This is a genomic window from Pseudomonas sp. B6001 (assembly GCF_013386015.1).
Taxonomy (GTDB): Bacteria; Pseudomonadota; Gammaproteobacteria; order Pseudomonadales; family Pseudomonadaceae; genus Aquipseudomonas.
The window spans coordinates 1-54444 of sequence record NZ_JACAOX010000019.1 but is presented as its reverse complement, the minus strand read 5'-3'; the positions used below and the strand labels follow the sequence as shown (position 1 = coordinate 54444).

The window sequence follows — 54444 nt, the reverse complement described above, 5'->3', positions numbered from 1 at the left end:
GGTCACGCAAACCTTTGGTCGCACGTTTTGATAGCCTCGTTAAATGAGAAGACTGTTCGGATAGCGCGTTCGTACCGACCATTGAATTTTGGCTACCCGGGGAAGACGCGCGATCAACCAGGCTGGCTTGGAAAAAATTCATGTCGGAAGCAGAGGTATCAATACCTCGTGATTCAACCGTTCGTGAAACCGGGCGTTCTGTGAAGTCGTCAGTGAGCACGCGCATGTAAACCTCCGGCAAGACGCTAGGAACGTTCTTGTTGGTTTGGGAGTAATGTTGGTTTTTTTCGACGGTTCAGCATGAGCCATGCTAGCAAACGGGTTGCTTCCTCTATGTTTAATAGAGGAAGCAAAGGTTTAAAACCTTAGTTTGCCTATGTTTTCGAGTTCTTTTGTCATTATTTCGTTTTTAACCTCCTCTATTTTTAGTCGACGCATTTCAGCTTTTTTTGCCGCTTCGATATCGGAATTGTCTCCGCCACCAAGACTGCTGGCAGTAACCCGCTCGTTAACATCGATTTTACTCATAACATCACCTCTGAGTTGCTTGATTTAAATTTTTTGTTTGTTTGTGCGTTGATGCTTAACCACGAACGTAGACCCATCGTTGCCCGTCAGGCATATGAACCAAGCACATGGTTGGCCCGATCGGCGAAGTTGCTGATCATGTAGATGGCCTTTCCTTGAGTGGTTAAATGAAGATTTCAGTTCCAGAAAAACTGCTGGTCCTGGGTTTAACCTGTTCCGCCGAGTGATATATCCAGTTGTTTCATCCTGTAGTACAGCGTGCGCTTGGCAACCCCCAATTCCCCGGCTACTACATCCACGTTGCCGCCGTGACGGCGCAGCGACTCTTCAATCAGCGATTTCTCGATTTGCTGTAGCCGCGCCTTGAGGTTCATCTCTATGTCCTGATGGTCCCTCATCGACTCTGAAAGCGGCGGAAGATCCAACACAAAGCGCTTGGCTGTCGAGCGCAGTTCGCGGACGTTGCCCGGCCAGGAATGGCATAGCAATTGTTGCAGCAGCGAGCTGGATGCCAGGGGTATCGGGTATTTAAAGTACTCGGCTTCCTGGCGGACGATGTTCAGGAACAAGGGGATAATCTGCTCGCGACGTTCGCGCAGGGGAGGGAGGCTGATGCTGATTACGTTCAGGCGAAAATACAGGTCGCGCCTGAATAACCCTTGCTCGACCATTTCGTGCAGCGAATGCTGGGCGGACGCGATAACGCGCATGTCCACCGGGATAAAGCGGGTAGAACCCAATCGTTCAACGCCCCGGGACTCCAGTACCCTCAGCAGTTTGGCTTGCAGGGTGAGGGGCATGCTGTCTATTTCGTCGAGGTACAAGGTACCCAAGTGTGCGGCTTCGACAAAGCCTGCCCGTGATTGCATCGCACCGGTGTAGGCGCCGCTGTTGACCCCGAACAGTTGGCTTTCCGCCAGGCTTTCGGGAATTGCAGCACAGTTGACGGCGACGAAGTTGCCTCGCCGGCCCGATAAGCGATGGATGCGTTGGGCCAGGGTATCTTTACCGGTGCCGGTTTCCCCCAGCAAAAGTATGTCGATGTTTAAAGTCGCAGTATTGTTGATAGTGGCTTCAATGGTTGGGCATTCAGTAAATGGATCATCCGTTTCAAACGTGCTTTGATAGGAGGCCGACATATCGCTGTTGCTCCTATTGTGTCTCATTGTTTTACTGAGGGGCTTCCCTGCTGATATGGATAAGTAGAACGGAATTTAGCTGATTTGTCATTCTGTCGGAGAGTGCGAAATAGACGTTTGTGATGTGTGAAAAACCAAAAAATCTTAAGTTAAATATTATCAAGTGGGCGCTCGCTCGTGATTGCCTGATAATGGGTCGGAATAATCTTAAACTCGGGGGTGTCAGGGAGGATTGGCGTATTTTTACGTATTGAGGGCTGTGGTTGTTTTATATGTTTGCCGTATTAAGATGTCAGGGGATATTTCAAAGTCGATCTTTGTAGAAAGTTGCAAACATCGCCCACAAAAAAGCCGATGCAGTGCATCGGCTTTTTGTTTTGCGGCATAGGCCGCAGGTAAAGCTTATACGTTGAAGCGGAAGTGCATCACGTCGCCATCCTTGACGATGTATTCCTTGCCTTCCAGGCGCCATTTACCGGCTTCCTTGGCACCGGCTTCACCCTTGAACTGGATGAAGTCGTTGTAGGCGATGACTTCGGCGCGGATAAAGCCTTTTTCGAAGTCGGTGTGGATCACGCCAGCCGCTTGCGGGGCAGTGGCACCGACCTTGACGGTCCAGGCGCGTACTTCTTCAACACCGGCGGTGAAGTAGGTCTGCAGGTGCAGCATTTCGTAGCCGGCACGGATCACGCGGTTCAGGCCAGGCTCTTCCAGGCCCAGGGCCTCGAGGAACATGTCTTTCTCTTCGCCGTCTTCCAGCTCGGCGATTTCCGCTTCGATCTTGTTGCAGACTGGAACAACCATCGCGCCTTCTTCTTCGGCAATGGCCAGGACCACGTCGAGCAGCGGGTTGTTCTCGAAACCGTCTTCAGCCACGTTGGCGATGTACATCACCGGCTTGGTGGTCAGCAGGTGGAAGCCCTTGATCACCGCCTTTTCGTCGGTGCTCATGTTCTTCATCAGGCTGCGTGCCGGCTTGCCCAGGGTGAAGTGGGCAATCAGTTGCTCCAGCAAGGCTTTCTGAACCACTGCGTCCTTGTCGCCGCCCTTGGCGTTACGCGTGACCTTTTGCAGTTGCTTCTCGCAGCTGTCGAGGTCGGCGAAGATCAGTTCCAGGTCGATGATCTCGATGTCGCGTTTCGGGTCGACGCTGTTGGAGACGTGAATCACGTTCTCGTCTTCGAAGCAGCGGACCACGTGGGCGATGGCATCGGTCTCGCGGATGTTGGCGAGGAACTTGTTGCCCAGGCCTTCACCTTTCGACGCGCCGGCTACCAGGCCCGCGATGTCGACGAACTCCATGGTGGTCGGCAGGATGCGCTTTGGATTCACGATGGCCGCCAGGGCGTCCAGGCGTGTATCGGGCATCGGCACGATACCGGTGTTCGGTTCGATGGTGCAGAAGGGGAAGTTCTCCGCCGCAATACCGGATTTGGTCAGGGCGTTGAACAGGGTGGACTTGCCGACGTTAGGTAGGCCGACGATGCCGCAATTGAATCCCATGGTGTTTCCCCTCGGGTAAAGAGTCAGGCCTTCTGGCTGTGCAGGTTTTTCATCGCACGGTTCCATTCACCGGCGAAGATATCCGGCAGCACGCCGAGGGCAAAATCGATGCTGGCATCGAGTTTTTCCTGTTCGGCGCGTGGCGCACGACCCAGGACGAAATTTGAAACCATACTGGCAACGCCCGGGTGGCCAATGCCAAGCCGCAAGCGGTAGAACGTATTCTGATTGCCCAACTGCGCGATGATGTCGCGCAGGCCATTATGCCCGCCATGGCCGCCGCCTTGCTTGAGCTTGGCAACGCCGGGTGGCAGGTCTAGTTCGTCATGGGCCACCAGGATTTCTTCGGGTTTGATCCGGAAGAAGCCCGCAAGCGCCGCGACAGCCTGGCCGCTGCGGTTCATGTAGGTGGTGGGAATCAACAGACGAACATCCTGACCCTGATGCGAAAAGCGTCCGGTCAGGCCAAAATATTTGCGATCGGCCACAAGATTGACGCCTTGGGCGTGGGCGATACGCTCAACAAAAAGGGCCCCCGCGTTATGCCGGGTCTGTTCGTATTCGGCGCCTGGATTTCCCAGGCCAACGATCAGTTTAATGGCAGTCACGACAGGGGCCCTTCCTTTGGAGTTGTGGATAACATCGCCGTTGGTGCGGCGAAAGTGGACGACAAAAACTCATTAACCGTTAGAGGCCAACTTCGCATTCTCGCCCGCTTTCTCGCTACGTTCCGGTCCGCGATGTTTCCTCAAGCTCCGGCATTACAGAGTGAATTACTCTGCAGCGCCTTCTTCAGCTTCTGGTGCAACGCGCGGAGCGTGTACGTTTGCAACAGCTTTGTCGTCACCGTGAGCCAGTGCAACGAACTCAACACCTTTAGGAGCCTTGAGGTCGGACAGGTGAACGATTGCGCCGATTTCCAGAGCCGACAGGTCGACTTCGATGAACTCAGGCAGGTCTTTCGGCAGGCAGGTCACTTCGATCTCGGCGATAACGTGCGAAACTTCGCCGCCTTTCTTGACCGGAGCTTCTTCACCAACGAAGTGCACAGGCACGATAGCGGTCAGTTTCTGACCAGCTACTACGCGTACGAAGTCAGCGTGCAGCACGTGGCCTTTAGCTGGGTGACGTTGCAGGGCCTTGATGATGACGTTCTGCTTGGTGCCGCCAACGTTCAGCTCGATGATGTGGCTGTAAGCCGCGTCGTTTTCGAGCAGTTTGGCGATTTCTTTAGCCAGCATGCTGATGGATTCAGGGGCTTTTTCGCCACCGTAAACTACAGCTGGAACCAGGCTTGCGAGACGACGCAGGCGGCGGCTCGCACCTTTCCCCAGGTCGGAACGCAGTTCAGCATTCAAAGTAAAATCGTTCATGTTGTATCTCCAAAATAACCACATTCGCCCTAGCGTTTGCGACCAGCGCTAAAGGCGATATGGGCAAAAAAGCCCCGCCCCAACAGAATGCTGGGGCGGGGCGCTTTTCGTCAGGTTGATGCTGCTAAGGTTTGACCCTTAACGGAACATCGCGCTGATCGATTCTTCGTTGCTGATGCGGCGAACCGCTTCGGCAACTACCGGTGCGATATCCAGTTGACGGATACGCGAACAGGCTTGAGCGGCAGCGGACAACGGGATGGTGTTAGTCACCACCAGTTCGTCCAGCATTGAGTTCTCGATGTTCTCGATCGCTCGGCCCGACAGCACAGGGTGTGTGCAGTAGGCGAAGACTTTTGCTGCACCGTGCTCTTTCAAGGCTTTCGCCGCGTGGCACAGGGTGCCGGCGGTGTCGACCATGTCATCAACCAGAATACAGGTACGCCCTTCGACATCACCGATGATATGCATCACTTCAGAGTGATTGGCTTTCTCGCGGCGTTTGTCGATGATCCCAAGATCCACGCCCAGGGATTTGGCAACAGCCCGTGCACGCACGACGCCACCAATGTCCGGGGACACGATCATCAGGTTTTCAAAGCGCTGGTCTTCGATGTCATCCACCAGGACGGGGGAGCCGTAGATGTTATCTACCGGAATATCGAAGAACCCCTGGATTTGGTCAGCGTGCAGGTCAACCGTGAGAACACGGTCGATACCTACCACGGTCAGCATGTCAGCAACGACTTTCGCGCTGATAGCCACACGTGCGGAACGCGGACGGCGATCCTGACGGGCATAACCAAAGTAAGGGATTACAGCTGTGATTCGAGTCGCTGAGGAGCGGCGGAAGGCATCAGCCATCACGACGAGTTCCATCAGGTTATCGTTGGTCGGAGCGCAAGTCGGCTGAATAATGAAGACATCTTTACCGCGGACGTTTTCATTGATCTCGGCTGTAATTTCGCCGTCGGAGAATTTACCGACAGAGATGTCACCGAGAGGGATATGCAGCTGACGTACAACACGCCGAGCCAGATCGGGGTTAGCATTCCCCGTAAAGACCATCATCTTGGACACGCGCAGTACCTAGAGGCTGAGGGTAACCTGGATGAGTATAGAAAATGGCAGGGGCGGCTGGATTCGAACCAACGCATGGCAGGATCAAAACCTGCTGCCTTACCGCTTGGCGACGCCCCTGTATCTGTTGCAACGAGTACCCAGTACTCGGTTCCTTTAGAGCAGACTTTGCAGCTTGCGATGCAACATCGAAACGTTGCTTCCCTTTGCTACAAACCCTGTAAGGGTCTCTGTAAGAAGGGCCGAGACTTTATCAGCTTCAGCTTTGCTTGGGAAGCCCCCAAACACACAACTTCCAGTTCCGGTTAATTTTGCTTCGGTAAAATTACCTAACAAATTCAAAGCGTTACGTACATCTGGATAACGCCTTGCTACAACCGGTAAGCAGTCATTTCGACTGTTTCCCTTGGGAACGGGGCGCACTTTAATGGGAGGAGAGTTACGTGTCAACAGTGGATCTGAAAAAATTTCTGCTGTACTTACAGATACTTGCGGAACAAGCACGACATACCACGGCTCTTCGGGGTCTACAGGGGTGAGTTTCTCCCCCACGCCTTCGGCAAAAGCGGCGTGCCCACGCACGAAAACCGGGACGTCCGCGCCCAGTGTCAGGCCCAGCGCCGCCAGGCGATCGTGGTCCCAACCCAGTTGCCACAAGTGATTCAGGCCGAGCAATGTCGTTGCGGCATTTGAGCTGCCGCCACCGATGCCGCCGCCCATGGGCAGGATTTTTTCGATCCAGATGTCGATGCCCAATGGGCAACCGGATTGTTCCTGGAGTTTTTTCGCGGCCTTCACAATCAGGTTGCTGTCGTGAGGCACGCCGTCGAATTCGGTGTGCAACTGGATCACGCCGTCATCGCGAACGGCGAAGGTCAGCTCATCGCCGTAGTCGAGAAATTGAAAAATCGTCTGCAACTCGTGATAGCCGTCTTCACGGCGACCGAGAATGTGCAGCATCAAATTGAGTTTGGCCGGGGAGGGCAGTGTCAGGCGTTGCTCGTTCATCTCACTGCCCCAGCTTGCGCGGTTGCCAGTCCTTGATCACCAGCGTGACGTCAAGGTCGGTGCCATGCAGCTTGATGCGCTCGGGCAGCCAGTAACCGTTCTGTTGCACATAGCTCAGGTATTCGACCTGCCAGCCATCCTGTTCCAGCGAAGCCAGGCGGCTGTCGCCATTGAGGCTCAGGCGGCTCTTGCTGTCTGGCGCAGGAAGACCGCGTACCCACCACACGAGGTGCGATACGGGGAGTTTCCAGCCCATCTGTTCTTCCAGCAGGGCTTCCGGCGTTGGCGCTTCATAGCGTCCCTGATTGGCCACTTCCAGGCTGACTTGCCCCGGCCGGCCGGTCAGGCGTGCCGCACCGCGGCCCAGCGGGCCGGACAGGCGAATGTCGTAATAGTCCTGGCGTTGCAGCCAGAACAAGGTGCCGCTGCCCGAATCTTTCGGGGCGCGAATGCCCACCTTGCCCTCGATCTGCCAGCCATCAAGGCTGCTCAGTTGATCCTTGTGCTGCTGCCACTGCGCCGGGTTGCCCGGGCCTTCGACAGATTCACGGGTGCCAAGACCGGAACAGCCGGCGAGCAGGGCGATAAAGCTGAAAACGATAACGTGGCGCAAAAACATAAAGTTAAAGGGTCTCGGATCCGGTCAGGCGCTTGATGGTGCTGCGCAGGATTGGGCTTTCGGGCTGTTCCTTGAGGAACTTCTCCCAGATTTGTCGCGCTTCACGCTGCTTGCCATTGGCCCAGAGCACTTCGCCCAGGTGTGCGGCGACTTCCTGGTCGGGGAAGCGCTCCAGCGCCTGGCGCAACAAGCGCTCGGCTTCGTCCAGGTTGCCCAGGCGGTAATTCACCCAGCCGAGGCTGTCGAGTACGGCCGGGTCTTCCGGGTTGAGCTGGTGAGCCTTTTCAATCAGCTCCTTGGCTTCGGCGTAACGCGTTGTACGGTCGGACAAGGTGTAACCCAGGGCGTTCAGTGCCATGGCATTGTCCGGGTCGCGCTTGATGATCAGGCGCAGGTCTTTTTCCATCTGCGCCAGGTCATTGCGTTTTTCCGCCTGCATGGCGCGGGTGTACAGCAGGTTCAAGTCGTCCGGATATTGCAGCAAGGCTTGCTGGAGGATTTTCCAGGCGCGATCGCCCTGCTTGTTGGCCGACAGGGTCTCGGCCTGGATCAGGTACAGCTGGATCGCGTAGTCCGGTTCGGCATCCCGTGCGGCAGCCAGGCGTTTTTCCGCCTCGTCGGTACGGCCGTTGTTCATCAGGATATCGGCCTGGCGCAGTTGCGCCGGCAGATAGTCGTTGCCGGCGCCGACCTGGGCGTATTCAAGCAATGCAGCCTGCGGGTCGTTACGCTCTTCAGCGATGCGGCCCAGGTTCAGGTGCGCCGAATCCACGTGGCTCTCGCGGGCGATCAGGTCTTCCAGGTAACCCTTGGCCTCATCCCAGGCCTTGGCTTCCAGGCACACCAGCGCCAGGGAGTAGCGCAATTCGTCATCGTCCGGGTATTGCTGCACGAGGTTGGCGAACTGCACCTTGGCGTCTTCCATGCGGTCCTGTTCGACCAGCATGCGGGCATAGGTCAGCAGCAGGCGCTTGTCGCCCGGGTACTTCTTGATGCTTTTTTCCAGCAGCGGAATCGCTTCCTTGCCGCGGTTGAGGTTTTGCAGCAGGCGGGCGCGCAGCAGGATCGGCGCGATCTCGCCCTCTTCCGGCGGGTGTTGCTCCAGCAGCTTCAGCGCAGCCTCGGGCTCATCATCCTGTTGCAACAACAGCGCCTTGCCGAAAATCAACTGGCTGTTGTTCGGGTGTTTTTGCAGCAGGCGGTCGAAACTCTTCATCAGGCCGTTGCGGGTGTCCTGATCGGTGTCGGCGGCCGACAGCGCGAGGAAGTCGAAATGCGTGTCGCCCTTGCCCTGCAGGACCTTCTCCATATACACCATGGAGTCGTCATAGCGTCCGGCGCGGGCCAGTTGAATGGCCGCTGCCCGTTGCGCCTCGAGATCGTCCGGGGCGTTTTTCGCCCAGATCAGCGAGGAGTCCAGGGCCGCCTGATCGGCGCCCAGGTACTCGGCGATGCGAAACGCCCGCTCCGAAATCCCCGGATCCTGAGTATTGATGGCCTGGGTCACGTAGTTATCCAGGGCAATGTCGAAACGATTGCGCTGGCCGGCCAGCTCCGCGCTCAGCAGGCTGAAGATCGTCTCTTCACTGAACGAGGAATAAACCTTGGGCTTTTCAGGGGCGGGGGTGCTGTCTTCTACCGGCGGCGTACCGTCCGGCGACACGGGTGCCATGGCCTGGCAGCCGCTGAGAAAGACAAAAGCAAGGAGCAACGCGGAAGATCTATTCATATAGGAAGAGGACGACTAACCTGCGGTCGGATCATCATGACACAAGCCTTCGGCCAAACATAACCGTGTAGGAGCGAGCTTGCTCGCGAAGAACCAGAGGACAACGCGTTTTATCCCGTAAGCCAGCGTTATCGTTAACGACCATCGCGAGCAAGCTCGCTCCTACAGATGGCCTTTATAGGCGTAAGCTACTAGGACAATAGCCTACGGTGGTTGTTCTGAATCATTCGAAGTAGGACAATTGTCGGCTTCCCGACATCATCAGCGATATTGAATGGCCTTCCTTGCACTCGGTATTAACCACAAGACTGCTTCTGTAGACGTCCGCGAGCGCGTGGCTTTTACTCCCGAGCAGTTGGTTGAGGCCTTGCAGCAGCTCTGCCGGCTCACCGACAGTCGCGAAGCTGCGATCCTTTCGACCTGTAATCGCAGCGAGCTCTATATAGAGCAGGAACATCTTTCAGCGGATGTGGTGCTGCGCTGGCTGGCCGATTACCACCATTTGAGCCTCGATGAGCTGCGCCAAAGCTCATATGTGCACGAAGAGGATGCGGCAGTTCGTCACATGATGCGCGTCGCCTCCGGGCTGGATTCGCTGGTGTTGGGCGAACCGCAGATTCTCGGCCAGATGAAGTCCGCCTACGCCGTGGCCCGCGAGGCCGGCACCATCGGCCCGCTGCTGGGGCGCCTGTTTCAGGCCACCTTCAACTCCGCCAAGCAGGTGCGCACCGACACCGCCATCGGTGAAAACCCGGTGTCCGTGGCGTTTGCCGCCGTCAGCCTGGCCAAACAGATTTTCAGTGACTTGCAGCGCAGCCAGGCCCTGCTGATCGGCGCCGGCGAGACCATCACCCTGGTCGCCCGCCACCTGCACGAGCTGGGCGTAAAGCGCATCGTCGTCGCCAACCGTACCCTGGAACGCGCCAGCATCCTGGCCGAGCAGTTCGGTGCCCACGCGGTGTTGCTTTCCGACATCCCGGCCGAGCTGGTGCGCAGCGACATCGTCATCAGCTCTACTGCCAGCCAGTTGCCGATCCTCGGCAAGGGCGCTGTGGAAAGCGCCCTGAAACTGCGCAAGCACAAGCCGATCTTCATGGTGGATATCGCCGTTCCCCGGGATATCGAGCCTGAAGTCGGCGAGTTGGACGACGTTTACCTCTACAGCGTCGACGACCTGCACGAAGTGGTCGCCGAAAACCTCAAGAGTCGCCAGGGCGCTGCCCAGGCTGCCGAGGAAATGGTCAGCACCGGTGCCGACGATTTCATGGTGCGCCTGCGTGAACTGGCGGCAGTGGACGTGCTCAAGGCCTACCGTCAGCAAGGCGAACGCCTGCGGGACGAGGAATTGATCAAGGCCCAGCGTATGCTCGCCAACGGCAGCAGCGCCGAAGACGTGCTGATGCAGTTGGCGCGCGGCCTGACCAACAAATTGCTGCACGCTCCCAGTGTCCAGTTGAAAAAGCTTACCGCCGAAGGCCGCCTCGATGCGCTGGCCATGGCCCAGGAACTCTTTGCCCTCGGTGAGGGCGCGACAGAAAGCTCTTCGGATAAAAAACCGCAATGAAAGCGTCACTGCTCAATAAACTGGACGTCCTTCAGGACCGTTTCGAAGAACTGACCGCCTTGCTCGGCGATGGCGAGGTCATCTCCGATCAGACCAAGTTCCGCACCTATTCCAAGGAGTACGCGGAAGTTGAGCCGATCGTGGGCACCTATAAACAGTTGCTCAAGGTTCAGGCTGACCTCGAAGGCGCCCAGGCGCTGCTCAAGGACAGCGACCCGGACATGCGCGAAATGGCCGTTGAAGAGGTGCGAGAGGCCAAGGACAAGCTGATCGAACTGGAAGGCGACCTGCAACGCATGCTGTTGCCCAAGGATCCGAACGACGGGCGCAACGTATTCCTTGAAATCCGCGCCGGCACCGGCGGTGACGAAGCGGCGATTTTCTCCGGCGACCTTTTCCGCATGTATTCGCGCTATGCCGAGCGTCGCGGCTGGCGTGTGGAGATTTTGTCCGAGAACGAAGGCGAACACGGCGGCTATAAAGAAGTCATCGCCCGGGTTGAGGGCGAGAATGTCTACGGCAAACTGAAGTTCGAATCCGGCGTGCACCGCGTGCAGCGGGTGCCGGCCACGGAATCCCAGGGCCGTATCCACACCTCGGCGTGCACCGTGGCCGTGTTGCCCGAGCCCGACGAGCAGGAAGCCATCGAGATCAACCCCGCAGACCTGCGGGTCGACACCTACCGCTCATCGGGCGCCGGTGGCCAGCACGTCAACAAGACTGACTCGGCGATCCGTATCACTCACTTGCCTTCGGGCATCGTGGTGGAGTGCCAGGAAGAACGTTCCCAGCACAAGAACCGTGCGCGGGCCATGTCCTGGCTGTCGGCCAAGCTGAATGACCAGCAGACCAGCGCCGCCGCCAATGCGATTGCCAGCGAGCGTAAGCTGCTGGTGGGCTCGGGCGACCGTTCCGAGCGCATTCGTACCTACAACTTTGCCCAGGGCCGGGTCACCGACCACCGCGTCAACCTGACGCTGTACTCCCTGGACGAAATCCTCGCCGGTGGCGTCGATGCGGTAATCGAGCCGTTGTTGGCCGAATACCAGGCCGACCAGCTTGCGGCGATAGGTGAATAAATGACCATTATTGCCAGTTTGTTACGCGCCGCCGACCTGCCGGACTCGCCGACTGCGCGCCTGGACGTGGAATTGTTGCTGGCCGCCGCCTTGGGCAAGTCCCGCAGCTACCTGCACACCTGGCCGGAAAAAATCGTCAGCAGTGAACACGCGCTGACCTTTGCCGACTACCTGCAACGCCGTCGTGCCGGCGAGCCCGTGGCCTACATCCTCGGCCAGCAAGGCTTCTGGAAGCTCGACCTGGAAGTGGCACCGCACACGCTGATCCCGCGTCCGGAAACCGAGATGCTGGTGGACGCCGCCCTGGAATTGCTGCCTGCCACACCGGCCAAGGTCCTGGACCTGGGCACCGGCAGCGGCGCGATTGCCCTGGCCCTGGCCAGCGAACGCCCGGCCTGGCAAGTGACGGCGGTCGACCGCGTGCTGGAAGCCGTGGCCCTGGCCGAACGCAACCGCCAGCGCCTGCACCTGAACAACGCCACGGTGCTGAACAGCCATTGGTTCAGTGCCCTCGAAGGCCACACTTACAACCTGATCATCAGCAACCCACCTTATATAGCCGACACCGACCCGCACCTGGTGGCCGGTGACGTGCGCTTTGAACCGGCCAGCGCGCTGGTATCCGGGCATGACGGCCTGGACGACCTGCGGCTGATCATCGCCCAGGCGCCTGCGCACCTCGACGCCGCGGGTTGGTTGCTGCTGGAACACGGTTACGACCAGGCGCCCGCCGTGCGCGACCTGCTGCTGGGGGAAGGCTTTGAAGAAGTCCACAGCCGCATCGACCTGGGCGGCCACGAACGCATCACGTTGGGACGCCGCCCGTGATGAACGACCAGGAGCTGTTGCGCTATAGCCGGCAGATTCTGTTGCAGCATGTCGACATCGAAGGCCAGTTGCGCCTGAAAAACAGCCGCGCGCTGATCGTCGGCCTGGGTGGCCTCGGTTCGCCAGTGGCGCTGTACCTGGCGGCGGCGGGTGTGGGTGAGCTGCATTTGGCGGATTTCGACACTGTCGACCTGACCAACCTGCAACGCCAGATCATTCACGACACCGACAGCGTCGGCCTGAGCAAGGTCGACTCGGCGATTCGCCGCCTGAGCGCGATCAATCCTGAAATACAGCTGGTTGCCCATCGCAGCGCGCTGGATGAGGATTCCCTCGCGGCCGCCGTTGCGGTGGTCGATGTGGTACTGGATTGCAGCGACAACTTCTCCACCCGCGAAGCGGTCAACGCTGCGTGTGTCGCTGCCGGCAAGCCTTTGGTGAGCGGTGCGGCGATTCGCCTCGAAGGCCAGCTGTCGGTGTTCGACCCTCGTCGCGCCGAAAGCCCCTGCTACCACTGTTTATACGGGCACGGCAGCGACGCCGAACTGACCTGCAGCGAAGCCGGTGTCATCGGCCCGCTGGTGGGTTTGGTCGGCAGCCTGCAAGCCCTGGAAGCCTTGAAATTGCTGGCCGGTTTCGGCGAGCCGCTGGTGGGGCGGCTGTTGTTGATCGACGCCCTGACCACGCGTTTTCGCGAGTTGCGGGTCAAGCGCGATCCCGGTTGCAGCGTCTGCGGTAGCCAACATGGTTAAGGATGCGCCGATTGGTGTGTTCGACTCCGGTGTCGGCGGTCTGTCGGTGCTGGACGAAATCCAGCGTCTGCTGCCCCATGAGTCGCTGCTGTACGTGGCGGATGGCGGGAATATCCCCTACGGCGAGAAAACCCCGGCGTTCATCCTCGATCGTTCGCGACAGGTGGCGGCGTTCTTCCGTGAGAAGGGCGCCAAAGCGTTTGTGATTGCCTGCAACACGGCGACCGTTGCGGCGGTTGCCGATTTGCGCCAGGACTATCCCGACTGGCCATTGGTGGGCATGGAACCGGCAGTCAAACCCGCGGCTGCCGCGACCCGCAGTGGCGTCGTCGGCGTGCTGGCGACCACCGGCACCCTGCAAAGCGCCAAGTTCGCCGCCTTGCTCGACCGCTTCGCCACCGATGTGCGGGTGATCACCCAACCCTGCCCGGGCCTGGTGGAGCTGATCGAAACCGGCGACCTGGACAGCCCGGCCCTGCGCCTGCTGTTGCAAGGCTACGTGGAGCCGCTGATTGCGGCCGGTTGCGACACCATCATCCTCGGTTGCACCCACTACCCGTTCCTCAAGCCCCTGCTCGCCGAGATGCTCCCGCCGACGATCATTTTGATCGACACCGGGGCGGCAGTAGCGCGTCAATTGCAGCGTCTTTTGAGTAATCGCGAACTGCTGGCCACTGGCAATCCGCCGCCTGTACAGTTCTGGACCAGCGGCGATCCGCAGCATCTAAGAAATATCCTACCGACCCTATGGAAATCTCCCGGAGTTGTGAGTAGTTTTGGCGTGTGAAAAAAACGTGAAATAACGCCTTTATCCGCTGAACTTCTGGCTATACGGCAGCTTCTATAGCAAGTTAGCCGGTACAAAATCATACAACTTCGTTCGGAAGGGATGTTTCTCTATGAAGCGCTTGTTCTGTTTGGCTGCGATTGCGGCCGCAATGTTGGGGCACTCTTTTTCCGCACAGGCGGCAGGCCTGGAACTTGGGGTGGGAAGTACGAGCGATTCGACCATGACCTATCGGTTGGGGCTGACCTCGGACTGGGATAAAAGCTGGTGGCAGACCGATACGGGGCGCGTGACCGGGTACTGGAGCGGCGCCTACACCTACTGGGACGGTGACAAGCGGGCCAGCGTCAGCAGCCTGTCGTTCTCGCCCGTGTTTGTGTATGAGTTTGCCGGGGAGAGGGTGAAGCCGTACATCGAGGCCGGCGTGGGTGTGGCCGTGTTCTCCCGCACGCGGGTTGAAGACAACAATATCGGCCAGGCTTTCCAGTTTGAAGACCGGCTGGGCTTTGGCTTGCGCTTTGTCGGTGGCAGTGAAGTGGGGATTCGGGCCACCCATTACTCCAATGCCGGGATCAGCAGCAATAACGATGGTGTAGAGAGTTATTCGCTGCACTACACGCTGCCGTTGTAGTTTTTTAAGCACACTGCAAAACCATTGTGGGAGCGGGCTTGCTCGCGAAAGCGGTATATCAGCCACGAATCAGTTGACTGACACACCGCTTTCGCGAGCAAGCCCGCTCCCACATTGGCTACTCATTGGTTCCGAAATCAGCGATACACCGTCGCAATCCCCTGGCGCTCATCGATGCACTCCGGCGCGCCCATCTCGAATTCCCGGCAGATCAGCGGCCGCTTCTCGTAAATCGTGCACATCATCGTGTCGCGGTCCAGCGCCGCGCACCAGCCGTCATCCAGGCGCAGCATGACTTCGCCGCCCCAATCGTCGGTATCGATAAAGCGATCGGGCACGCCGGTATCGGTGATCAGCATGACTTCCAACTGGCAGCAGCATGCGGCGCAGGTGGAGCAGGTGACGGCAGGTTCGGCGATTTGGGTATGGGGGATGTTGGTCATAGGCGCGCAGTGTAAGGCAAGCGGCTCATAGGTGTGTGAAAGGCCTGACGGACGTCAATGTGCCAACTGCCTAGCAACCCAATGCAACAACGGAAAAATCATCCCCCAGAGTAACGCCAGGCCGATGACGGTCGGCACGGTGCCATAGCCGAAACTCACCCCCGCCAGTTGGCTGCCCGCGTAATAGGACAACGGCCCGCCCACCGCCCCCAACAAACTCGCACGCCACCAGGGCTGCGCGCTCCAGGCCAGGCAATGGCGCAGCGTGGTCGCCAGCAATGCCCACAACAGGATCAGCCACAATGGTGCCAACGGTCCGGGCAGGCTGAAATGAAACACGCCGAATGCTCGTAGCACGGTGTCGATCACGGTGCCCAACAAGGTGACGGCAAGAATCACCTGGCCTTCCGCTGACCACGAACTTATCCACAGCAGGTGGATTACCAGCACCGCCAACCCCACCAACAGCCACAGACTGTCGCCGCCCAGCACACAGGCAAACCAGCCGCACTGGAACAGCACGGCATTTGCCAGTGGTTTAAGCATCAAAGCGCCCGAGCAGTGGCTGGGTCAGCGCCGCCGGCTTGGCCAGCAGCATCTGCGCGGTGCCGATGGTGCGCTCCATAAAGCCGCCTTCGCAGTAGCACAGGTAAAACTCCCACAGCCGCAGGAAGTATTCGTCGTAGCCCATTTCCGTCAGGCGGCTGTGGGCGCGGCGAAAGTTCTCATGCCACAGGCGCAGGGTTCGCGCGTAGTGCAGGCCGAAGTCCTCCATGTGCAGCAGGTTCATGTCAGTGTCGCGGCTGACGACCTCCAGCATCTTCTGTACACAGGGCAGGGCGCCGCCGGGGAAGATATAGCGCTGGATAAAATCCACGCTGCTCTTGGCTTGTTCGTAGCGCTGCTCGCGAATGGTGATCGCTTGCAGCAACATCAGGCCGTTGCTCTTGAGCAACTGCGCGCACTGTTTGAAATAGGTCGGCAGGAAGCGGTGGCCCACGGCTTCGATCATCTCGATCGACACCAGCTTGTCGTACTGCCCGGTCAGGTCGCGGTAGTCCTCCAGCAGCAACGTCACCTGATTCTGCAAACCCAGGGCCTCGATGCGTTTTTCAGTGTAGGCAAACTGCTCTTTGGACAGGGTCGTGGTGGTGACCTTGCAGCCGTACTGCTGCGCGGCATAAATCGCCATGCTGCCCCAGCCGGTGCCGATTTCCAGCAGGTGGTCGGACGGTTTCAGCGCGAGCTTCTGGCAGATGCGTTCCAGCTTGTTCAGTTGTGCCTGTTCCAGTGTGTCATCGGCGGTGAGGAACTGCGCGGCCGAATACATCATGGTCGGGTCGAGGAATTCCTCGAACAGGTCGTTGCCCAGGTCGTAGTGGGCGGCGATGTTTTTCTGCGAGCCCTTGCGCGTATTGCGGTTGAGCCAGTGCAGGCCCTGGGTGAAGGGCCGCGCCAGTTTGGCCAGGCCACCTTCCAGCGCATCCAGCACGTCGAGGTTGCTGACCATCACCCGTACCACGGCGGTCAGGTCCGGGCTGCTCCAGTAACCATGGATAAATGCCTCGCCGGCGCCGATGGAGCCGTTGGCCGCCACCAGCCCCCACACGGCTGAATCGAGGATCTGGATCTCCCCCAGCAGGTGCGCTTCCCGTGCGCCGAAGACTTGCCGTTCGCCGTCCTCGATCACCACCAACTGGCCGTGGCGCAGTTGGCCGAGCTGGCGCAGCACGGCTTTGCGCAGCAGCGCGGCGGTCATGCCGTTGACGTTCAAGCGGTTGGATTTGACCGATAAGCTAGGGGATTTCATGGCGGCGATCCTTGGTGTACCCGACTGCGGTGCGAGAAGCGCCTTCGGCGGCGTGGTGGGAAAAAATCGGCGTGCGTTTAAGCAAGAGGCGCAAGGCCTGCCAATAAATGGCCAGGCAGGTCTTGGCGGTCATCCACGGGAAGCGCCACAGGTAGCGGTGCAGGCTGGCGCGGTTCAGGGCTTCGCGTTGCAGGCTCAAGGTGGCGTCGAAGACTTTCAGTTCGCCCTGCCAGTCGGCCATGTGCACGCCGAGCCTGGCGGCGGGCGGGCTGAAGCTCATGCGGTATTCCAGGTCCCGGGGCAAGAACGGCGACACATGAAACGCCTTGGCCACGGCGAAGTGCTGATGCTCACCGGCAGGCAGCGCCTGGGCCGGCAGCACGTAGTGATAGCGCTCGCGCCACGGGGTGTTGGTCACTTCACAAAGGATCGCGGCCAGCGTTCCGTCGGCCTCGAAGCAGTAGAAGAAACTCACCGGGTTAAAGGCCAGGCCCCAACTGCGGGCCTGGGTCAGCAGGCAGATAACGCCCGAGGGGATGCGCCCCAGGGCCTTGCCGACTTCTTGGCGCACGGCATCGGTCAAACTCATGCCGTGACGGGTCAATTCACGCAGGTAATCCTGCTGGCGAAACGCGAACGGCGCCCAGCGCTCACCCGCCAATGGCGACAAGCCGAACACTTCGTCCTGTTCGCTGAGGTCCAGGTACAGCAGGCCGATCCGGTACCGAAAGGCATGGCCCTTTGGCGTAAACCGCCGATGGGCGATCCAGCCGCTGTACAGGGCGCTGTTCACAGGATTTCCCCGAACGCCTTGGCCACGCGCAATGCGCTGACCACGCCGTCTTCGTGGAAACCGTTGGCCCAGTAGGCGCCGCAATAATAGGTGTGCTGCGCGCCGTGCAGTTCTTCCCAGCGCGCTTGGGCGGCCACGGCGGCCAGGCTGTATTGCGGGTGGGCGTAGGTGTAGCGGGCGAGGACTTTGAGCGGGTTGATCAGCGCCGTTTGATTGAGGCTCACGCAAAAGGTGGTGGTGCTGTCGATGCCTTGCAGGATGTTCATGTCGTAGGTCACCGCCGCCTGTTTTTGCGCGCGGCCATCCAGCCGGTAATTCCAGCTGGCCCAAGCCAGTTTGCGCTCGGGCAGCAGACGGGTATCGGTGTGCAGGACGACGTCATTGTCGGCGTAGGGTAGGGCACCGAGGATCTGTTGCTCGGCCAGGCTCGCATCCCCCAGCAACGCCAGGGCCTGGTCGCTGTGGCAGGCGAACACCACCTTGTCGAATGCCTCGCTGCCGGCGGCGCTGTGGATAACTGCGCCGATGGCTGAACGCTCAACCCGGGTGACCGGGCAATTGAGGCGGATATTTTCGCGGAAGGACTGGGTCAGCGGTTCGATATAGCGGCTGGAACCGCCTTCGATCACGCACCACTGCGGCCGGTTGCTCACCGACAACAAGCCATGGTTCTTGAAGAACCGCACGAAGAATTGCAGGGGAAACCCGAGCATGTCAGCCAGGGACATCGACCAGATCGCCGCGCCCATCGGCACGATGTAGTGCTGGATAAATCGCTGGCCGTAGCCGCCCGCTTGCAGGTACTCGCCCAGGGTCATCTCGGCGCTGATGCGTTGCTCTTGCAGGTCCAGGGGCGCCTGGCGGTTGAAGCGCAGGATATCGCGCAACATGCCCCAGAACCCCGGCGACAGAATATTCCGGCGCTGGGCAAACAGGCTGTTGAGGTTGTTGCCGTTGTACTCGAACCCGGCGTTCGGGTCGCACACCGAAAAGCTCATCTCGGTGGGTTTGTACGTCACGCCAATTTGCCCCAGCAGCTTGATGAAGTTGGGATAGGTCCAGTCGTTGAACACGATAAAGCCGGTGTCCACCGCATGGCTTTTGCCTTCCACCGTGACATTCACCGTATGGGTGTGGCCGCCGATGCGGTCGCCCGCTTCGAACAGGGTGATGTCGTGGCGGCGACCGAGCAGGTAGGCGCTGGTCAGCCCGGCAATGCCGCTGCCGATAATGGCGATCTTCACAGGTCGTCCTTTCTCGGCGGCGGGCTGCGCAGCATGCGTTTGCCAATGATCAACTGGACGCGGTTCGGCAGTTTCGACAGTGGCCACAAGGCGGCAATAAACAGGGCAGGGAAGGCAATTTCCAATGGACGGTTTTGCAGCTTGGCGAAGATATGTCGCGCGGCCTTGTCTGCCGGCCAGCTCAGGGGCATCGGGAAATCATTGCGGGCGGTCAGCGGCGTGTCGACAAACCCCGGGCTGACCACGGTGACGTCGATCCCTTCAGGCGACAGGTCGATACGCAGGGACTCGAACAGGTAACGCAGGCCGGCCTTCGACGCACCATAGGCTTCCGCCCTGGGCATCGGCAGGTAGGTCACCGCACTGGCCACACCGACCAGGTGCGGTGTATGACCGGCGCGCAACAGCGGCAGCGCGGCCTCGATGCAGTAACTGCTGGCCAGCAGGTTGGTGCGCACCACGTGCTCGATGATCGAGGCGTCGAATTGCCTGGCATCCACGTATTCGCAGGTGCCGGCATTCAGGATCACCGTATCCAGCGAACCCCAGGCCACCGCGATGTGTTCACCGATCTCGCGTACGGTCTGGCTGTTGGTCAGGTCGCCGGCCACCACCAGCACTTGCCCGGGATATTGCTGGGCAAGCTGTTCCAGGGGCGCCTTGGAGCGGGAACTGAGGGCCACATGGGCACCGCTTTCGAGCAGCGTCTTGGCCAGTTCGGCCCCGATGCCACTGCTGGCACCGGTCAACCAGTAACGACGTGGAAGGTTAAGGCTCATCCCATTCTCCTTTTCAGCCAGCTGACCACACCGCCAAGGACCGGCACGTGTTCATACAGCAACTGTCCAGCGTCAAAATAATCCCGGTGGCGATACACCTTGTCGCGCCACAGCAGGTGCGAGCAGCCTTCCACACGAATCACTTCGCCCTTGGCCAGGCGCGGGTGGCAGAAGCTCATTTTCCAGCGCAGGTAGCCTTCGCCTTCCGCCACTTGATCAAAGCCATGGAAGTCAAAGCGCAACTGGGTAACGTTGTCGTACAGCTCGGCGAAGTAGCGGTGCAACGCCGGCAGCCCGTGCACCTCGTGCAGTGGGTCGGTGAAACTGATGTCCTGGCTGTACAGGCCGTCGAGCAGGTGCAGGTTGTGCTTGTCCACACTGGCGAACACCTGGGCGAAGCGGCGCAGGAAATCACTCATAAGCACCTCCGACCGCCTGGCGTGAAGGCAGGCTGCGGAAAGCGGCGAGGGCGCGCTCGCGGGATTTTTTCAAATCGACGATAGGACGAGGATAGTCGGCCACACCAAACAGGCCGCCCACGGCGTCGGGGTTGTGCACTTCCTTTTTGTTCAGCGCCGCCAGTTGCGGCAGCCAGTGCTTGATAAATACACCTTCGCCGTCGAATTTTTCCGATTGGCTCAAGGGGCTGAAAATCCGGAAGTACGGGGCCGAGTCGGTGCCGGTGGACGAGCTCCACTGCCAGCCACCGTTGTTGGCTGCCAGGTCGCCGTCGATCAGGTGACGCATGAAAAAGCGCTCGCCTTCGCGCCAGTCGATCAGCAGGTTTTTGGTCAGGAACATTGCCACCACCATGCGCAGGCGATTGTGCATCCAGCCGGTTTCCAGCAGCTGGCGCATGGCGGCGTCGATGATCGGCAGGCCGGTGCGTGCTTCCTGCCACGCTTTCAAGTCTTCCGGGCTGTTGCGCCAGGCCACGGCTTCGGTCTCCGGGCGGAATGCGCGGTGGCGCGAAACCCGTGGGTAGCCCACCAGAATATGTTTGTAGAACTCGCGCCACAGCAGCTCGTTGATCCAGGTAATCGCGCCGATGTCGCCGCTTTCGAATTCACCCTGGTTGCTTTGCAGCGCGGCATGCAGGCACTGGCGCGGTGAAACCACGCCCGCTGCAAGGTAGGCCGAAAGCTGGCTGGTACCGGGCTTGGCCGGGAAGTCGCGTTCGTCCTTGTAGTAGCTGATTTGTGCGTCGGCGAACTGGTCGAGACGGCGCCGGGCTTCGGCTTCGCCGGCAGGCCACAGGGCGCGCAAGGCTTCGCTCGGGGTAGCGAAGCCCTCGACGTGATCCGGAACCTCGTCGCTTTTGAGTTTGAGCGGTGCCTGCGCCTTGGGAGTGGCGACCAAACGCGGCAAGGCGCCATGCAGGCGGCTGTAGCAGACCTTGCGGAACTGGCTGAACACCTGGAAGTAGGTGCCGGTCTTGGTCAGCACGCTGCCGGGCTGGAAAAACAACTGGTCCAGATAGGTGTGGAACGTGATGCCTTGAGCTTCGAGGGCCTTGGCCACGGCGGCGTCGCGGCGCTCTTCGTGGATGCCGTATTCGTCATTGACGTGCACCGACTCCACCGACAGTTCCTGGCACAGGCCTGCCAAAACTTCAGGTGCTTGATCCCAAGTGTCGGCATGGCGGATCAATAACGGAATGTTCAACTCGCCCAGCGCCGAGCTCAAGCGCTGCAGGTTGCGCAGCCAGAAATCGACCTTGCACGGCGCGTCATCGTGGGCCAGCCATTGCCCGGGGCTGATCAGGTAGACGGCCGCTGTCGGGCTACGCTGTGCGGCGGCGGCGAGGGCGGTGTTGTCATGTAGGCGCAGGTCGGTGCGCAGCCAGATCAAGTGCATTTAAATAAGTCCACGCTGGATCAGTACCTGATGGGCCGACAACGGGTCTTCGGCCAGGAGCAATTCAGGAATCTCTTGGGTTAATACGGACAGCTCCGCCTGGTGGATGCATACCGTTGGTCCGGTTATCAGTTTTGGGCAACTGAAGCCGCTCAACAGTTTGCCCAGCACCGAGGTATGGAGTGCCTTGCTCGAATACAGCAGTACCGCGCGGGGTTGCAGATGCTCGACGGCCAGGGCCAGTTCGCCCACCGGCAATGGCCAGTCGAAAACTTCCACCGGGCAATCGGCGCTGCTGGCGAGCCAGGCGGTGAGCCACAGGTGCGGCTCCAGCGGCAGGTCGGAATGGTTGATCAGCAGCAGGGGGGCGCCGTTGAGCTGGCGGTTGTTGTGATACATCCGCGCACCGAATTTGCTGCGCAGCCAGGAATAGAAAAATACCCGTTCCATCTGCGCGCCGAACTGGCCTTGCCAGCGCAGTTCGAGCTCCTTGAGCAACGGCAATAACAGTTGCTCGCACAAGGTGCGCGGCGGGTACAGCGCCATGGCCTGGTTGAAGGCATCATCCACCCGGCGCTCGGCCAGTTCGCTGATGGCCTGCACCAGGTGCTGGCGGCGGTTGAGCCATTCGTTTTCCACCGGCGGTTCGCTGGTGGCTTGCACGGTGTCGATCAGGCTCTTGACCTGGCTGACCGGCACACCGCGGTTGAGCCAGGTCAGGATGGTATGGATGCGTTGCACGTGCTCGGCACTGAACAGGCGGTGCCCCTTGGGCGTGCGCTGGGGCACGATCAGGCCGTAGCGGCGCTCCCAGGCGCGCAAGGTCACGGCGTTGACGCCGGTCTGGCGCGCCACTTCGCGGATCGGCAGCCAGCCTTGTTCGATGGCCTCGGCGATGTCTTCGCCAGGTTCTTGCAGGGGAAAAGTCATAGGTTAAATCGCATTACGCAGGCTGAGGTTTTCCGGGTGCGGTTGCAGGTAGGCCTGCTGCGCGATATAGCGGTCCGGATGCTGGCGAAAGTGGTGCTTGAGCAGCGTCAGCGGTACCACCAGCGGCACGATGCCCTGGCGGTATTGGCTGATGATGGTCTGCATTTCCTGTTTGTCTTCGGCGCTGATGGCTTGCTTGAGGTAGCCGCTGATGTGTTGCAGCACGTTGGTGTGGGTGCCGCGTGTGGCGCACTGGGTCAGGGCGCTCATCAGTTCGCTGAAGTAGCCGGCGGCCAAGGCGCCCAGGTCGACGTCCCTGGGCATGCTGCCCAGCAGGTTGCCGAGGCTTTTGTAATGCACCGGGCTGTGGGCCATCAGCAGGTATTTGTAGCGCGAGTGAAATTCCAGCAGGCGGTGACGGGTCAGGCCTTCGGCGAGCAGTTGCTGCCAGGTGGCGTAGACGAACACCCGGGTCAGGAAGTTTTCCCGCAGCACCGGGTCATTCAGCCGACCGTCTTCTTCCACCGGCAGGTTGGGGTGGCGCGCACAAAACGCCTGGGCGTAGATGCCGCGCCCGCCGCCGTCGATGGGCATGCCGTTGTCCTGATAGACCTTGACCCGTTCCAGGCCGCAGGACGGGGATTTCTGCATGAAGATGTAACCGCAGAGGTCGGTGTGTTCAGCAGCCATTTGCTGGCCGTAATCGTCCAGCGGCTGGGTCACGTTAAGTTCGCGGTTTACGGTGCCAACGGCCTGGGGATTGAGCGGGTCGCCCACCAGGCGAATCGGCTCGCGGGGAATGCCCAGGCCAATGGCGACTTCAGGACACAGCGGCACGAAGTCGAAATAATCGGCCAGGGTCTGGCTACACAGCTGGGATTGTTTATGCCCGCCGTTGAAGCGCACGTTCTCGCCCAACAGGCAGGCGCTGATGGCGATTTTCGGTTTGCCGGTGGCGGGCAGGGTGCTGGACATGGCCAAACCTCGATGAAATTCCTGTACAGGGTTAAATTCCTGTACAACTTAATCTCATCATAGGTTTGAAGCTGTACAAGTCAAATAATTTGTACAGGTATTTGCGGAATGGCTATTTCCAGCCGATTTTCCAGTCTTCGGCGTTTTGCAGGGTTTGCCAGGCCAGGCGCTGCACGCGATGGCTCATCACGGCTTCCAGCTCGATTTCCTGCACATCGCCTTCGTCATCACGCAGCAGTTTGGTCACCAGAAAATGTTTTTCCTTGTGCTGCGGGCGGGCTGCTGTCCACTTCGACAGCAGCAACTTGGCGGGATTGATGCGGTTCATCGCAGGTGCTCGATCAACCGCCGCGCCGCCTCCTGGCCGCTGAGCCACGCGCCTTCCACGCGGCCCGACAGGCACCAGTCGCCACACACGTACAAGCCCAGGTCGGCGTCGGCCAGCACGCCAAATTCATGGCTGGTGGACGGCCGCGCGTACAGCCAGCGGTGGGCGAGGGTGAAGGATGGCGCCGGCATGGCGCTGTGCAGCAGTTCGGCAAAGGCGCCGTGCAGGTGTTCGATCACGGCTTCCTTGGACAGGTCCAGGTGTTGCTTGCTCCAGGTGCTGGTGGCGTGCAAAACCCAGGTGTCGAGGGTGGTGTCGCGCCCCGGTTTGCTGCGGTTGCGCGCCAGCCAGTCCAGCGGGCTGTCCTGGACGAAGCAGCCTTCCATGGGCGTATCCAGCGGCTTGTCGAAGGCCAGGGCAATGGCCCAGGTCGGGTCCATCTTGACCCCGGCGGCGACACTCGCCAGCTTGGGCGCAGCGGCCAGCAAGGCAGTGGCCTGGGGCGCCGGGGTGGCGATGATCACGTGGCTGAACGGGCCGTGGCTTTCGCCGTCGGCGTCCAGCAGGTTCCAGTGATGTTTGCCCTGGAACACTTCGGTGATGCGGCAACCGAACTGCACCGGCAAGTCATCGAGCAGGGCGCGGGTGATCGCGCTCATGCGCGGCGTGCCGACCCAGCGGATCTGTTCATCGGGGGAGGGCGTCAGTTGGCCGGACTTGAAGTTGTACAGCTGTGGCTTCCATTGCTCGGCGCAACCATTGGCCTGCCAGCGTTGAACCTCGTTGACGAAGCGCCGGTCGCGGGCGGTGAAGTACTGTGCGCCCATGTCCAGCGAGCCCGCATCGCTGCGCTTGCTGGACATGCGACCGCCACTGCCGCGGCTTTTATCGAAGAGTTGTACAACGTGCCCCGCGTCTTTCAACGCTCGGGCGGCGGAGAGACCGGCGATGCCGGTGCCAATGATCGCGATGGGAACAGTCATGGGAGGCCTCGTTTTACCGTTGGGTACAGACTACGCCGACACCAATAGCTGTACAATATTGTTTTTTGGTATAAGTTTTGGCGTACCTGATCGTTTGGCGTGACCTATGGTTAAACCTGAAGGTTTAACCAGCGTTGCGCCCGATTAAAACATCCCTGTTTATAAAATAGACTAACGGTGGTCGGCGAACGTTACACGAGGAACAACTCATGCACATTTTGCTGACCGGCGGTACCGGTTTGATCGGCCGTCAACTTTGCCAATACTGGCTTGCCCAGGGCCATCGCCTCACGGTCTGGAGCCGCCATCCCGAACAAGTGGCTAAATTGTGCGGCGCCCAGGTGCGTGGCGTCGCCCGCCTGCAGGACATAAACGAGGCGGTGGACGCGGTGGTCAACCTGGCCGGCGCGCCGATTGCCGACCGGCCCTGGACGCATAAACGCAAGGCGCTGTTGTGGAGCAGCCGTATCGGCCTCACCGAAACGCTGCTGGCCTGGCTTGAGGACCTTGAGCACAAACCGGCGGTGTTGATCTCCGGTTCCGCGGTGGGCTGGTACGGCGACGGCGGTGAGCGCGAGCTGACCGAAGACAGCGGCCCGGTGCAGGACGATTTCGGCAGCCAGTTATCCATTGCCTGGGAAGAAACCGCCCAGCGTGCCGAGGCATTGGGCATCCGCGTAGTGCTGGTGCGTACCGGGCTGGTGCTGGCGGCGGAGGGCGGCTTTTTGTCGCGGCTGTTGCTGCCGTTCAAACTGGCGCTGGGCGGGCCTATCGGCAATGGTCGGCAGTGGATGCCATGGGTCCATATAAAGGATCAAATCGCCCTGATTGATTTTCTTCTGCACAAGACCGATGCCAGCGGTCCTTATAATGCCTGCGCGCCACACCCGGTACGCAACCTGGAGTTCGCCAAGACCCTGGGCAAGGTGCTGCACCGCCCGGCGTTCATGCCCATGCCGGCGTTTGCCTTGCGCATCGGCCTGGGCGAGTTGTCCGGTTTGTTGCTGGGTGGCCAGCGGGCTTTGCCGCAGCGGCTGTTGGCGGCCGGTTTCACTTTCCAGTTCACTGAGTTGCATGCGGCCCTGGACGACTTGTCCAGCCGCCTCTAGAGATAGGATGTTGCATGACGGATCACGCGTTGTTACTGGTCAACCTGGGTTCACCGGCGTCCACTTCGGTGGCGGATGTGCGCAGCTACCTCAATCAGTTCCTGATGGACCCTTACGTCATTGACCTGCCATGGCCGGTTCGGCGTTTGCTGGTGTCGCTGATCCTGATCAAGCGCCCGGAGCAATCGGCCCATGCCTACGCCTCGATCTGGTGGGACGAAGGCTCGCCGCTGGTAGTTCTTAGCCGTCGCTTGCAACAACAGATGACTGCACAGTGGACCCAGGGGCCGGTGGAGTTGGCCATGCGCTATGGCGAGCCGTCGATTGAAAGCGTACTGACTCGGCTGGCGTCCCAAGGCATCCAGAAAGTGACCCTGGCGCCGTTGTACCCGCAGTTTGCCGACAGCACCGTGACCACGGTAATCGAAGAGGCCCGGCGCGTGGTGCGGCACAAAAAGTTGGCGATCGAGTTTTCGATTCTGCAGCCGTTCTACGATGAACCGGAGTACCTGGACGCCTTGGCCAACAGCGCCAGAGCCTATGTGGAAGAGGATTTCGATCACCTCCTGCTGAGCTTTCATGGGTTGCCCGAGCGCCACCTGAAAAAGCTCGACCCTACCGGGCAACACTGCTTCAAGGACGCCAACTGCTGCCAGAACGCCTCTCCCGAGGTGCTTGCCACGTGCTATCGCGCGCAGTGTTTCAGCGTTGCGCGGGATTTTGCCGAGCGCCTTGGCTTGCCGGATGGCAAATGGTCGGTGGCGTTCCAGTCGCGGCTGGGCCGGGCCAAGTGGATCGAACCGTACACCGAGGCACGCCTTGAAGCGTTGGCTCAGCAGGGCGTGAAGAAGCTGCTGGTGATGTGCCCGGCGTTTGTTGCGGACTGCATCGAGACACTGGAGGAAATTGGTGATCGCGGCCTGGAGCAATTCCGCGAAGCGGGGGGCGAGGAGTTGGTGTTGGTGCCGTGCCTGAACGATGACCCGCAGTGGGCGGCGGCGCTCAATACCCTGTGTGAAAGAGCGCCGGTCGCGCTGTAATCAAGCCGAGTGAGGACTGAATGTGGGAGCGGGCTTGCTCGCGAAGGCGGTGGGTCAGTTAATGAAGATGGCGACTGACACACCGCTTTCGCGAGCAAGCCCGCTCCCACATTGACTGTGCCCACTCTGAATTTTCGGTGTTACTCGTGATGCGGCTCGCCCAGGAAGGTCAGGGAACTGGAAAGAGCGCCGGTTGTACTGTAATCAAGCCGAGTGAGGACTAAATGTGGGAGCGGGCTTGCTCGCGAAGACGGTGGGTCAGTTAATGAAGATGGCGACTGACACACCGCTTTCGCGAGCAAGCCCGCTCCCACATTGACTGTGCCCACTTTGGATTTGCGGGGTTACTCGTGATGCGGCTCGCCCAGGAAAGTCAGGGAACTGAACAGTCCGCGAGTCGCGACATCAGCATTGTCTTTGAGCGGGATTTCCACCTGCGCCGCAATCACATTCAATCCTTCATTTCTCACCAGCACCTGGGCGCGACCGTCTTTATCGGTCTCGGTGCTCAGGGTGTTCGGTGCGTTGCGATAGTCTCCGATCAGCTTGACTCCTGCCGCCGGCTTGCCATCCAGCAGCACCCGTACCGGCAGTGATTTACCCGGGCCGACCGTCAGCGGATCAACTTCCGGCAAGATCAGTAGCTTGATCTGATCCAGCTTCGGCACCTTCGCCCCCGGCTGGTAGATCGCCAGGCTGTACTTGAAGGTCTGGGTCGACTCAATCGCCCCCGGCACCTTGCTGCGGCCCTCGTTGATCCACTTCTTGTCAGGCGTCTGTGACCACATCCCGTTATCCAGGGCGACCGCCAATACAGCCGGCGATTTGAGCGGCTTCAGGCGCGCATGGTCGGGCAGACGTTCCACGGTCACCGGGATCATTTTGCCGCCCGCGTCATAAGCCCAGGCGCCGCTGATTTTCTGCGCCTTGAACGCGTTGTCTTCGGCGCCGTGGCCGTAGATCACTTCGATATTGCCGCGCCGTTGTTCGGTCCACAGTCCGTGGGCCGAGACTTGGGTGGCAAACAGCAGGCCGAGCACGGCCAGGAATTTGAAGGCTTGCATGGTGACGTCCTTTTACAGGTTGAGGGTCAGGCTGACGGTGAAGTTGCGCGGCTCGCCGGGATTGACCCAGTAATTGCTGTAGGAGCGCTCGTAGTACTTTTCATCGAACAGGTTGTTGAGGTTCAGGCCCACGGTGACGTTGTCGCTGGCCTTGTAATGGGCCAGCAAATCGACGGTGTGGTAGGCCGGTAATTCAAAGCTTTTGCCGGCTTCGCCGGAGCGGTCGCCGACGTAGGTAAAGGCCGCGCCGAGGTCGGAGCCGCGCAGCAAGCCGTCCTGGAATTCATACACTCCGAGCAAGCTGGCGCTGCGTTTGGCTACGCCGAGAATCCGGCTGCCAGTGGGGATGGCTTTGTCGCCTTTGGTCACTTCGGCGTCGATGTAGGCAAAGGCGCCGATCACCCGTACGGCGTCAGTCACCTGGCCGGTCAGTTGCAGGTCAAAACCCTGGCTGCGGGCCTTGCCCATGGCGCGCTGTGTGTCGGTAGCCGGGTCCAGGGCCAGGACATTTTCTTTCTCGATATGGAAGGCGGCGAGGGTGGTGCTCAGGCGGTCGTCGAACAGCTCGCTCTTGATCCCGATTTCATACCCCACGCCTTCTTCCGGCTTGAAGGATTTGCCGTCGGCGTCCAGGCCATTGTTGGGTTTGAACGAGGTGGAGGCGTTGGCGAACAGGCCCACTTCAGGCGTCAGTTGGTAGAGCAGGCCGGCGCGTTGGGTCAGGGCGTCGTGGGTCTGCCGGCTTTTGGCATGGTTGCGGCTGAAGTCGTCGGTGCGCTGCTCGAAGTGTTCGAACCGCGCGCCGATCATCCCCCGCAGGCGGTTGGTGAAGATGATCTGGTCCTGCAGGTTCAGCGCCTGGCTTTTCACCTGTTCGAAAAAGTCAGTGCCGGAGCGCTTGCCGTTCGGTTTGGGCTGGCCATAGACCGGGTCATAGATGTCGATGGCGTAATCGCCGCCGGCGATGGCGGTCACCCGTTCTTTCTTGCGGTAGTCCTCGTACTCGGTGCCGATCAGCAATTCGTGCTGCCAACTGCCGATGTCGAACCGACCGCGCAGTTCGAGCTGGGTGATGCTGTCATGCCAACCGGTGGAGCGCTCGCGGTAGCGGCGGCTGAGGGTGTGGCCATCGGCATCCAGCGCGCGGTTTTCCGAGGCGTTGCCCCACAGGCTGCCTTGTTTGTAATGGCTGGCCAGGCGCAGTTGCCAGGCATCGTTGAGGTGATGTTCGAGGCTGGCTTGCAGGCGGTTGTTGTGGTTGCGGATATCGCCGTCGTCGGGCTCGCCGAGAAAGGTCGAGCGGGAGACGCCGCTCCAGCGGTTGTTGGGCGCGACGATGCCGCGGTCGAAAGTGGAGCGGTGACGCACGAATTCACTTTCCACCAGCAGGTGTGTGTCCGGGTCCAGTTGCCAACTGATGGAGGGCGCGACGAAGACCCGCCTGGCTTCAACTTGGTCGCGGAAGCTGTGGTTGTCTTCCACCGCCAGGTTGACCCGCGATAACACGTTGCCCTCGCTGTCCAGCGGCGTGTTCACGTCCAGCGCGGTGCGATAGCGGTCCCAACTGCCGGCGCTGGTCTGCAGTGTGGTGAAGGCCTCGGGCTGCGGCTTTTTGCTGACGATATTCACCGTGCCGCCTGGGTCACCACGGCCATACAGGCTGGCGGCGGGGCCCTTGAGCACCTCGATGCGCTCGATATTCGCCGCGTCCGGCGTGCTCGGGTAACCGCGGTTGGCGCTGAAACCGTCCACGTAAAACTCTGACGTGGTGAAGCCGCGAACGCTGTATTCGTAGAGCGTCAGGCCGCCGAAGTTGTTCTGTTTGGACACGCCGCCGGCAAACTCAAGGGCACGCTCGACGTTGGTGCTGCCCAGGTCGTTGAGTACCGAAGCGGGAATCACGCTGATGGACTGTGGGATATCCCGCAAGGCGGTGTCGGTTTTTGTGGCGCTGGCGGAGCGGGTAGCGCGATAGCCCTTGACCGGGCCGGTGGCTGATTCGTACGCCTCGCTGGTGATGCGGGTGGCTTCCAGTTCAACGGGGGCGGTGTCTTCGGCGTAGGCCGGGTCCACCAGCAAACCCAGGGCGATTCCCGCCAGCCGGGCAAATCTTCGAGACGGCATGATAGAGCGTTCCAATAGCGATATTGAAACAATATAACATGACTAATGAGAATGAATTTCTTTTGAAATATTAGGTAACAGGAGCCCGCGAACGGGCTCCCGAAGCCGTTATTCCTCTTCTTTCACCGGTGCAGGCGGCGGACGCAGGCCGATTTCAGCCGACAGCTTGATTTCCTTGCCATTGCGCATCACCTGGATCGCCACCTTGTCGGTGGGTTTGATCCGCGCCACCTGGTTCATCGACTTGCGACCATCCCCGGCCGGCTCGCCGTCGATGCTGAGGATCACATCCCCCAGTTGCAGGCCGGCTTTCTGCGCCGGGCCGTCGCGGAAGATCCCGGCGACCACGATGCCAGGGCGCCCGGTCAGGCCAAACGACTCGGCCAGTTCCTTGGTCAGCGGCTGGACTTCAATCCCCAGCCAGCCACGAATCACCTGGCCATGCTCGATGATCGACTTCATCACTTCAGTGGCCAGCTTCACCGGAATCGCGAAACCGATGCCCTGGGAGCCGCCGGACTTGGAGAAGATCGCGGTGTTGATGCCGGTCAGGTTGCCGTTGGCATCCACCAGCGCGCCGCCGGAGTTGCCCGGGTTGATCGCCGCGTCGGTCTGGATGAAGTCTTCATAGCTGTTGAGGCCCAACTGGTTACGCCCGGTGGCGCTGATGATGCCCATGGTCACGGTCTGGCCGACGCCGAAGGGGTTGCCGATGGCCAGCGCCACGTCACCTACGCGCAGCCCTTCGGAGCGCCCGATGGTGATCGAGGGCAGGCCTTTCAAATCGATTTTCAGCACCGCGAGGTCGGTTTCCGGGTCGCTGCCGACCACGCGGGCCAGGGTTTCCCGGCCATCACGCAGGGCCACCACAATCTGGTCGGCGCCGGTGGTCACGTGGTTGTTGGTGAGGATGTAGCCTTCCGGGCTCATGATCACGCCGGAGCCGAGGCTGGATTCCATGCGCCGCTGCTTGGGCGAGTTGTCGCCGAAATAGCGACGAAACTGTGGGTCTTCAAACAGCGGGTGCGCCGGTTTGTTGATGACCTTTGTGGTGTACAGGTTGACCACGGCGGGGGCGGCGATCACCACCGCATCGGCGTAAGTCACCGGGCCTTGTACCACCGCGCTGGTTTGCGGTGCCTGTTGCAGGTTGACATCGAGGGTCGGCAGGCCGACCAGTTGTGGATAACGCTGAATAATCAGCATCGCGATCAGCACGCCAGCCAACAATGGCCATCCAAAAAAACGCAGTGCCTTGAGCATGAAGAAAAATCCTGACAGGTTGCAGGGGGCGGGAGAGCGCCCATAATGTCGCGCATTATACGAGGCCGTGAGCGCCTCTGAACGGGATATTTAGGAGTCTTTTATGGCCGTTGCCCTGAGCACCTTAGTCGAGGAAGCGGACCGCTACCTTAATAGTGCCAAAATCGCCGATTACTGCCCCAACGGCCTGCAGGTCGAGGGCCGACCGCAAGTGCTGCGCATCGTCAGCGGCGTGACCGCCAGCCAGGCATTGCTGGACGCGGCGGTCGAAGCCCAGGCCGACCTGGTGCTGGTGCACCACGGTTATTTCTGGAAAGGCGAAAGCCCGTGCATCACCGGCATGAAGCAGCGCCGCCTGAAAACCCTGCTCAAGCACGACATCAGCCTGCTGGCCTATCACTTGCCGCTGGACCTGCACCCTGAGGTCGGCAACAACGTGCAACTGGCCCGGCAACTGGACATCACCGTCGAAGGCCCGCTGGACCCGGACAACCTCAAGGTCGTCGGCCTGGTGGGTTCCCTGGCCGAGCCGGCGTCGCCCCGCGATTTCGCCCGCCGCGTGCAGGAAGCCATGGGCCGCGAGCCGCTGCTGATCGAAGGCAGCGAGATGATCCGCCGCGTGGGCTGGTGCACCGGTGGTGGCCAGGGCTATATCGACCAGGCGGTGCTCGCCGGGGTTGACCTGTACCTGAGCGGCGAAGCCTCGGAGCAGACCTTCCACAGCGCCCGGGAAAACGACATCAGCTTTATCGCGGCCGGGCACCACGCCACCGAGCGTTACGGCGTGCAAGCCTTGGGCGATTACCTCGCACGGCGCTTCGCCCTCGAACACCTCTTCATCGATTGCCCAAACCCGATCTAAAGAACATCACCGGACACATGTGGGAGCGGGCTTGCTCGCGAATGCGGTGCATCAGTCGCCATATGCATTGACTGACACACCGCATTCGCGAGCAAGCCCGCTCCCACATTTGATCGAGTCGAGCCAAACCCAGCGGTATATTGATATACCGTTTCGATCTAGCCAGCCCCCTCAATAGAATCAGGCGCTGTGCTAGCATGCCCCGCTCGAACACGGCCCGCTGGCCGTCCATAAGATCGTTTTTCCGTGAGTAACCATGGTCGACAAACTGACGCATCTGAAACAGCTGGAGGCGGAAAGCATCCACATCATCCGCGAGGTCGCCGCCGAGTTCGATAACCCGGTGATGCTCTACTCGATCGGTAAAGACTCCGCCGTGATGCTGCACCTGGCACGCAAGGCCTTTTTTCCGGGCAAGCTGCCGTTTCCGGTGATGCACGTCGACACCCGCTGGAAATTCCAGGAGATGTACAAGTTCCGCGACAAGATGGTCGAAGAGCTTGGTCTTGAGTTGATCACTCACGTCAACCCGGACGGTGTGGCGCAGGGCATCAATCCGTTCACCCACGGCAGCGCCAAGCACACCGACATCATGAAGACCGAGGGCCTGAAACAGGCGCTCGACAAGTATGGTTTCGACGCTGCATTCGGCGGTGCCCGTCGCGATGAAGAGAAATCCCGTGCCAAAGAGCGCGTGTACTCGTTCCGCGACAGCAAGCACCGCTGGGACCCGAAAAACCAGCGCCCGGAGCTGTGGAACGTCTACAACGGCAATGTCAACAAAGGCGAGTCGATCCGTGTGTTCCCGCTGTCCAACTGGACCGAGCTGGATATCTGGCAGTACATCTACCTGGAAGGCATCCCGATCGTCCCGCTGTACTTCGCCGCCGAACGCGAAGTGATCGAGAAGAACGGCACGTTGATCATGATCGACGACGACCGCATCCTCGAGCATCTGTCCGACGAAGACAAAGCCCGAATCGTCAAAAAGAAAGTACGTTTCCGTACCCTTGGCTGCTACCCGTTGACGGGCGCGGTGGAGTCCGAAGCCGAGACGCTGACGGACATCATTCAGGAAATGCTCCTGACGCGAACTTCCGAGCGCCAGGGCCGTGTCATCGACCACGATGGTGCAGGCTCGATGGAAGATAAAAAACGTCAAGGCTATTTCTAAGGGGCTGTCATGTCGCATCAATCTGATTTGATCAGCGAGGACATCCTCGCCTACCTGGGCCAGCACGAGCGCAAGGAAATGTTGCGCTTCCTGACCTGTGGCAACGTCGACGACGGCAAGAGCACCCTGATCGGGCGCCTGCTGCACGACTCCAAGATGATCTACGAGGATCACCTGGAAGCCATCACCCGCGATTCGAAGAAATCCGGCACCACCGGTGACGACATCGACCTGGCGTTGCTGGTCGACGGCCTGCAGGCCGAGCGTGAGCAGGGCATCACCATCGACGTTGCCTACCGCTACTTCTCCACCGCCAAGCGCAAATTCATCATCGCCGACACCCCCGGCCATGAGCAGTACACCCGCAACATGGCCACCGGTGCCTCCACCTGTGACCTGGCGATCATCCTGATCGACGCCCGCTACGGCGTGCAGACCCAGACCCGTCGCCACAGCTTCATCGCCTCGTTGCTGGGCATCAAGCACATCGTGGTGGCCGTCAACAAGATGGACATCAATGGCTTTGACCAAAGCGTATTCGAGTCGATCAAGGCTGATTACCTGAAGTTTGCCGACGGTATCGCGTTCAAGCCGAGCACCCTGGCCTTCGTGCCGATGTCGGCCCTCAAGGGCGACAACGTGGTGAACAAGAGCGAGCGTTCGCCCTGGTACACCGGGCAGTCGCTGATGGAGATCCTCGAGACCGTCGAGATCGCCAACGACCGCAACTACACCGACCTGCGTTTCCCGGTGCAGTACGTCAACCGTCCGAACCTGAACTTCCGTGGTTTTGCCGGCACCCTGGCCAGCGGCATCGTGCACAAGGGCGACGAAGTCGTGGTGCTGCCGTCGGGCAAGAGCAGCCGCGTCAAATCCATCGTCACCTTTGAAGGTGAACTGGAAAACGCAGGTCCCGGCCAGGCCGTGACCCTGACCATGGAAGACGAAATCGACATCTCCCGTGGCGACCTGCTGGTGCATGCCGACAACGTGCCGCAAGTGACCGACGCTTTCGACGCCATGCTGGTGTGGATGGCTGAAGAACCGATGCTGCCGGGCAAGAAATACGACATCAAGCGCGCCACCAGCTACGTGCCGGGTTCCATCACCAGCATTGTGCATCGCGTGGATGTGAACACCCTGGAAGAAGGCCCGGCGAGCGCCTTGCAGTTGAACGAGATCGGCCGGGTCAAGGTCAGCCTCGACACGGTCATCGCCCTGGACGGTTACGCGAGCAACCGCACCACCGGTTCGTTCATCGTCATCGACCGTTTGACCAACGGCACCGTGGCTGCGGGCATGATCATCGCGCCGCCGGTGACCCATGGCAGCGCGGCGCAGCACGGCAAACTGGCTCACGTGGCCACCGAAGAACGCGCCCAGCGCTTCGGCCAGCAACCGGCGACCGTGTTGTTCAGCGGCTTGTCGGGCGCCGGCAAAAGCACCCTGGCCTACGCGGTTGAACGCAAGCTGTTCGACATGGGCCGTGCGGTGTTTGTGCTGGACGGCCAGAACCTGCGCCACGACCTGAACAAGGGCTTGCCGCAGGACCGTGCCGGGCGTACCGAGAACTGGCGTCGTGCCGCGCACGTGGCGCGTCAGTTCAACGAAGCCGGCTTGCTGACGTTGGCGGCGTTTGTTGCCCCGGATGCTGAAGGGCGTGAACAGGCCAAGGCGCTGATCGGCGGTGATCGTTTGCTGACCGTGTACGTGCAGGCTTCGCCTTTGGTGTGTGCCGAGCGTGATCCGCAAGGTTTGTACGCGGCGGGCGGCGATAACATCCCGGGTGAGTCGTTCCCGTATGACGTACCGTTGAATGCGGACCTGGTGATCGACACCCAGGCGTTGTCGCTGGAAGACAGCGTCAAGCAAGTGCTGGACCTGCTGCGCCAGCGCGGCGCGATCTAAGCTTCAAGTGCACAAAAAAGCCCGCCATGTTGGTGGGCTTTTTTTATGGGGCCTTGGAAACAACTCGGTCAAATGTGGGAGCGGGCTTGCTCGCGAAAGCAGAGTGTCAGCCGCCACATGTATAGGCTGGCACACCGCATTCGCGAGCAAGCCCGCTCCCACATTTTGATCAGTGACTGGCGGGATAATCTGTGTGCAATTTGGCGAGCAGCACATCCTTCTCTTCCCACAACCGGTTGATCCAGCCCTGGAACGCCAACCGATACTCCCCATCTTGCTCGTAATTCTTGCCGATAAACTCGGCCGGAATCCGCACCTCTTCAAACTGCACGACAACGTCCTTCACATTCCCGCACAGCAAATCCCAATAACCGGGGCGCCCACCAGGATAGTGAATGGTCACGTTCACCAGCGACTTCAGCTGTTCACCCATGGCATCCAGCACAAAGGCAATGCCGCCGGCCTTGGGCTTGAGCAGGTAGCGAAACGGTGACTGTTGCTGTGCATGCTTGCCCGGGGTAAACCGCGTGCCTTCGGCAAAGTTGAAGATTCCCACCGGGTTGTGGCGAAACTTCGCGCAGGTCTTGCGGGTGGTTTCCAGGTCCTTGCCTTTCTTCTCCGGGTGCTTTTCCAGGTACGCCTTGGTGTAGCGCTTCATGAACGGGAAGCCCAGTGTCCACCACGCCAAGCCAATCACCGGGACCCAGATCAGCTCCTGCTTGAGGAAGAACTTCAGCGGGCGAATGCGCCGGTTGAGCACGTATTGCAGCACCATGATATCGACCCAGCTCTGGTGGTTACTGGTCACCAGATATGAGTGTTCATAGTCCAGGCCTTCCAGGCCTTTCAGGTGCCAATGGGTGCGTCGCACCAGGTTCATCCAGGCCTTGTTGTTGCTGATCCAGGCCTCGTGGGTCTGGTTCATCAGCCATTCACTGAAGCGCTTGGCAAACGGCAGCGCCTTGAACAGCGCCACGATAAACAGGAACGAGCACAGCAAAATCGTATTCAACGCCAGCAGCAGCGAGGCGATCACCCCGCGCACGGCGGCAGGTAGAAAATCCAGCATTTAGACATCCATAGGTCGGTTGGCGGCTTGAATCGCGGTCAATGCGATCGTGTACACGATGTCGTCCACCTGCGCCCCGCGGGGCAGGTCGTTCACCGGTTTGCGCAGGCCTTGCAGCATCGGCCCCAGGCTCACGCAATCGGCACTGCGCTGCACGGCCTTGTGGGTGGTGTTGCCGGTGTTCAGGTCGGGGAACACGAACACCGTGGCCTTGCCCGCCACCAGGCTGTTGGGCGCCAGTTGCCGGGCCACGGTTTCGTTGGCGGCGGCGTCGTACTGCAACGGGCCGTCGATCAGCAGCGAGCTTTGGGCTTCGTGGGCGAGCAGGGTGGCTTCGCGGACCTTCTCGACTTCTTCTCCCGTGGCCGAATCACCGCTGGAGTAACTGATCATCGCCACCCGTGGCGTGATACCGAATGCGGCGGCCGAGTCGGCGCTTTGCAGGGCGATTTCCGCCAGCTCCGCCGCGCTGGGGTGCGGGTTCATCACGCAGTCGCCGTATACCAGCACTTGCTCGGGGAACAGCATGAAAAACACCGACGAGACCAGGGTGCAGCCCGGCGCGGTCTTGATCAGTTGCAAGGCCGGGCGAATGGTATTGGCAGTGGAGTGGATGACGCCGGAGACCAGGCCGTCCACTTCATCCAGGGCGAGCATCATGGTGGCGATCACCACGGTGTCTTCCAGTTGCTGCTCGGCCATCGGCGCGTTGAGGCTTTTGGTTTTGCGCAGGGCCACCATCGGTTCCACGTAGCGCTGGCGAATCAGGTCGGGGTCGAGAATCTCCAGGCCTTCGGGCAGCTCGATGCCATGGGCGCGGGCTACGGCTTCCACGTCGGCCGGCTTGGCCAACAGTACGCAACGGGCGATCCCGCGTGCCTGGCAGATGGCGGCGGCCTGCACGGTCAGCGGCTCGCTGCCTTCGGGCAACACGATGCGCTTGTTGGCCGCCTGGGCGCGCTGGATCAGTTGATAACGGAACACCGCCGGCGACAGGCGCATCTCCCGCGGCGTGCCGCAGCGTTGGTGCAGCCAGCGGGCGTCGAGGTGGCTGGCGACGAAGTCGGTGATGATCTCCGCACGTTCGCGGTCATCAATCGGGATTTCCTTGTTCAGGCTGTTGAGCTGGTTGGCGGTGTCATACGAGCCGGTGCTCACCGACAACACCGGCAGCCCGGCCTGGAACGCGCCACGGCACAGGTCCATGATCCGTGGGTCGGGCAGGGTGTCGCTGGTCAGCAACAGGCCGGCCAGCGGCACGCCATTGATGGCGGCCAGGCTGACGGCGAGGATGATGTCGTCGCGGTCGCCGGGGGTCACCACCAATACGCCGGGCTTGAGCAGCTCCACGGTGTTGCGCATGGTACGGGCGCAGATGATGATCTTGGTCATGCGCCGGGTTTCGTAATCACCGGCATTGAGGATCTGCGCGCCCATCAGGTCGGCCACGTCGCGGGTGCGTGGGGCGTTGAGTTCCGGTTGGTAGGGGATGCAGCCCAACAGGCGGAAATCGCCGCTGCGCAACAAAGGCGAATGCTCTTTGAGCCGCGCCGAGAAGGCTTCCATGCTTTCGTCGGTGCGCACCTTGTTGAGGATCACACCCAGCACTTTTGGGTCTTTCGGGCCGCCGAACAGCTGGGCCTGCAATTCCACGCGGCCGGAGAGTTCGGTCAGCACTTCGTTTTCCGGAGCCGAGACCAGGATCACCTCGGCGTCCAGGCTCTTGGCCAGGTGCAGGTTGACCCGGGCCGCATAGCTGGCACTGCGGGTCGGCACCATGCCTTCGACGATCAGCACGTCCTTGCCCACGGCGGCTTGCTGGTAAAGGGTGATGATTTCTTCCAGCAGCTCGTCGAGCTGGCCGTCGCCGAGCATCCGTTCGACATGGGCCAGGCCTAGAGGCTGGGGCGGTTTCAGGCCGTGGGTGCGGGCCACCAGCTCGGTGGAGCGCTCGGGGCCGGTGTCGCCGGGGTGCGGCTGGGCAATCGGTTTGAAGAAGCCGACTTTCAGCCCGGCCCGTTCAAGGGTGCGCACCAGCCCAAGGCTGATGGAGGTCAGACCCACACCAAAATCGGTGGGCGCGATAAAAAAAGTCTGCATGCGAATTCTCTGGAGGTGCATGGCTTCGGTGGCGGCCTATGGCTGGCTGCCTACCGGGAATCAGGTGCCAAGGTTATCTTTATCTGAGCCTTGCGCACACCAGCCGCACGTAAAGGGCTTGTCTATTTTTTCAAGGCGTTGCGCCGGGTCCGTGACCCAGGCCCGGGATTGCCAGGGTGGCTGGTGGCGCAGGTGCTGGGTGTGGCCGCAGGAAAGCTCGACGACCCAGTGCCGGTCTTCGTCCTGGTGAAATCCGACGACCGTCGGGTCAGTTGTTCGACCCCGTCCGTCCGGGTTGTGTTCGCTTTCGGGCAAATCCTTGTTTAGACTTGTCCGTTCTTCATTCTTCTGCAAAAGGTCTCGCCCCATGCCGATCGCCGCCAATAAGGCTGTCTCCATTGACTATACCCTGACCAACGACGCTGGTGAGGTCATCGACAGTTCTGCCGGCGGCGCGCCGCTGGTCTACCTGCAAGGTGCAGGTAACATCATCCCGGGCCTGGAAAAGGCCCTGGAAGGCAAAGAGGTCGGTGACGAACTGACCGTTGCCGTAGAACCTGAAGATGCCTACGGCGAATACGCTGCCGAACTGGTCAGCACCCTGAGCCGCAGCATGTTCGAAGGTGTCGACGAGCTGGAAGTGGGCATGCAGTTCCACGCTTCCGCTCCGGACGGCCAGATGCAGATCGTCACCATCCGTGACCTGGACGGCGACGACGTGACCGTCGACGGCAACCACCCGCTGGCTGGCCAGCGCCTGAACTTCCAGGTGAAGATCGTCGCTATCCGTGACGCTTCCCAGGAAGAAGTGGCCCACGGCCACGTGCACGGCGAAGGTGGTCACCACCATTAATTGACTGAGCGACGCTCTGTCAGTTGGAAAAAGGCGCCTTCGGGCGCCTTTTTCATTTGGCGGCTATTCTTGCCGACTTGGCGGCTGTAATCTCGAATGGCCGTTAAGAAGAACATGGGATATCTGGAGTTCGTCATGAGTGCTTTCCACGACCTTAAACTCAAAGCCCTGGATGGTCAGGAGCTGCCTCTGGCGCCCTTCAAGGGGCAAGTCGTGCTGGTGGTCAACGTCGCCTCCAAATGTGGGTTGACCCCACAGTACGCCGCGCTGGAAAACCTCTATCAGCAATACAAAGACCAGGGTTTCACCGTGCTAGGGCTGCCGTGCAATCAATTTGCCGGGCAGGAACCGGGTACTGAAGAAGAAATCCAGGAATTCTGCAGCCTCAACTACGGCGTGACCTTTCCCCTGGGCAGCAAGCTTGAGGTGAATGGCCACGATCGCCACCAGCTGTATCGATTGCTGGCGGGCGAGGGCGCCGAATTTCCCGGGGACATCACCTGGAACTTCGAGAAGTTCCTGTTGGGCAAGGACGGCCGGGTGCTGGCGCGTTTCTCGCCGCGTACACCGCCGGATGACCCCTCCATTATTCAGGCGATCGAAAAAGCATTGAGCTGATACTTTCAGCATTATCGAGTGAGTTTCTGTGGCAAGGGAGCTTCCTGTGGCAGGGAGTCTCCTATGGCAAGGGAGCTTGCTGTGGCGAGGGAGCTTGCTCCCGCTGGGCTGCGAAGCAGCCCCATGCCCTCCCGCTTTTACCCCTTAATCACCCCAATCAATAGTGCTATCCAACACGCTGCACACTCCATATTATCCACATCATAAATTCCTTTCCGATGGAGTGCTCCCATGCCTGTCCAAGCTTTGTTCAAACCGTTCCAGCTCGGTGCACTGCAACTGCCGAGCCGCGTGGTCATGGCGCCGATGACCCGTTCCTTTTCTCCGGGTGGCGTGCCCAACTCCAAAGTGATCGAGTACTACCGCCGCCGCGCCGCCGCCGGTGTCGGCCTGATCATCACCGAAGGCACCGTGGTCGGCCACCCGGCTTCCAACGGCTACCCGAACGTCCCGCATTTCTATGGTGAAGCCGCCCTGGCCGGCTGGAAGAAAGTAGTCGACGCGGTACATGCCGAAGGCGGCAAGATCGTTCCGCAACTGTGGCATGTGGGCAGCGTTCGGCGCATCGGCACCGAGCCGGATGCCAGCGTCCCGGCTTACGGCCCCACCGAAAAACTCAAGGACGGCAACGTCGTCGTCCACGGCATGACCGTGCAAGACATCAAGGACGTGATCGCCGCGTTCGCCCAGGCTGCCAAGGATGCCCAGAGCATCGGCATGGACGGCGTTGAAATCCACGGCGCCCATGGCTACCTGGTGGACCAGTTCTTCTGGGAAGGCACCAACCAGCGCACCGACGAATACGGCGGCAGCCTGGCCAACCGTTCGCGTTTCGCCATCGAATTGATCCAGGCCGTCCGCGCCGCCGTGGGGCCGGACTTCCCGATCATCCTGCGTTTCTCCCAGTGGAAGCAGCAGGACTACACCGCGCGCCTGGTGCAAACCCCGGAAGCCTTGGGTGAATTCCTCAAGCCGCTGTCTGACGCCGGCGTGGATATTTTCCACTGCTCCACCCGCCGTTTCTGGGAGCCGGAATTCGAAGGCTCCGAGCTGAACCTGGCCGGCTGGACCCGCAAGCTCACCGGCAAGCCGACCATCACCGTGGGCAGCGTCGGCCTGGATGGCGAGTTCCTGCAGTTCATGGTCAACACCGACAAAGTGGCGCAACCCGCCAGCCTGGAAAAACTGCTGGAGCGCCTGAACAACGACGAGTTCGACCTGGTCGCTGTGGGCCGTGCGCTGCTGGTGGATCCGGATTGGGCACTGAAGGTTCGCGAAGGCCGTGAAGGCGACATCCTGCCGTTCAGTCGTGAGGCGTTGACGACGTTGGTGTAAGGGGCGACAGGGCGGGCACCGGTTGCTCGTCCTCGCACACCCCGCGTAATTGGCGCTCAAACTGCTCGATAATCGCCGGCCAACCCTGACGGCTGGCGTGTTGCCGGGCATTGAGCCGCACCCGGCGCAAGCTCTCGCGCTCTTCCAGCAGCCAATTGGCCGCATCGCAAAACGCTTCTTCATCCCCCGGCATCGCCAGCACGCCGCTGTAGCCATGGCGAATGTGCTGGGTTGCGGCCGCCTGGTCGTATGCCACCACGCCCAACCCTGAAGCCATGGCCTCCAGCACCACGTTGCCGAAGGTTTCGGTCAGGCTGGGAAACAGGAACACATCCCCGGACGCGTAATGCCGGGCCAGTTCTTCACCGCGCAAGGTGCCGCAGAAAATCGCCTCCGGCAGTTCCTTTTCCAGCATCGCCCGTTGCGGGCCATCGCCGACGATGATCAGTTTCATCTGGCGCAGTGGATAAGTGTCCTGCAGCGTCTCGAAACAGCGCTTGAGTAACCCGAGGTTTTTTTCCTGGGCCAGGCGGCCGACATGCAGCACGGCAGTTTGCTCACTGGTCAGTGCCCAACTTTCACGCAACGCATTGTCGCGTTTGGCCGGGTGAAACAGCTGGCTGTCGACACCGCGCGCGAGCATGCCCAGGCGCTCGAAATGGCGCCGCTCCAGCTCCAGTCGCTGGCTGGCGCTGGGCACCAGGGTCAGGGTCGAGCGGTTATGGAACCAGCGCAGATAGTGGGTCAGCACCCGGCTCAGCATGCCCAGGCCGTACTGGTTGGAATACTGCTGGAAGTTGGTGTGAAAGCCACTCACCACGCTGATCCCCAGGCGCCGCGCCGCCCGCAACGCCGACAAACCCAGCGGCCCTTCCGTGGCGATATACAACACATCCGGGCGCTGGCGGCTCCAGCGCCGCAACAGCTTGTGCATCGACGACTGGCCCCATTGCAGCCCCGGATAACCCGGCAACGGCCAGCCGCGGCAAAGCATCAGGCCATCGTCGCTGGGCCGGCTCTGGTCGCTGCCCTGTCGTGGGCGAACCAGTTCGACTTGATGCCCGCGCGCGCGCAAACCGTCACACAGGCGGCCAAGGGTATTGGCCACCCCGTTGATCTCTGGCGGGAAGGTTTCGGTGATCAGGGTGATGTGGAGCGAAGCTGTCGTCATGACCCACAGTGTCGGCGTGGGCCATGTCGTCATTGTGTCTTTTGGATGATGGATTTGTGACGGCTCAGGCCTTTTTAATGGCCATGGCCTCTGCGCCCTGCTCACGCACCCAGAACAACGTCGCCCCGGCCACCGCTGCCGGCATCATCAGCAGGTTGACCACTGGCACCAGCAGCACCAGGTAGACGATGCCGCCAAAACTCATGCTCTGCCAGCGCTTCTGGCGCAGCCAGGCGAGCATTTCGTTCCAGCCCAGCTTGTGGTTGTCCGCCGGGTAGTCGATGTACTGGATCGCCATCATCCACACACCAAACAGCAGCCACAGCGGCGCCGCCACCAGGTTGACCACCGGGATGAACGACAGGATAAACAGGCCGATGGCCCGGGGCAGGAAGTAACCCAGTTTGCGCATTTCCCGGGCCAGGGTGCGCGGGACCATGGCCGCCAGTTCGCCCCAGCTGAACGCCGGGAAATCATCGGTGCCGCGCACCACCACTTCGACCTTTTCCGACAGAAAGCCGTTGAACGGCGCGGCGATGATGTTGGCAAGCATGGTGAAGGTGAAAAACACCATCAGCACCACCAGCACCACGAACAAAGGCCACAACAGGTAATTGAGGAAGCTCAGCCAGCTCGGCAGGGTCGGCATCAGCGTGTCGACCCACAGGCTGAACTGATGGCCGGCGAAGTAGATCAATCCGACGAACAGGATCAGGTTGATTGCCAGCGGCAGCAGCACAAACAGCCGCAGGCCGGGGCTGAGTACCAGTTTGAGACCTTCGCGCAGGTACTGTGGGCCTGAAAGAACGGGGGCGGGCATGGATAACTCCGGGCAATAGGGGCGAACGCGCCGACCTTACCGGCTTTGGGAGTACCGGGAAAGCACGGCCCGCATCGCGACATTAACGGTAACAAAGGTGTCGATTAATAGAGGGCATGGGATAGAGACCACCTATGAGCTGGATTGTTAATCCGTATTTCCTTAATCTTGCCTCCCTCTATACGCTGCACCCATTATTTTCAGGATCTGCGAGTTCAAGCCTTCCCCAAGTGCTTCGCGGTCCTTTTTTATTCCAGCCGTTCTGTAGTCCGGGCGGTCGATAGGAGTGAGTCATGTCTGATACCCGTCATTCGCGAGTGATTATTCTCGGTTCCGGCCCTGCCGGTTACAGCGCTGCCGTCTATGCTGCCCGGGCCAACCTCAAGCCGTTGCTGATCACCGGCATGCAAGCGGGCGGTCAGTTGACCACCACCACTGAAGTCGACAACTGGCCGGGCGACGTCCACGGCCTGACCGGCCCGGTGCTGATGGAGCGCATGAAAGAGCACGCCGAGCGTTTCGAAACCGAGATCGTGTTTGATCACATCAACAAGGTCGACTTCTCCAAGAAGCCTTACAGCCTGACCGGCGACAGCGGGGTGTACACCTGTGACGCGCTGATCATCGCCACCGGCGCCAGCGCTCGTTACCTGGGCCTGCCGTCGGAAGAAGCGTTCATGGGCAAGGGCGTTTCCGCCTGCGCAACCTGCGACGGTTTCTTCTACCGCAACAAGCCAGTGGCTGTGGTCGGTGGCGGCAACACCGCGGTGGAAGAAGCGCTGTACCTGGCCAACATCGCCAGCACCGTGACCCTGGTTCACCGTCGCGAGACCTTCCGCGCCGAGAAGATCCTGATCGACAAGCTGCATGCCCGCGTGGCCGAAGGCAAGATCATCCTCAAGCTCAACGCCACCCTGGATGAAGTCCTGGGCGACAACATGGGCGTGACCGGTGCTCGCCTGAAGAACAACGACGGCAGCTTCGACGAGCTGAAAGTCGACGGCGTGTTCATCGCCATCGGCCACACTCCGAACACCTCGTTGTTCGAAGGCGTGCTGGATGCCAAAGACGGTTACCTGATCGTGCAGGGCGGCCGTGAAGGCAATGCGACTGCCACCAACATCGAAGGTATCTTCGCTGCCGGTGACGTGGCCGACCACGTGTACCGCCAGGCGATCACCTCCGCCGGCGCCGGTTGCATGGCGGCCCTGGATGCCGAGCGTTACCTCGACGGTTTGAAGGACGCTTCGTTCTAAACCGTAGAAACAAAAAAACCGGCTGCGAGGCCGGTTTTTTTATGCACGGGATTTGATGATCACCGCAGTCCAAATGTGGGAGCGGGCTTGCTCGCGAAAGCGGTGTGTCAGTCACCCGATGTATTGACTGACACTCTGCTTTCGCGAGCAAGCCCGCTCCCACATTTTGATCTATGTCTGACTCAGGATTTGCGGGTCAGTGGCTGTGCGGCAAACTTCACACCCGCCAACCCATGCTCGATCAGCGCACGAATGTTGCCATGGTCACTGCCTTCAGGCGTGGCCAGCACCGAACGGTAATGCTCGCCAAACGCCAACAGCGCTTCCTGGTCGCTCAAGCCTTCCAGCAGCGCCAGGCCCAGGGTCTTGCACGAACCTTCGTTCTGCCCGGCGGCGTTTTCCACGCTGCCATTGGTGAACGCTTGTGGCTGGTAGTCGTAACCCGCAGCTACAAAGGCCAGGGTATCGGCAAAAACATGTTCGCCACTGTTGAGGCTGGCGCGCAGGGTGTTCAGGTCAGTCATGGGTTTTTCCTTTGGCGAATGCCGCTTGCTGTTCGGCACTGGCTTCTTGCTGATATTGGGCTTTCCACTCGGCGTACGGCATGCCGTACACCACTTCACGGGCGTCATCGAGGCTCAGCTCGATCTGGCGCTCGTCGGCCTCGGCCTTGTACCACTTGGACAAGCAGTTGCGGCAGAAGCCCGAGAGGTTCATCAGGTCGATGTTCTGCACATCCTTGCGGCTGTCCAGGTGGGCCACCAGCCGGCGGAAGGCGGCGGCTTCGAGTTCGAGGCGTTGTTGATCGTTCATGATGCTCACTGCAAAGGTAAGGGTTAGCGACTGGCCGCCAGGGTGATCGACACCGATTCGGCAAAACGCAACGCATGGGGTTTGTCGACTTCGACTTCGGCGTACAGCACCGATGTATTGCTCATCACCAGGTCGAGGATCTCCTGGGTCAGGCGCTCCAGCAGGGCAAAGCGGTTGCCTTCCACATGGGCGATGATCGCCTTGGTGATGGTGCGGTAGTTCAGCGCGTGGTCGATGTCGTTGTCGCGCACGGCTTCCTGGGCGGCATACAGGATGGTCAGGTTGATCAACACATCCTGCTTGTTGAGGATTTCATCCTCGTTGATCCCGATAAACGTGCGCAGGCACAGGTCCTTGACCCGGATGCGCGCCATGCCTGGCTGAAGTTGTGGCATTGCTACTTGCTCCGTCCAATCAGTTGCAGGAACTCCATGCGCGTGGTGTTCGACTCGCGGAAGGCGCCGAGCATCACCGAGGTGTTCATGGTTGAATTCTGTTTTTCGACACCGCGCATCATCATGCACATGTGCCTGGCTTCGATCACCACCGCCACGCCGGCGGCCTGGGTCACCGTCTGGATGGCGTCGGCGATTTCCCGCGTGAGGTTTTCCTGGATCTGCAGGCGCCGGGCGAACATGTCGACGATACGCGCCAGCTTCGACAGGCCGAGCACCTTGCCGGTCGGAATATAGGCCACATGGGCCTTGCCGATAAAGGGCAGCAGATGATGCTCGCACAGCGAATACAGCTCGATGTCCTTGAGGATCACCATCTCGTCGTTGTCGGAGGAAAACAGCGCACCGTTGACGATTTCTTCCAGGTTCTGCTCGTAGCCGTGACACAGGTACTGCATGGCCTTGGCGGCACGCTTTGGCGTGTCGAGCAAACCCTCGCGCTCGGGGTCTTCACCCAGGCCCTTGAGGATCTCGCGGTAGTGGTGGGGCAGGGACAAAGTCATACAACATCCTCGCAAACGGCTTACTTGATATGCCGCCCGCCGTTGACGGTCAGGGTGGTACCGGTGACATACGGGTTATCCAGCAGGTAGCGCACGCTCTGGTAAATCACCTCGGGGCCGGGCTCGATGCCCAGTGCCGCCTTGGCCAGGACCTTGGCGCGGTAAGCCGCGTCGTCGCCCTCGTTGAACATCACCATTGCCGGGGCAATGCCGTTCACCTTGATATCCGGTGCAAGCTGCGCGGCAAACGACAAGGTCAGGCTGTCGAGCCCGGCCTTGGTGGCGCAGTAGGCAATGTGCTGGCGGCTGCCCTTGCGGGTCACGTCATCGCTGATGTGCACGATATCCGCAGGCGTGGAGCGTTGCAGCAGGTAAGCACAATGCAGGTTGATCAGGTACGGCGCAAGCATGTGCACGCTGAACATGTCGGTAAAGGCGCGGCTCTCGTCGCCGGGCGCTTCCGCTTCCCAGGCCGAGGCATTATGAATGATCGCCCGCAGGCTTTGGGTGTGCGTCTTCAGTTCGTCGATGAAGGCGAGAATACCGGTCTCATTGGAGAAGTCGGCAAACACACCGATCGCACCGCGTTCGCGCAAGGCTTGCACGCCGGGACGTTCGCTGCGGTAGCTGAAAATCACTGGCTGCCCTTCGTCCAGCAGGCGCTGGGCGCAATGCAGGCCGACGCGCTGGCCGGCACCGGTGATCAGGATCGGGGCGGGTGTTGAAGACATGGGAGGCTCGAATCGCTGGCAGGCTAAAACTATACCAGCGAGCGGCCTCCCTTGTACTCAAGCAGCGGCTTCGGTGGCCTTTATCCGGGCTGGCGCCGGATGCAGCCAACCGGCCAGCAGGTGGGTCGACAACGGGATAAAGAAGTAAACCATCAATGGCGTGAGCGCGAGGGTGCTGACCAGCACACGGCTCAGCAACCCCAACTCGCTGAGCAGCGGCTCAAGGCCGAAGTTGAACAGCAGCGACACCGGGAAAAATGCCAGCCAGATGGCCACGGCCTGCTTCCAGCGCGGCGGACGTGCGGCGGCGGCGCCAAACCAGCCGTCGATACCGCGTACGCGATGCTCCGACGGCGCAGCAAACAGCTCACTGCCACGCCCGAGCCATGCACCACGGGAGGCGGAAAACTCCCACGCATGCAGGGTTTTTTCGTCGGCGAAGCGGAAAATAATCTGGAACTCGTCATCGTTGGGCGGCGGTGCAAGCACGCCTGAACCCAGGTAACCGGGGAAGTCCGTGGCCAATTGCTCGCCTTCGCGCAGCCAGGCCATCAACTCTTCATAGCGGCCCTTGGCCACGCGGCGCGCAACCATCAGGGTGACGGGGGAGGTAGACATTGTGTATCTCCATAAGGATCAGGTGCACTGGGCCGGGTAGGCGGCGCACGAACGAAGCTGCGGGGTAAGCAGCCACGTTGAAAAAACAGGCAAGGATTATTCCTGTTTTGCAGAAATACACCAGCGACATTGGTCGGCTTGTCGAAGACCTTGAATCGGACAGCTGTATGGGCGTTAAATGGGATCCAAGTTCCTGACAGTATATTGATGCCCTGATGTCTGTAATGACTGCTCCACGTCCCGAAATGGCCCTTGGCAACCCTGCCGATTCCGATGAGCTGTTTCCGATTCGCGAAGTCGCGAGATTGACAGGCATCAACCCTGTCACCTTGCGTGCCTGGGAACGGCGTTACGGGCTGATCCACCCGGTTCGCACCGAAAGTGGGCACCGCCTGTATTCGCGCACCGATATCGAGACCGTTCATCGCATTCTTGACTGGATCGAGCGTGGCGTGGCCGTGAGCAAGGTCGGCAAGATCCTCGCGCGCGACGATCATCAAGTCGAAGCGGCGGCTGCTTCGCCGGCAGGTGCAGAGCATGAATGGGCCCAATGGCAGGCGCAGTTGCGAACGGCCGTCGGTGCCTTCGACGACCGGCAACTGGACCGGTTGTATGGCCAGATTTTCGCTGCCTACCCGGTCGCGGTGGTGTTCCAGGACATCCTGATGCCCCTCTGGCAGCAACTGTTGCGACATCAGGGGTTGTTTGGACAAACCAGTGAATGGCTGTTTTTTGATGGATTTCTGCGCAGCCGAACCTGGAAACGCCTGCAGATAGGCTGTGCCTCAGCGGCGCCACGGGTATTGCTGGCGGCCATTGCGGGGGAGTGCCGAGAGCTGGAGTTGTTGGTCGCAGGCCTGTTGATGAGCGGTGACGAGTTGGCGGTCAAGGTTCTGGCTGTGGGCCAGCCGATGGATGAATTGACCCTTGTCTGTGAAAAAACCAGGCCACAAGCCCTTGTGGTGTTCTCCAATCACTCGCCGGCCAATGGCTTGCCTCGGCGCCTTGAACGGTTGGCCCTGACCCTGGATTGCCCACTGTTGCTGGCCGGCGATGCGGCGGAGTTGGCGCAGGAACAACTGGCGGGTTCATCCGTCGGCTGCCTGGGTAACGAAGGGCGATTGATGCAGCGCCGCTTGCAGCAGTTTCTGCGCGGTAACCTGGATACCTGACTTCAGGCGTGGACTTCGGGGTGAAACAGGCGATGTTGCTGCAGGATAAACTGGCGCAGGCGCTCGGTCTCATCCACATCGTTCTGGCTCAGGCGGTAGGCGAACAATCCTCGGGCAGTTTCCCGTTCCAGCGTGCCCCGCACCGAAATGCGCTCGTACCCGGACGGACTGAACCACAGCGAAAAGGTTCTTGGCGCCTTGATCCGCCCGCGAATTTCCACCAGCAATCCCTTGAATGACACTTCATGCACCCACAGCGCACCGGGCTGGCCCTTGATGTTTTCCAGGGGTACCGGCTCTTCGAGCGCCAGGCGCCACGGGCGGATCATCGGCCCGTCTTCGAAAATACTCGGTACACCCAGCCGCAGATGCACGGCATGAAACTCGTCTTCCACCAATTGCAGCGGAAACGTCATTTGCTGGTTGTCGAATTGGGCCTGGAGGGTGACATGGTCATGGGCGGCCAGGCGGGTGAGCAGATCACGAATCTGCGCACCGCCATTGACCGTCAGGCTCGACGACGCGTCCCGCACATTGAGTTGCGGGTTATGGTGCATGGTCTGAATAAAATCCAGCTCGTCCTGCGTCAAAAGCGCGTCGCGTTGCATTGATCTTGCTCAAGAAAAAGGTATTAAAACGCCATTATCTCTTTAAAGACCGCGTTTTCTAGTTTTTGTTAGATCCGCTCGTCGCCTTGAGTGCCGCAAGCTCCGCCTTGAGGTCAGCCAACTGGGCTTCCAGTTGTGCGACACGCTGCTGGGCCTTGACCTGAACGGTCACATCCTTCTGCACACCGACAAAGTAGGTCTGCTTGTCGGCCGGGTTGTAAACCGTCGATAACGACAGCTCGTTCCAGAAATGCGTGCCGTCCTTGCGGTAATTGCGCAGGATTTCCCGGCAGGCGCCGCCACTCTCCAGGGCTTCGCGAATCGCCATCAGCCCCGGCTGGTCACGATCGCCCGATTGCAGGAAGCGGCAGTCCTGATAGAGGATTTCGTCGAGGGTGTAGCCAGTCATGCGCTCGAAGGCCGGGTTCACATAAATCAGTGGCTTGTCCTTGCCTTCGCGCTCGGCGATAACGATGCCGTCGTTGGAAGCGTTGATCACCAGTTGCATCAGCTTGGCGTTAATCATTGAGCGGTCCATGGCTTGTAGTTGGAGTTTGCAGTTTAAGACATGCCGGCAGCCTGTCCATGGGCCCCAGCTGTTAATATCCCAGGCTTTTAGTCAGCTACAGGATCAGATTGATGAAAGTCGCCATCCTTTCCGGCTCGGTGTACGGCACGGCTGAAGAAGTCGCCCGTCATGCTGCAAGCATCCTCAACGCTGCCGGCTTCGACGCCTGGCACAACCCGCGGGCAACCCTCGCCGACGTACAGGGCTTTGCTCCGGAAGCCTTCCTGGCCGTGACGTCCACCACTGGCATGGGCGAACTGCCCGACAACCTGCAGCCGCTTTACTCGACCATTCGCGACCAACTGCCGGCCGCCTGGCGAGGCTTGCCCGGCGCGGTGATCGGCCTGGGCGACGCCAGCTATGGCGACACGTTCTGCGGCGGCGGCGAGCAAATGCGCGAGCTGTTTGCCGAGTTGGGCGTGCACGAAGTGCTGCCGATGCTGCGCCTGGACGCCAGCGAAAGCGTGACCCCGGAAGCCGACGCCGAGCCGTGGCTGGCCGAGTTGGTCACTGCACTGCGCGGTTGACCGGGAACTCGCGCAATAACGCCAGCCAGGCCTGGGCGGCTTTCGACAGGTAGGCACCCTCACGCCAGATAAAGGCAATGTCCCAGCGCAGGTAGTCCGGCGCCTTGAGCGTCAGGCGCACCACGCCGGGCCTTATCAGGCCCCGGGCTACTACGCTGGGCAGCAGCACCACGCCTTGGCCGGCGGCCACCAATGCGGCGAGAAAATCCGCCTGGCCACTGCGCCCGCTTTCCTTCGGGGTGAAGCCCAATTGCTGACAGGCCTGTAGCAGGCGGTCGTTCAACACAAAACTGCGCTGATACATCAGGAACGGCGTGTCAGCCAACTCCTCCAGGCGGATCTGCGCGTTATCGGCCAATGGATGGTCCATCGGCAGCAGGGCATCCAGCGGTTCATCGCAGAATGCCTGCCAGGCGAATGCCGGGTCGCTGGGCATCAGGCTGCCGCCCACTTCCAGCTCTCCGCTCAAGATCGCCTGCTCGATATTGCGGCTGCCGCCTTCCAGCAACTGGATGGTGACGTTCGGATAACGCCGGCGGTATTCGGCAAACAGCCCGGCGAACAACGTGTCGCCGCCCAACTGCGGCAGGCCCATGCGCAACTCGCCACGGGTCAACTGATTCAAGTCATCCAGCTCACTGAGCAACTCGGTTTGCTGGCGCAGCATGGCCTCCGCCCGCTGCAGCACCACTTGTCCGGCAGCCGTCAGGCGAATCTGCGAACCCAGGCGATCCAGCAGCGGCGTGCCCAGGCTTTGTTCCAATTGCGCCACCTGCTTGCTGACGGCGGACTGGCTGATGTGCAGGGTTTTCCCGGCCTGGGTAAAGCCGCCGCGGTGGATCACTTCGACAAAGCTGCGCAGCTGTTTAAATTCCATTCGCCTGATTCCAGTTTGGAATAGATTGCAGTCTAACAATTCGCTGTGGGGATGCCAGGCGCCTCTTTAAAATGGGTGCCCTGGGAGGACCCAAAGCTCATGAAACGTTTCACCTTCAAATTCGTTGGTCGGTTGCTGGCTGAACTGATCATCCTGCTGGCCATTTACTTTCTGGGCTGCCAACTGGCGGCCTGGCTGAGCTGGCCTATTCCCGGTGGCGTAGTCGGCTTGGGCCTGTTGCTGCTGACCTTCGCCACTGGCCTGGTCAAGCCGGCGGCCCTGCAATTGGGCGCCGGTGTGTTGATGGCGGAGATGCTGCTGTTCTTCATTCCTGCGTTGATGAGCCTCTTGGACTACGGCGGCCTGGTAAAGCACGACGGCTGGCGGATCATGTTGGTCATCGGCTTCAGCACCTTGTCGGTGATGCTGGTGACTGCGTTTACCGTGGAATTCGTCTGCCGCTGGAAGCTGCGCCATGAAGCTTGAGCTGATGCCGATGTTCTGGCTGGCGCTGACCCTCGGTGCCTACGGCTTCAGCCGCTGGATCTACCGGCGCACCGGGCGCTACCTACTGTCGCCGCTGATCCTGGTGCCGGCGCTGCTGCTGGCGGTGGCCGTGCCGATGAAAACCGCCTATGCCGAATACGCCACCGACACCCACTGGCTGATGCTGGTGCTGGGCCCGGTGACCGTGGCGTTCGCGATTCCGATCTGGCAACAGCGCCAATTGCTGATGCGCCACTGGTCAGCGTTATTGCTGGGGATGGTCGCGGGCAGCGCGGCGTCCATCGCCACTTCGTATGGCCTGGCCAAGGCCCTCGCTCTCGACAGCTCGGTGACGATGTCGTTGGTGCCCCGTTCGATCACCACCCCGTTCGCGATGCCGGTGTCTTCCGACCTGGGCGGCGTGCCGGAACTGACGGCGGTGTTCGTGATGTTCACCGGGGTGTTTGGCGCCATGCTCGGCGGCGTACTGCTCAAGTGGTTACCGTTGCGCACGCCATTGGCCCGTGGCGCATTGTTTGGCGTGGGCGCTCATGGCGCGGGTGTCAGCCGGGCTCATGAGGTGGGCGGTGAGGAAGGCTCCGTGGCAGGCCTGGTAATGGTGCTGACCGGCTTGCTCAACCTGTTCGCCGCGCCTTTATTGGCGTCGCTTCTCTGACACGCGCAGAACAAAATCGAACTATCCTCAGGACTGACCCGTTCGGTCATCAAGCTGGCTGCCAATGCAACTACGGCGGCCTCGAGGTCTGACTAGACTGCCTCTTCACTCAAAAAAACAATAATAAGCGCGCCAAGGAGGTCATTGCCGTGAGCCTAGCCACTGTTCAATCGACACACAGTGTAAAAGACCAGGTCAGCGCGGCCGAATGGCAGGCCCGCGTCGACCTCGCCGCGTGCTATCGCCTGGTGGCGATGCATGGTTGGGACGACCTGATTTTCACCCACATCTCGGCCAAGGTGCCGGGCACCGAAGACTTCCTGATCAACCCTTATGGGCTGATGTTCCACGAGATCACCGCGTCGAGCCTGGTGAAGGTCGACCAGGCCGGCAACAAACTGATGGACAGTCCCTACGAGGTCAACCCGGCGGGCTACACCATCCACAGTGCGGTGCACGAAGTACGGCACGATGTGGTCTGCGTGCTGCACACCCACACCGCTTCCGGCATTGCCGTCTCCGCGCAGAAGCAGGGCGTGCTGCCCATCAGCCAGCAATCACTGTTTGTGTTGTCCAGCCTGGCCTATCACGCCTACGAAGGTGTGGCGCTGAACCACGAGGAAAAGGCCCGCTTACAGGCCGACCTTGGCGAAAACAATTTCCTGATGCTGCACAACCACGGTTTGCTGACTTGTGGTGGGAGCATCGCCGATACGTTCCTGATGATGTTCATCTTCCAGCGCACCTGCGATATCCAGGTGATGGCGCAGAACGGTGGCGCTGAACTGATCAGCATTGCGCCGCAGATATTGGCCGGTGCCCGGGCGATGATCGCCGGGGTCACCAAAAGCGCTCAGGGCATGGGCGGCGCGCTGGCGTGGCCGGCGTTGCTGCGCAAACTCGATGCACTCGACCCCGGGTATAAAAGCTGATGCCACTCGCCGAGATCCCGCTGCGCATCTGGCGCCAGCGTGCCCAGAGCTTTGAGTTTCGCGGCCGCACCATTCGGTACTGGGTGGCGGGGCAGGGCGAGCCGTTGCTGCTGATCCATGGTTTTCCCACGGCCAGTTGGGATTGGCATTACCTCTGGCAGCCGTTGGCCCAGCGCTATCAAGTGATTGCCTGCGACATGCTGGGGTTTGGCGATTCGGCCAAGCCGCTGGACCACACCTATTGCCTGCTGGAGCAGGCGGACTTGCAACAGGCGTTGCTGGAGCATCTTTGGGTGCAGCAGCCGGTGCATGTGCTGGCCCATGATTACGGTGACAGTGTTGCGCAGGAGTTGTTGGCGCGGCATTACGAAGGCCGGTTTCGGATGGGCAGTTGTGTGTTTCTCAACGGTGGGTTGTTTCCGGAGACGCATCGTCCGGCGTTGGTGCAGAAGCTGTTGCTGAGCCCATTGGGTTGGATGATTGGGCGGGCGTTTGGGCGTAATGCCCTGGCTAACAGTTTTGGGCAGATTTTCGGGCCGGCGACTCGGCCCAGTGAGAGTGCGCTGGATGATTTCTGGAGCTTGATCGAGAGCCAGGATGGGCCGCGGATTTTGCACAAGTTGATTGCGTATATTCCTCAGCGTAGGCAGCAGCGGGATCGATGGGTGGCGGCCATGCAGCGGGGGGAGGTGCCGTTGCGGGTGATCGATGGGGAGGTTGATCCGATTTCCGGGGGGCATATGGTTCAGCGTTATCGTGAGCTGGTGCCGCACGCGGATACGGTGTTGCTGGCGAATATTGGGCACTATCCGCAGATTGAGGCGCCGGTGCAGGTGTTGAAGCATTATTTGGCGTTTCGGGAGGGGCTTGGGGTTGGGGCTGCTCGGGTGGCTTATTCTTGATTGGGGTTGAGTACATATCCGTTATTTAGGTAACGGCGGCTTATGGTT

General features: G+C 60.4%; 60 protein-coding genes and 1 tRNA gene (1 of these 61 only partly in view). 21 read left to right on the top strand and 40 right to left on the bottom strand.

Going from position 1 to position 54444, the window contains the following annotated elements; genetic code table 11:
- From HX821_RS21680 to HX821_RS21630, 11 genes are all read right to left on the bottom strand, one after another.
- Positions 1-226: the 5' portion of a hypothetical protein gene (locus HX821_RS21680; RefSeq protein ID WP_177036377.1), read on the bottom strand. Its footprint begins 137 nt before the window's first position; the window shows 226 of its 363 coding nt (coding positions 1-226); its start codon is at positions 224-226; the stop codon falls past the left edge of the window.
- Between the two features lie 131 nt (positions 227-357).
- Positions 358-528, bottom strand: coding sequence for a hypothetical protein (locus tag HX821_RS21675; RefSeq protein ID WP_177022694.1), 171 nt, complete (start codon positions 526-528; stop codon positions 358-360).
- Between the two features lie 206 nt (positions 529-734).
- Positions 735-1667 carry a sigma 54-interacting transcriptional regulator gene (locus tag HX821_RS21670; RefSeq protein WP_177036376.1) on the bottom strand — a complete coding sequence of 311 codons (933 nt, stop codon included), beginning with the start codon at positions 1665-1667 and terminating at the stop codon, positions 735-737.
- A 402-nt stretch (positions 1668-2069) separates the two neighbouring features.
- A complete protein-coding gene (gene ychF, locus HX821_RS21665; RefSeq protein WP_003208384.1) occupies positions 2070-3170 on the bottom strand; it encodes a redox-regulated ATPase YchF in 1101 nt (366 codons plus the stop codon).
- Positions 3171-3193: 23 nt separating this feature from the next.
- Entirely contained in the window at positions 3194-3778 is a 585-nt protein-coding gene (gene pth / locus HX821_RS21660) for an aminoacyl-tRNA hydrolase (protein ID WP_003208389.1), read from the bottom strand.
- Positions 3779-3943: 165 nt separating this feature from the next.
- A complete protein-coding gene (locus HX821_RS21655) occupies positions 3944-4543 on the bottom strand; it encodes a 50S ribosomal protein L25/general stress protein Ctc (protein ID WP_003208391.1) in 600 nt (199 codons plus the stop codon).
- Between the two features lie 138 nt (positions 4544-4681).
- Entirely contained in the window at positions 4682-5623 is a 942-nt protein-coding gene (locus HX821_RS21650) for a ribose-phosphate pyrophosphokinase (protein ID WP_003208392.1), read from the bottom strand.
- A 45-nt stretch (positions 5624-5668) separates the two neighbouring features.
- Positions 5669-5743: transfer RNA gene (locus HX821_RS21645), tRNA-Gln, on the bottom strand.
- A gap of 36 nt (positions 5744-5779) precedes the next feature.
- Positions 5780-6631 carry a 4-(cytidine 5'-diphospho)-2-C-methyl-D-erythritol kinase gene (ispE, locus tag HX821_RS21640; protein WP_003208395.1) on the bottom strand — a complete coding sequence of 284 codons (852 nt, stop codon included), beginning with the start codon at positions 6629-6631 and terminating at the stop codon, positions 5780-5782.
- A gap of 1 nt (position 6632) precedes the next feature.
- Positions 6633-7250 (bottom strand): lipoprotein insertase outer membrane protein LolB, encoded by a 618-nt coding sequence (lolB, locus tag HX821_RS21635; RefSeq protein ID WP_008432261.1) that lies wholly within the window; start codon positions 7248-7250, stop codon positions 6633-6635.
- A 4-nt stretch (positions 7251-7254) separates the two neighbouring features.
- Positions 7255-8979 carry a tetratricopeptide repeat protein gene (locus tag HX821_RS21630; RefSeq protein WP_008432263.1) on the bottom strand — a complete coding sequence of 575 codons (1725 nt, stop codon included), beginning with the start codon at positions 8977-8979 and terminating at the stop codon, positions 7255-7257.
- Positions 8980-9253: 274 nt separating this feature from the next.
- Here HX821_RS21630 and hemA point away from each other — a divergent pair, with 274 nt between their 5' ends.
- The 6 genes from hemA to HX821_RS21600 all read left to right on the top strand — a co-directional run bounded on the left by hemA (position 9254) and on the right by HX821_RS21600 (position 14620).
- Complete coding sequence (gene hemA / locus HX821_RS21625; protein WP_008432265.1) at positions 9254-10543, top strand: glutamyl-tRNA reductase; 1290 nt, start codon at positions 9254-9256, stop codon at positions 10541-10543.
- Positions 10540-11622, top strand: coding sequence for a peptide chain release factor 1 (gene prfA, locus HX821_RS21620; protein ID WP_003208405.1), 1083 nt, complete (start codon positions 10540-10542; stop codon positions 11620-11622). Before hemA ends, prfA begins: the two co-directional genes overlap by 4 nt.
- Complete coding sequence (gene prmC / locus HX821_RS21615) at positions 11623-12450, top strand: peptide chain release factor N(5)-glutamine methyltransferase (RefSeq protein WP_177036375.1); 828 nt, start codon at positions 11623-11625, stop codon at positions 12448-12450. It begins immediately after the preceding gene.
- Positions 12447-13202, top strand: coding sequence for a molybdopterin-synthase adenylyltransferase MoeB (locus HX821_RS21610; RefSeq protein WP_008432269.1), 756 nt, complete (start codon positions 12447-12449; stop codon positions 13200-13202). Before prmC ends, HX821_RS21610 begins: the two co-directional genes overlap by 4 nt.
- Positions 13195-13989, top strand: coding sequence for a glutamate racemase (gene murI / locus HX821_RS21605; RefSeq protein ID WP_177036374.1), 795 nt, complete (start codon positions 13195-13197; stop codon positions 13987-13989). The genes HX821_RS21610 and murI overlap by 8 nt, the downstream gene beginning before the upstream one ends.
- Positions 13990-14101: 112 nt before the next feature.
- Positions 14102-14620, top strand: a complete 519-nt coding sequence (locus tag HX821_RS21600) for an acyloxyacyl hydrolase (protein ID WP_003208415.1) — start codon at positions 14102-14104, stop codon at positions 14618-14620.
- A gap of 137 nt (positions 14621-14757) precedes the next feature.
- Here HX821_RS21600 and HX821_RS21595 read toward each other — a convergent pair whose 3' ends face one another.
- From HX821_RS21595 to HX821_RS21540, 12 genes are all read right to left on the bottom strand, one after another.
- Positions 14758-15063 carry a YkgJ family cysteine cluster protein gene (locus HX821_RS21595; RefSeq protein WP_003208416.1) on the bottom strand — a complete coding sequence of 102 codons (306 nt, stop codon included), beginning with the start codon at positions 15061-15063 and terminating at the stop codon, positions 14758-14760.
- Between the two features lie 54 nt (positions 15064-15117).
- Positions 15118-15609: a DUF2878 domain-containing protein gene (locus tag HX821_RS21590; protein ID WP_063033123.1), complete on the bottom strand. Its 492-nt coding sequence runs from the start codon at positions 15607-15609 to the stop codon at positions 15118-15120.
- On the bottom strand, positions 15602-16873 hold the full coding sequence (locus tag HX821_RS21585) for a cyclopropane-fatty-acyl-phospholipid synthase family protein (protein WP_087693767.1): 1272 nt from the start codon (positions 16871-16873) through the stop codon (positions 15602-15604). The genes HX821_RS21590 and HX821_RS21585 overlap by 8 nt, the downstream gene beginning before the upstream one ends.
- The gene (locus tag HX821_RS21580) at positions 16860-17666 is read right to left on the bottom strand and encodes a DUF1365 domain-containing protein (RefSeq protein ID WP_087693766.1); all 807 of its coding nucleotides are present in this window, start codon (positions 17664-17666) and stop codon (positions 16860-16862) included. The genes HX821_RS21585 and HX821_RS21580 overlap by 14 nt, the downstream gene beginning before the upstream one ends.
- A complete protein-coding gene (locus HX821_RS21575; RefSeq protein WP_177036373.1) occupies positions 17663-18910 on the bottom strand; it encodes an FAD-dependent oxidoreductase in 1248 nt (415 codons plus the stop codon). The genes HX821_RS21580 and HX821_RS21575 overlap by 4 nt, the downstream gene beginning before the upstream one ends.
- Positions 18907-19689, bottom strand: coding sequence for an SDR family oxidoreductase (locus HX821_RS21570; RefSeq protein ID WP_008432280.1), 783 nt, complete (start codon positions 19687-19689; stop codon positions 18907-18909). Before HX821_RS21570 ends, HX821_RS21575 begins: the two co-directional genes overlap by 4 nt.
- Positions 19686-20108, bottom strand: a complete 423-nt coding sequence (locus HX821_RS21565; RefSeq protein WP_003208426.1) for a nuclear transport factor 2 family protein — start codon at positions 20106-20108, stop codon at positions 19686-19688. Before HX821_RS21565 ends, HX821_RS21570 begins: the two co-directional genes overlap by 4 nt.
- Positions 20101-21546, bottom strand: coding sequence for a deoxyribodipyrimidine photo-lyase (gene phrB, locus HX821_RS21560; RefSeq protein WP_177036372.1), 1446 nt, complete (start codon positions 21544-21546; stop codon positions 20101-20103). Before phrB ends, HX821_RS21565 begins: the two co-directional genes overlap by 8 nt.
- On the bottom strand, positions 21547-22476 hold the full coding sequence (locus HX821_RS21555) for a MerR family transcriptional regulator (protein ID WP_177036371.1): 930 nt from the start codon (positions 22474-22476) through the stop codon (positions 21547-21549).
- A 3-nt stretch (positions 22477-22479) separates the two neighbouring features.
- Positions 22480-23451, bottom strand: a complete 972-nt coding sequence (locus HX821_RS21550) for a DUF523 and DUF1722 domain-containing protein (RefSeq protein WP_008432288.1) — start codon at positions 23449-23451, stop codon at positions 22480-22482.
- A 112-nt stretch (positions 23452-23563) separates the two neighbouring features.
- Positions 23564-23779 carry a TIGR02450 family Trp-rich protein gene (locus HX821_RS21545; RefSeq protein ID WP_003208432.1) on the bottom strand — a complete coding sequence of 72 codons (216 nt, stop codon included), beginning with the start codon at positions 23777-23779 and terminating at the stop codon, positions 23564-23566.
- Positions 23776-24762 (bottom strand): NAD(P)/FAD-dependent oxidoreductase, encoded by a 987-nt coding sequence (locus tag HX821_RS21540; protein WP_003208434.1) that lies wholly within the window; start codon positions 24760-24762, stop codon positions 23776-23778. Before HX821_RS21540 ends, HX821_RS21545 begins: the two co-directional genes overlap by 4 nt.
- A gap of 209 nt (positions 24763-24971) precedes the next feature.
- Between HX821_RS21540 and HX821_RS21535 the strand changes: the two genes are divergently transcribed.
- Together HX821_RS21535 and hemH are read left to right on the top strand one after the other, a co-directional pair.
- Positions 24972-25871, top strand: coding sequence for a TIGR01777 family oxidoreductase (locus HX821_RS21535; RefSeq protein ID WP_177036370.1), 900 nt, complete (start codon positions 24972-24974; stop codon positions 25869-25871).
- Between the two features lie 14 nt (positions 25872-25885).
- Positions 25886-26911 (top strand): ferrochelatase, encoded by a 1026-nt coding sequence (gene hemH, locus HX821_RS21530; RefSeq protein WP_134325751.1) that lies wholly within the window; start codon positions 25886-25888, stop codon positions 26909-26911.
- 344 nt (positions 26912-27255) lie between these two features.
- Here hemH and HX821_RS21525 read toward each other — a convergent pair whose 3' ends face one another.
- From HX821_RS21525 to algW, 3 genes are all read right to left on the bottom strand, one after another.
- Positions 27256-27975, bottom strand: a complete 720-nt coding sequence (locus HX821_RS21525) for a DUF4198 domain-containing protein (RefSeq protein ID WP_177036369.1) — start codon at positions 27973-27975, stop codon at positions 27256-27258.
- A 12-nt stretch (positions 27976-27987) separates the two neighbouring features.
- Positions 27988-30099, bottom strand: a complete 2112-nt coding sequence (locus HX821_RS21520; RefSeq protein ID WP_177036368.1) for a TonB-dependent siderophore receptor — start codon at positions 30097-30099, stop codon at positions 27988-27990.
- Between the two features lie 108 nt (positions 30100-30207).
- Positions 30208-31362, bottom strand: coding sequence for a Do family serine endopeptidase AlgW (gene algW / locus HX821_RS21515; protein WP_003208442.1), 1155 nt, complete (start codon positions 31360-31362; stop codon positions 30208-30210).
- A gap of 103 nt (positions 31363-31465) precedes the next feature.
- On the opposite strand from algW, the gene HX821_RS21510 reads away from it, so the two are divergent.
- From HX821_RS21510 to cysN, 3 genes are all read left to right on the top strand, one after another.
- Positions 31466-32224: a Nif3-like dinuclear metal center hexameric protein gene (locus HX821_RS21510; RefSeq protein WP_003208444.1), complete on the top strand. Its 759-nt coding sequence runs from the start codon at positions 31466-31468 to the stop codon at positions 32222-32224.
- Positions 32225-32480: 256 nt separating this feature from the next.
- Positions 32481-33398, top strand: a complete 918-nt coding sequence (gene cysD / locus HX821_RS21505) for a sulfate adenylyltransferase subunit CysD (protein ID WP_003208447.1) — start codon at positions 32481-32483, stop codon at positions 33396-33398.
- 9 nt (positions 33399-33407) lie between these two features.
- A complete protein-coding gene (cysN, locus tag HX821_RS21500; protein ID WP_003208449.1) occupies positions 33408-35306 on the top strand; it encodes a sulfate adenylyltransferase subunit CysN in 1899 nt (632 codons plus the stop codon).
- Positions 35307-35475: 169 nt separating this feature from the next.
- Here the strand turns inward: cysN and HX821_RS21495 are convergent, their stop codons facing one another.
- From HX821_RS21495 to HX821_RS21485, 3 genes are read right to left on the bottom strand one after another with little or no spacing between them, the layout of a single operon-like run.
- Positions 35476-36375 (bottom strand): acyltransferase, encoded by a 900-nt coding sequence (locus HX821_RS21495; RefSeq protein ID WP_177036367.1) that lies wholly within the window; start codon positions 36373-36375, stop codon positions 35476-35478.
- The gene (gene pta / locus HX821_RS21490; protein WP_017476010.1) at positions 36376-38475 is read right to left on the bottom strand and encodes a phosphate acetyltransferase; all 2100 of its coding nucleotides are present in this window, start codon (positions 38473-38475) and stop codon (positions 36376-36378) included.
- A gap of 60 nt (positions 38476-38535) precedes the next feature.
- A complete protein-coding gene (locus tag HX821_RS21485) occupies positions 38536-38874 on the bottom strand; it encodes a DUF3565 domain-containing protein (RefSeq protein WP_003208456.1) in 339 nt (112 codons plus the stop codon).
- On the opposite strand from HX821_RS21485, the gene HX821_RS21480 reads away from it, so the two are divergent.
- The 3 genes from HX821_RS21480 (at position 38843) to HX821_RS21470 (ending at position 41281) form a co-directional block, all read left to right on the top strand.
- On the top strand, positions 38843-39328 hold the full coding sequence (locus HX821_RS21480; protein WP_003208457.1) for a peptidylprolyl isomerase: 486 nt from the start codon (positions 38843-38845) through the stop codon (positions 39326-39328). The two genes, HX821_RS21485 and HX821_RS21480, sit on opposite strands and share 32 nt — an antisense overlap.
- 135 nt (positions 39329-39463) lie before the next feature.
- Complete coding sequence (locus HX821_RS21475) at positions 39464-39946, top strand: glutathione peroxidase (RefSeq protein ID WP_003208462.1); 483 nt, start codon at positions 39464-39466, stop codon at positions 39944-39946.
- A gap of 231 nt (positions 39947-40177) precedes the next feature.
- On the top strand, positions 40178-41281 hold the full coding sequence (locus HX821_RS21470; protein ID WP_003208465.1) for an NADH:flavin oxidoreductase: 1104 nt from the start codon (positions 40178-40180) through the stop codon (positions 41279-41281).
- On the opposite strand, the gene HX821_RS21465 is transcribed toward HX821_RS21470, so the two are convergent.
- Positions 41250-42452, bottom strand: a complete 1203-nt coding sequence (locus HX821_RS21465) for a glycosyltransferase family 1 protein (protein ID WP_177036366.1) — start codon at positions 42450-42452, stop codon at positions 41250-41252. The two genes, HX821_RS21470 and HX821_RS21465, sit on opposite strands and share 32 nt — an antisense overlap.
- Positions 42453-42516: 64 nt before the next feature.
- Positions 42517-43272, bottom strand: a complete 756-nt coding sequence (gene cysZ / locus HX821_RS21460) for a sulfate transporter CysZ (RefSeq protein ID WP_003208468.1) — start codon at positions 43270-43272, stop codon at positions 42517-42519.
- Positions 43273-43565: 293 nt separating this feature from the next.
- On the opposite strand from cysZ, the gene trxB reads away from it, so the two are divergent.
- Positions 43566-44528: a thioredoxin-disulfide reductase gene (gene trxB, locus HX821_RS21455; RefSeq protein WP_003208470.1), complete on the top strand. Its 963-nt coding sequence runs from the start codon at positions 43566-43568 to the stop codon at positions 44526-44528.
- Positions 44529-44710: 182 nt separating this feature from the next.
- On the opposite strand, the gene HX821_RS21450 is transcribed toward trxB, so the two are convergent.
- The 6 genes from HX821_RS21450 to HX821_RS21425 are packed head-to-tail and all read right to left on the bottom strand — an operon-like array spanning position 44711 to position 47648.
- Positions 44711-45052 carry a HopJ type III effector protein gene (locus HX821_RS21450; RefSeq protein WP_008432300.1) on the bottom strand — a complete coding sequence of 114 codons (342 nt, stop codon included), beginning with the start codon at positions 45050-45052 and terminating at the stop codon, positions 44711-44713.
- Positions 45045-45341, bottom strand: coding sequence for a DUF1244 domain-containing protein (locus HX821_RS21445; RefSeq protein WP_008432302.1), 297 nt, complete (start codon positions 45339-45341; stop codon positions 45045-45047). The genes HX821_RS21450 and HX821_RS21445 overlap by 8 nt, the downstream gene beginning before the upstream one ends.
- A 23-nt stretch (positions 45342-45364) precedes the next feature.
- On the bottom strand, positions 45365-45736 hold the full coding sequence (folX, locus tag HX821_RS21440; RefSeq protein WP_003208474.1) for a dihydroneopterin triphosphate 2'-epimerase: 372 nt from the start codon (positions 45734-45736) through the stop codon (positions 45365-45367).
- A 2-nt stretch (positions 45737-45738) separates the two neighbouring features.
- Positions 45739-46299, bottom strand: a complete 561-nt coding sequence (gene folE, locus HX821_RS21435; RefSeq protein ID WP_003208476.1) for a GTP cyclohydrolase I FolE — start codon at positions 46297-46299, stop codon at positions 45739-45741.
- A gap of 20 nt (positions 46300-46319) precedes the next feature.
- Entirely contained in the window at positions 46320-47030 is a 711-nt protein-coding gene (folM, locus tag HX821_RS21430) for a dihydromonapterin reductase (protein WP_008432306.1), read from the bottom strand.
- Between the two features lie 57 nt (positions 47031-47087).
- The gene (locus HX821_RS21425) at positions 47088-47648 is read right to left on the bottom strand and encodes an antibiotic biosynthesis monooxygenase (RefSeq protein ID WP_177036365.1); all 561 of its coding nucleotides are present in this window, start codon (positions 47646-47648) and stop codon (positions 47088-47090) included.
- Positions 47649-47863: 215 nt separating this feature from the next.
- On the opposite strand from HX821_RS21425, the gene HX821_RS21420 reads away from it, so the two are divergent.
- The gene (locus HX821_RS21420; RefSeq protein ID WP_043225723.1) at positions 47864-48820 is read left to right on the top strand and encodes a MerR family transcriptional regulator; all 957 of its coding nucleotides are present in this window, start codon (positions 47864-47866) and stop codon (positions 48818-48820) included.
- 2 nt (positions 48821-48822) lie between these two features.
- Here the strand turns inward: HX821_RS21420 and HX821_RS21415 are convergent, their stop codons facing one another.
- Positions 48823-49428 carry a hypothetical protein gene (locus tag HX821_RS21415; RefSeq protein WP_003208483.1) on the bottom strand — a complete coding sequence of 202 codons (606 nt, stop codon included), beginning with the start codon at positions 49426-49428 and terminating at the stop codon, positions 48823-48825.
- A gap of 58 nt (positions 49429-49486) precedes the next feature.
- Complete coding sequence (locus tag HX821_RS21410; protein ID WP_003208484.1) at positions 49487-49954, bottom strand: PAS domain-containing protein; 468 nt, start codon at positions 49952-49954, stop codon at positions 49487-49489.
- Between the two features lie 113 nt (positions 49955-50067).
- Between HX821_RS21410 and HX821_RS21405 the strand changes: the two genes are divergently transcribed.
- The gene (locus tag HX821_RS21405) at positions 50068-50523 is read left to right on the top strand and encodes a flavodoxin (protein ID WP_003208486.1); all 456 of its coding nucleotides are present in this window, start codon (positions 50068-50070) and stop codon (positions 50521-50523) included.
- Here the strand turns inward: HX821_RS21405 and HX821_RS21400 are convergent.
- On the bottom strand, positions 50504-51400 hold the full coding sequence (locus HX821_RS21400) for a LysR family transcriptional regulator (protein ID WP_003208487.1): 897 nt from the start codon (positions 51398-51400) through the stop codon (positions 50504-50506). The two genes, HX821_RS21405 and HX821_RS21400, sit on opposite strands and share 20 nt — an antisense overlap.
- Before the next feature lie 99 nt (positions 51401-51499).
- Between HX821_RS21400 and HX821_RS21395 the strand changes: the two genes are divergently transcribed.
- The 4 genes from HX821_RS21395 (at position 51500) to HX821_RS21380 (ending at position 54396) form a co-directional block, all read left to right on the top strand.
- Complete coding sequence (locus HX821_RS21395; protein ID WP_177022708.1) at positions 51500-51886, top strand: CidA/LrgA family protein; 387 nt, start codon at positions 51500-51502, stop codon at positions 51884-51886.
- Entirely contained in the window at positions 51876-52562 is a 687-nt protein-coding gene (locus tag HX821_RS21390; protein ID WP_102368140.1) for an LrgB family protein, read from the top strand. The genes HX821_RS21395 and HX821_RS21390 overlap by 11 nt, the downstream gene beginning before the upstream one ends.
- A gap of 149 nt (positions 52563-52711) precedes the next feature.
- Positions 52712-53494: a class II aldolase/adducin family protein gene (locus HX821_RS21385; protein WP_003208491.1), complete on the top strand. Its 783-nt coding sequence runs from the start codon at positions 52712-52714 to the stop codon at positions 53492-53494.
- Entirely contained in the window at positions 53494-54396 is a 903-nt protein-coding gene (locus HX821_RS21380; RefSeq protein ID WP_003208492.1) for an alpha/beta fold hydrolase, read from the top strand. Before HX821_RS21385 ends, HX821_RS21380 begins: the two co-directional genes overlap by 1 nt.
- Positions 54397-54444: the final 48 nt, after the last annotated feature.

Coding starts and splice junctions, on each gene's coding strand:
- HX821_RS21420 (WP_043225723.1), top strand. CDS start 47,864: ATGTCTGTAATGACTGCTCCACGTCCCGAAATGGCCCTTGGCAACCCT.
- HX821_RS21525 (WP_177036369.1), bottom strand. CDS start 27,975: ATGCAAGCCTTCAAATTCCTGGCCGTGCTCGGCCTGCTGTTTGCCACC.
- ychF (WP_003208384.1), bottom strand. CDS start 3,170: ATGGGATTCAATTGCGGCATCGTCGGCCTACCTAACGTCGGCAAGTCC.
- HX821_RS21550 (WP_008432288.1), bottom strand. CDS start 23,451: ATGTCCAGCACCCTGCCCGCCACCGGCAAACCGAAAATCGCCATCAGC.
- cysN (WP_003208449.1), top strand. CDS start 33,408: ATGTCGCATCAATCTGATTTGATCAGCGAGGACATCCTCGCCTACCTG.
- HX821_RS21400 (WP_003208487.1), bottom strand. CDS start 51,400: ATGGAATTTAAACAGCTGCGCAGCTTTGTCGAAGTGATCCACCGCGGC.
- HX821_RS21675 (WP_177022694.1), bottom strand. CDS start 528: ATGAGTAAAATCGATGTTAACGAGCGGGTTACTGCCAGCAGTCTTGGT.
- HX821_RS21540 (WP_003208434.1), bottom strand. CDS start 24,762: ATGACTGTTCCCATCGCGATCATTGGCACCGGCATCGCCGGTCTCTCC.
- HX821_RS21410 (WP_003208484.1), bottom strand. CDS start 49,954: ATGATTAACGCCAAGCTGATGCAACTGGTGATCAACGCTTCCAACGAC.
- HX821_RS21495 (WP_177036367.1), bottom strand. CDS start 36,375: ATGCTGGATTTTCTACCTGCCGCCGTGCGCGGGGTGATCGCCTCGCTG.
- HX821_RS21445 (WP_008432302.1), bottom strand. CDS start 45,341: ATGAACGATCAACAACGCCTCGAACTCGAAGCCGCCGCCTTCCGCCGG.
- HX821_RS21510 (WP_003208444.1), top strand. CDS start 31,466: ATGGCCGTTGCCCTGAGCACCTTAGTCGAGGAAGCGGACCGCTACCTT.
- HX821_RS21470 (WP_003208465.1), top strand. CDS start 40,178: ATGCCTGTCCAAGCTTTGTTCAAACCGTTCCAGCTCGGTGCACTGCAA.
- HX821_RS21570 (WP_008432280.1), bottom strand. CDS start 19,689: ATGAGCCTTAACCTTCCACGTCGTTACTGGTTGACCGGTGCCAGCAGT.
- HX821_RS21535 (WP_177036370.1), top strand. CDS start 24,972: ATGCACATTTTGCTGACCGGCGGTACCGGTTTGATCGGCCGTCAACTT.
- HX821_RS21475 (WP_003208462.1), top strand. CDS start 39,464: ATGAGTGCTTTCCACGACCTTAAACTCAAAGCCCTGGATGGTCAGGAG.
- HX821_RS21655 (WP_003208391.1), bottom strand. CDS start 4,543: ATGAACGATTTTACTTTGAATGCTGAACTGCGTTCCGACCTGGGGAAA.
- hemA (WP_008432265.1), top strand. CDS start 9,254: ATGGCCTTCCTTGCACTCGGTATTAACCACAAGACTGCTTCTGTAGAC.
- algW (WP_003208442.1), bottom strand. CDS start 31,362: ATGCTCAAGGCACTGCGTTTTTTTGGATGGCCATTGTTGGCTGGCGTG.
- phrB (WP_177036372.1), bottom strand. CDS start 21,546: ATGCACTTGATCTGGCTGCGCACCGACCTGCGCCTACATGACAACACC.
- HX821_RS21520 (WP_177036368.1), bottom strand. CDS start 30,099: ATGCCGTCTCGAAGATTTGCCCGGCTGGCGGGAATCGCCCTGGGTTTG.
- pta (WP_017476010.1), bottom strand. CDS start 38,475: ATGCAGACTTTTTTTATCGCGCCCACCGATTTTGGTGTGGGTCTGACC.
- trxB (WP_003208470.1), top strand. CDS start 43,566: ATGTCTGATACCCGTCATTCGCGAGTGATTATTCTCGGTTCCGGCCCT.
- HX821_RS21630 (WP_008432263.1), bottom strand. CDS start 8,979: ATGAATAGATCTTCCGCGTTGCTCCTTGCTTTTGTCTTTCTCAGCGGC.
- HX821_RS21405 (WP_003208486.1), top strand. CDS start 50,068: ATGAAAGTCGCCATCCTTTCCGGCTCGGTGTACGGCACGGCTGAAGAA.
- ispE (WP_003208395.1), bottom strand. CDS start 6,631: ATGAACGAGCAACGCCTGACACTGCCCTCCCCGGCCAAACTCAATTTG.
- HX821_RS21545 (WP_003208432.1), bottom strand. CDS start 23,779: ATGAACCGCATCAATCCCGCCAAGTTGCTGCTGTCGAAGTGGACAGCA.
- prfA (WP_003208405.1), top strand. CDS start 10,540: ATGAAAGCGTCACTGCTCAATAAACTGGACGTCCTTCAGGACCGTTTC.
- folE (WP_003208476.1), bottom strand. CDS start 46,299: ATGACTTTGTCCCTGCCCCACCACTACCGCGAGATCCTCAAGGGCCTG.
- folX (WP_003208474.1), bottom strand. CDS start 45,736: ATGCCACAACTTCAGCCAGGCATGGCGCGCATCCGGGTCAAGGACCTG.
- HX821_RS21600 (WP_003208415.1), top strand. CDS start 14,102: ATGAAGCGCTTGTTCTGTTTGGCTGCGATTGCGGCCGCAATGTTGGGG.
- murI (WP_177036374.1), top strand. CDS start 13,195: ATGGTTAAGGATGCGCCGATTGGTGTGTTCGACTCCGGTGTCGGCGGT.
- HX821_RS21425 (WP_177036365.1), bottom strand. CDS start 47,648: ATGTCTACCTCCCCCGTCACCCTGATGGTTGCGCGCCGCGTGGCCAAG.
- lolB (WP_008432261.1), bottom strand. CDS start 7,250: ATGTTTTTGCGCCACGTTATCGTTTTCAGCTTTATCGCCCTGCTCGCC.
- HX821_RS21585 (WP_087693767.1), bottom strand. CDS start 16,873: ATGAAATCCCCTAGCTTATCGGTCAAATCCAACCGCTTGAACGTCAAC.
- HX821_RS21390 (WP_102368140.1), top strand. CDS start 51,876: ATGAAGCTTGAGCTGATGCCGATGTTCTGGCTGGCGCTGACCCTCGGT.
- HX821_RS21480 (WP_003208457.1), top strand. CDS start 38,843: ATGCCGATCGCCGCCAATAAGGCTGTCTCCATTGACTATACCCTGACC.
- HX821_RS21450 (WP_008432300.1), bottom strand. CDS start 45,052: ATGACTGACCTGAACACCCTGCGCGCCAGCCTCAACAGTGGCGAACAT.
- HX821_RS21415 (WP_003208483.1), bottom strand. CDS start 49,428: ATGCAACGCGACGCGCTTTTGACGCAGGACGAGCTGGATTTTATTCAG.
- HX821_RS21595 (WP_003208416.1), bottom strand. CDS start 15,063: ATGACCAACATCCCCCATACCCAAATCGCCGAACCTGCCGTCACCTGC.
- HX821_RS21590 (WP_063033123.1), bottom strand. CDS start 15,609: ATGCTTAAACCACTGGCAAATGCCGTGCTGTTCCAGTGCGGCTGGTTT.
- HX821_RS21380 (WP_003208492.1), top strand. CDS start 53,494: ATGCCACTCGCCGAGATCCCGCTGCGCATCTGGCGCCAGCGTGCCCAG.
- hemH (WP_134325751.1), top strand. CDS start 25,886: ATGACGGATCACGCGTTGTTACTGGTCAACCTGGGTTCACCGGCGTCC.
- cysZ (WP_003208468.1), bottom strand. CDS start 43,272: ATGCCCGCCCCCGTTCTTTCAGGCCCACAGTACCTGCGCGAAGGTCTC.
- HX821_RS21395 (WP_177022708.1), top strand. CDS start 51,500: ATGAAACGTTTCACCTTCAAATTCGTTGGTCGGTTGCTGGCTGAACTG.
- HX821_RS21565 (WP_003208426.1), bottom strand. CDS start 20,108: ATGAGTGATTTCCTGCGCCGCTTCGCCCAGGTGTTCGCCAGTGTGGAC.
- HX821_RS21555 (WP_177036371.1), bottom strand. CDS start 22,476: ATGACTTTTCCCCTGCAAGAACCTGGCGAAGACATCGCCGAGGCCATC.
- prmC (WP_177036375.1), top strand. CDS start 11,623: ATGACCATTATTGCCAGTTTGTTACGCGCCGCCGACCTGCCGGACTCG.
- cysD (WP_003208447.1), top strand. CDS start 32,481: ATGGTCGACAAACTGACGCATCTGAAACAGCTGGAGGCGGAAAGCATC.
- HX821_RS21670 (WP_177036376.1), bottom strand. CDS start 1,667: ATGTCGGCCTCCTATCAAAGCACGTTTGAAACGGATGATCCATTTACT.
- HX821_RS21465 (WP_177036366.1), bottom strand. CDS start 42,452: ATGACGACAGCTTCGCTCCACATCACCCTGATCACCGAAACCTTCCCG.
- folM (WP_008432306.1), bottom strand. CDS start 47,030: ATGTCTTCAACACCCGCCCCGATCCTGATCACCGGTGCCGGCCAGCGC.
- HX821_RS21485 (WP_003208456.1), bottom strand. CDS start 38,874: ATGGAGACAGCCTTATTGGCGGCGATCGGCATGGGGCGAGACCTTTTG.